The organism is Paenibacillus elgii NBRC 100335 (assembly GCF_004000865.1).
Lineage (GTDB): Bacteria > Bacillota > Bacilli > Paenibacillales > NBRC-103111 > Paenibacillus_G > Paenibacillus_G elgii.
Genome location: NZ_BIMB01000025.1, coordinates 1 through 57,114 on the forward strand (window position 1 = coordinate 1; position 57,114 = coordinate 57,114).

Below are 57,114 nucleotides of genomic sequence, written 5' to 3' on the forward strand. Positions count from 1 at the left end.
CCACGCTTTCGGAGAAAGTTTTGCCTGCGGCAAAACTCAGCCCACGCTTTCGGAGAAAGTTTTGCCTGCGGCAAAACTCTTAGGAGGTTCAACATGAGCTTGACAACTTGCACGATTCATGTCACCCAGCGTCAGGAGCGGGTCGTCTACCTCTCCGGCGAATTGGCGCGGGCGCTTAAAGTATCCAAAACACGAAACATACATCTGCACCTCGGCGGCAAAAGCGTATATGCAGGATTGAAGCTGCTGAAAAAGAGCGGCAACCATCTGTATTTGCCGTCATTTCTTTACGCGCAGCTTCGCATTCCCCGGACCGGCACCAGCATGATCACGTGCAGCAACGGCAAAGACATCCGCATCGGCCCGCTGATCGGGGTCTTGACCAGCGTTACGGGAGGGAACAGCGCTCCGTTCGGCAATCGGACGGAATTTATCCGGCAATTTATGCGCGCCGGTTCCGACAAAGCATTCTACTACGGCTTTTCCCCCCAAAGCGTCAATTGGTCGCAAGCGACCGTCACCGCCATTCTCCCGCGCGGCGAAGGCGGCTGGGTGCGCAAGACGATGCCGCTGCCCGATGTCGTCTACAACCGGCTGCCCAGCAGGAAGGCGGAGCGGCTCGAATCGATGAACGCTTTCAAGCAGCGGTTTATTCGTAGAGGAATTCCGCTGTTCAACTGGACTTTTTTCGACAAATGGGATGTGTACAATTTGCTGGAAGGCACCGAAGCTTCCCGTTACGTTCCCGAGTCCCGGATCAACCCCACCCCTCCACAAATTAAGGAAATGCTGGAAAAGCATAAATTCATCTATTTGAAACCGACCGCCGGCAGCCTCGGCATCGGCATTTTCCGCCTGACGTACAATCCGAAACGCGGCTACTATGTCCGTTTCCGGCAAGGAGGGCGCAATGTGCTGCTCCGGTTCAGCCGGTTCGAGGCTCTCATGGCGCTGCTGAACCGGCAGAGCGGAAAACTGAACAACTACGTTGCCCAGCAGGGGATTCGTCTGATCGAACTCGACAGCTGTCCGATCGATTTCCGCTTTCACATGACCAAGAACAGCAGCAACCAATGGGTCGTTGCCGCCATCGGGGCCAAGAAAGCGGGCAAAGGCAGCGTCACGACCCATGTGCGCAACGGCGGGCAGCTCATGACGCCCGAACAAGTGCTCCGGCAAATTTTCGGCAACCGGGCGGATGCGGTGCTGTCGAATGCCAAAGAAACCGCCATCAAGCTGGCGGAGGACATCGAGCGGAATTACCGGCATACCTTAGGCGAGCTCGGCTTCGATATCGGGATCGACCAGAACGAACGCCTCTGGATGTTTGAGGCGAACTCCAAGCCGGGGCGGTCCATTTTCAAGCATCCGGCGCTGAAGGAACAAGGAAGAGCCTCGCTGCAAAACATCTACGACTACTGCCTCTACTTGAGCCGATTTCGGTCAAGGAGGGATTCCTGAGTGGTCACCAACGCCAAAGTACCATCCAAGCGTGAAAAACCGACGCTGGCCATTCTTACTCACTCGGATGAAACGCGAATTTTTCGCGGGAATCAAGAAAATTTTATCGACCTGATTCGAGCCGGTGCAGAGCGCGGCGTTCTCGTCTACGTCATGACGACGGCCGATTTCAAGCTGTCCGGAAACAAAGCTGTCGGATACACCTACAACGAGGCCGATAAAACGTGGAAAAGAGGGGTGTTGCCCGCCCCCCACGTCATATATAACCGCATTCCTTACCGTAAATTCGAGCTGCTCCCCGAGGTGCAGCAGGTGATTCAAACCTGCATGCGGCAGAGAAGAATCCGCTTCTTCAACCCGTCCTTCTTTAATAAATGGACCTTGTTCGAATGGCTCAATCATACCAAGAAGACAAAGAGCTACATTCCCGCTACGAGACGGCTCTCCTCCGGTGAGGAGCTCGATAAGCTGCTTGCCCAATATCCATTTCTGTATCTCAAGCCGATTCGCGGCAAAGCCGGCAAAGGCATCATGAAAGTAAGCCGCAGCCTTCTCGATACGAAGTCCAAAATATTCGAGCTCAGCATTCAGGAAAAGACAAAAAGCCATATTTCCCGTTACCCGAGCGTCTCCCGTCTGTGGTCGGAAGTACAGGAGCTGGTCGAAGGCAAGGACTATATCATCCAACAGGGAATTCCCCTCTCCAGCTATAAGCAGCGTCCGTTCGATCTGCGAGTGCTCGTGCAAAAGAACGGCAAAGGCCAATGGAGCGTCGCGGGGGTCGGCGCCAGATTGGCCGGAAAGCTCAGCATCACGACCCACGTTCCACGGGGCGGCTCGATTGACGATCCCGCCAAGCTGCTTGCCTATTCCTTCGGCGGGCTCGGCAGCAAGCGCATCATCGCCCGCGCCAAAAAAGCGGCGCTCACCATCGCGAAGCAGATCGAGAAGTCCAGCGGCCATATGTTAGGCGAAATGTCCATGGACCTCGGCGTCGATCAAGAAGGGCACATTTGGTTTTTCGAGGCAAACTCCAAGCCGATGAAATTCGACGAGCCGCCGATCCGCAAAAAATCGCTCGAGAATCTGATCCTGTACTCCATCTATTTGGCCAAGCGCAAACCGAAGCGCCCTCTCAAAAAACCGGAGACCTTCCCCCTTCTGGCTCAAACGAACGCCGAACACGATAATTAAGAAAGATAGGCAGGTGAGCGGCACTTGAGTACCCAACTTGGCGTGCTGGCTATGTATATGCCTGGACGGAAGCTGGAAGAGCTTTCGTTTTACCGCAAACTGAGCATTTACGGACAAAAACTCGGGGTGGACGTATTTATATTTACCCCGGATGATGTAGATGACAACCGATCGCGGATTTATGCGCTTTCCTATAACCAAGCAAAACGCTCATGGACCCGCAAGTGGGTCGGTTTCCCGCCGATCGTCTATGACCGGTGCCGGTATCACGGGGCGGACAATTTCCGCAAAATCACGCGCTTCCGGCAAAAATATACCAAGCTCCGCTACCTGAGCCGGCCGCTTGCCAACAAATGGACCATTCACCGCCTGCTCTCGGAAAATGAAAGCATTGCTCCGCATCTGCCTTCCACAGTTCATTACAGGAACCGGAAGCAGCTGGAACAGTTTCTGAAGAAGCACCCGATCGTGTATATGAAACCGAAAAGCGGCACCGGCGGGCGCGGTATTGTCCGCTTGCAGCGGCTGCGGGGGGGCCGTGGCTATCTCATGCAGGGGAGGGATGCGGAGCGCCGCATTTTGCCGGCGGTCAAGGTAACTGCCGCACACATTCCGGTGCGGCTTGCCGGCTGGGGGCTACAAAGCAAATACATCGTGCAGCAGGGTATTCCCCTCGAGCTGAAGGACGGCCGGGTGCACGACTTCCGTATGCTGGTGCAAAAAGACGGCCAAGGAAAATGGCAGGTAACCGGATGCGCCGGCCGTATCGGACCGCCGTTTTCCGTCACCTCCAATCTGCACGGCGGCGGAACCGCGATCTCGATGGAAACGCTGCTCAAAAACCGTTTCGGGACAGAAGAGAAAGTAACCAGCATCAAGGAAGCGGCTTATACCCTTGGGCTCCATGTCGCGCAGCATCTCGAAGCCAAGTTCGGCACGTTTTGCGAAGCCGGCATCGATCTGGCGGTCGATCCGTCGGGGCATGTTTGGCTGCTGGAAGTCAATCCGAAGCCTTCGCGCGACGTATTCCGGCTAACCGGAGATCTGCAAACCTACCGCAATGCAATTCGCCGGCCCATCGAATTTGCTCTCCATCTGCTCCAAAAGAAAGCGGCGCCCAATACCGATACCCATCTTTTGGACCGTGTACCGCCATCCCAACAAAGTGAATCTCACCGAGACCGGTCTGTTTGAAGCAGCGGTCTTTTCTTTTTTGTCCATAAAAAAACACCGATGCGTCATCGATGTTTTTGTGCCTGTCATAGCCATCAGATCAAAAGCTTTCTGTTCTTTTATGCGTCGAGCAATGCCGGAAGGTCACGAAAATCCGCGATGCGGACGTCGGCTTGATCCAGCTCTCCCTCTTTGCGGAAGCCTGCATAATCGCAGCCGACCACGAACAGTCCGTTCGCATGTCCCGCCTCGACGTCCGAGGAACGGTCGCCGACCATCCAAGCGTTTTCGATGCCGTGCTTGTCCAGCAGCTGCCGCACGAGATCCACCTTGGAGCGTGTCGCATATTCCCCTGCGCTGTACAAGCCTCCGGCTTCAAAAAACGGCTCCAGCCCTTGGTGACGGATAACTCCTTTGACATAAGCCTCCAGACCGTTGCTGGCAATGAACAGCCGCACGCCTCTCCGGCGCAGCTCCCGCAGCGTCTCGGCAACGCCGTCATACAGCTTGCCTTCGCCGCGCGCCATCCCCTCCACTTGCAGTTGAAGCAACAGCTCGTCCGCACGTCGGTGAACTTTCACATCGGCATCCGGTATCACCAGCTGCCATATATGCTCCAGCAGCATGCCAAGCCCGCTCAACATATATTTCTCATCCGGCGTTTCCCCTTGAAACAGCCCTTCCGCACGCAGCTGTTCGAATGTAGCATGGTAAGCCGGCAGCAGCAGCGTTTCCGTCTGAAACAGCGTCCCGTCCAAATCGAAGATCATCGCTTCCGGTGTTGTCTTGTTGATCGGCATTCCCTTTCTCCTCCTGACATCCGCATAAACATATCACGTCTTATAGAACCATGATTGTCACAGATTGTCAAACGATGTCCTCACAGTACAAAGTGAATGTTAGTTCTGTAGCCTTTTGGAAATGCCGCGCACCGCCAAAAATAAACAATGGCGTACGGAATGATTTTGCCTGCTCGCTCCGTACGCCTTCTCCTTTAAAACACCTTTTTTGCCCCCTGCTCCGACTTCAAAATCTCCACCGCCTCGCGGAAACGGAGCGAATGAATGACTTCGCGCTCGCGCAAAAATTTCAGGCTGTCCTGCAAATCCGTATCGTCCGTCATGTTGATCAGCCACTGGTAGGTGGCGCGCGCTTTTTCCTCCGCAGCGATATCTTCGTACAGATCGGCGATCGGATCGCCTTTGGCCTGAATATAGGTCGCCGTCCACGGCACGCCCGCCGCGTTGTTGTAATGCAGCGCTTTGTCGTGATTCACGTAATGCTGATCTAGTCCCGCGGCCTTCAACTGTTCCGTCGTGGCGTCTTTGGTCAGCTTGTAAACCATCGTGGCGATCATTTCCAGATGAGCGAGTTCCTCCGTCCCGATGTCTGTCAGGAGCCCGATCACTTTATCCGGTATCGTGTACCGCTGATTCAAATACCGCAGCGCCGCCGCCAGCTCGCCGTCCGCACCGCCGTACTGCTCGATCAGCAGCTTTGCCATGTGCGGGTCGCACTTGCTGACCCTGACCGGATACTGCAGCTTTTTCTCATAGATCCACATCGCTCAAGTCTCCTCTCCTGGTTCGGCTTTGAATCAGACCTGCCACGGCCATGGCGGCTCCACCCATTGCCATGGATATCCCGAATAGCTGCGACCAAACTGCAGAAGCGGACCGAATTCGGACTCGTACCGTTGAGCCAGATGCTGGCGCTGCTGCACACATTGGTTAAACTGCTCCAACGCCTGGGCGTCCTCGGGGTGCGTATCCAAATAAAGTGTGAGCTCTACCAGCACGAAATCGATCGCTTGCAGCTCCTCCAGCAGCGTGTAGAAATGAGGGGGCAGCGGTTGTGTCATGCCGTTCACCTCCTGTTCTTTCAGCAATGTTTGGATTCGTATGGGCTATACAGCACAGGCCAGAGCGTACCGCACCGGAGCGCCTGAAGCGGGGGATATTGAGGAAGCCCTGGGGGTTGAAACTGAATATACAGATTTGGCGGAATAACATAGGTCTTGACCGTAATCGGCGGACAAGGGTCGAAGGGGCTGACATACGGATACCATTCTTTCTCAAGATCCATGGTCGGAAATGCCTCCTTTAGCAATCTACCAATATTTATACATTCCCGCTCGTCCATTATGCGTATGAAATGACAACAACTTCATCTGCCCCCTGCAGAAGGAAAAAAGGAGTTGAAGTGCATTGTCAAAGAAAGCGCTCCCAAAATAACCGTCTCCAAAAAAAACCGTCCGCAGTCCTTGCTCCAGACAGGCGCGCATAATGCGCTCCCTGCCTTGGAACGAATGACCGTGACGGTTTTTTCGTTAGTGAATATCTTTTTTCTTAAAGCGTCCGCCCTTCACGTCGTGGATATTGCCAACTGCAAGAAATGCGGATTGATCGAGCTCCTCGACGATCGACTTCAGCTTCGCTTCCTCCAGCCGGTTGATGACACAGAAGATGACCAGCTTGTTACCGCCGGTAAATCCGCCTTCCCCTTGCAAATACGTAACGCCGCGGCCCAAACGGTTCATAATGGCGTCCCCGAGCTCGCGGCTGTTTTCGCTGATAATCCAGACGGATTTGGATTCGTCGAAGCCTTCGATCGTAATATCGATGAGCTTGAAGGCTATGTAATAGGCGATAAGCGAATACATCGCATGATCCCATCCGAACACAAAGCCAGCGCTGCTCAGGATGAACAGGTTAAAAAACATGACCACTTCGCCGACCGAGAACGGCGTTTTCTTGCTGAAAAGAATCGCCATAATTTCCGTGCCGTCGAGCGAGCCGCCCGAACGGATAACCATACCGACGCCGATGCCGAGAATAATCCCCCCGAACACGGCCGCAAGCAGCGGATCGGTCGTCAGCGGAGGCACCGGATGAAGCAGCCATGTGCCGACGGACATCAGGGAAACTGCAAATAAGGTAGATAACGCGAACGTTTTACCGATTTGCTTATACCCGATAAACAGGAACGGAAGATTGAATAATAAGAGAAATACGCCGATTGGAATACCCGACAAATGCGAGGTAATAATCGAGATGCCCACGATTCCCCCGTCAATGATGTTGTTGGGCACCAAAAAGTTTTCCAGTCCGACCGAGACGAGCGCCGCCCCCAACAAAATAATGACGGCGCGTTTCACCAGTTTGGGCAACGATAATTTGGAATGCTGCTTGGCTTTTTCTAGACCTGCCTGCATTGCTTCTCCCCCTTAGATTGCCGTAAGACCGTATGAACGACAAGATTTTTTGTTATAGTTACTGTTCCAATTTGATGTTGATTTTAAGCAAACCGACCCGGCGAAGCGCCTGATAAACGATAATTAGCACCGGCCCCAGAATAAGGCCGATCACTCCGGCAAGCTGAAAGCCCACATACATGCTGACCAACGCCGCTAAAGCATTGATCCCGACAGCGTCGCCGATAATTTTCGGTTCGATCAGACGGCGGAACACCATGATGACGAGCAGCAGGACGATCAGTCCGATTCCGAGCCGCATGTCCCCAGCGAGCATGCTGTACCCTGCCCACGGAATAAGTACGGCGCTTGTGCCAAACACCGGCAAAATATCTACCAGCACGATCAGCAGGGCGACGGCAAGCGGATAATCGACTTTCAGAATGAGCAAACCGACCAGCGTCACCACATACGTTAGCAGACTGATCAGTACCTGCGCGAACAGGAAGCCCAGAATAGCACGGCGCAGATCGCTCAGCACCGCGGCCACCTTGGGCCTTGACTGCTTCTCGAACAGGTTCAAAAACGATTGATGCAGCTGCGGCAAGCTGAACGAAATCAGGTAAAGGCCGATCACGAATACGAAAAAAAACACGAACCCATTCGGAATTGTTTTGGCTACGTCGAGAAAATAGCCGGAAATGGCAGCCACGATGCTTTTTAAATTGTCCGTAAGCATTCCGGCTCCCGTTTCCACGTAGCGCTGCACCTGCTCCGCAACGTCGTACGGCAGCAGCTTATAGAACAATTTATTTCTTGCCGACGAATCCTCAATTAACAGCTTGGCGTCGCTCAAATAGACGGAAGCGTTCTTCCAGAATTGAATGAGCTCCGTGACGATTTTGAAGCCGATCAGATAGACGAAGCCGAGCAGCGAGCCGGTAAAAAGAGTACAGACAACGGCGGAAACCGTCACGCGTCCGCCGCGGAACATGCGTGTCAGCAGCAGAACGATCGGTTCGAGCAAGAGGGCAATCAACATGGCGAGCAAAAACGGGAAGCCGATGGTGAACATTCCGTACAAAAGCACGGTGCCGAGCACGCAAAATACGATCGTTCTAAGCGACATCGAACGGGTACCCCCTTATTCGTCGGGATGGTTTTGACCGGCTAGCGGACCCGAAACGGGCTGTTTCTGAACGGGTTGAATTTTTACACGCAAAATACGCAATCGCTCAACCTCCGTAATTTCGAACAAGAAGCCGTTCTGCTCCAGCCGTCTGCCTTTGGAGACCGAGCCTTCCAGTTGCTTGAACAGCCAGCCTCCGATCGAATCCACCTCGTCGTCCTCGATCCCGAGGCCAAGCATATCATCGAGATCCTCCAGCAGCACGCGCCCGTCAACGGAGTAAGCGTCCCCGCTCTTCTCCACCTCGGCCCGCTCCGTTTCGTCGAACTCATCATGAATCTCGCCGACGATTTCCTCCAGAATGTCTTCGGTGGTAATCAGCCCGGCCGTTCCGCCGTATTCGTCGATCACGACGGCGAGCTGGGAGCGCTTCTTCTGCATAAGCCGCAGCACGTGGCTGATTTCCATCGATTCGGGCACCATGAGCACCGGACGCAAGAAATCTTTGATATCGTGCTTCTTGTCCGGATCGCACGTGAGCAGGTCCGACATATGGACAAATCCGATGATTTCGTCTTTATCGTCCGTAGCCACCGGGTAGCGCGTATGCTTCGTTTCGTAAACGATTTTTAAGTTTTCCTCATAGCTGAGCTCGGTAAACAAACAGTCCATATCGGTCCGCGGCAGCATAATTTCCCTCGCGACCCGATCGGAGAACTCAAATATATTATCGAACAGCGCCAGCTCGTCTTTGTCGATGTGACCGCTGCGGGCGCTCTGGTCCATCAAAATCCGAATTTCTTCTTCCGTATGCGCTTCTTGCTCGGTAGCGGGCTGTATCCCCACCATCTTCAAGAGCTTGTTCGCGGCGCCGTTCAGCAGCCAGATCGCCGGATAAAAGATTTTGTAAAACAGCATTAAAGGAGCCGACAGCCATAGAGAGGTTGCTTCCGATTTCTGAATAGCCATGGATTTGGGCGCAAGCTCGCCGAGTACGATATGCATGAAGGTGATCACGGCGAATCCGATCGCGAACGACAGGGCATCGGCATACCAGGCTCCCCCGAGTCCGAGAGCCGCCAGAGCCGGTTCAACGATCAGATGCGAGACGGCCGGTTCTCCTACCCAGCCCAAGCCCAGCGAAGCCAGCGTAATGCCGAGCTGCGTGGAGGACAGGTAAGCGTCCAGCTTTTTGGTTACGGCGAGCGCATACTTGGCTTTCGGGTTACCCTCGCTCTCCAGCTGCTGAAGGCGCGTAGCCCGGACTTTCACCAATGCAAACTCCGCTGCGACAAAAAAACCGTTCAGCAGCACCAAAAACACGACCAGTAATAGATTAAACGCAATTAATCCGAAATCGAACCCTGTACTGTGACTTTCCAAGAAGGATCAGTCTCCTTTGCAAAAGTAAAATAAAATAATGGCTCAATTACACAAGCGCTTTCCGCTGGCCGAAATCGATGTCTTTATAATATGTATCGACGACCAGAAGATTCGGTCCGCAGCAGTTAGCCGCCGGACAATGGCAGTTTACGGTCTTGCTTAGGCGATGATCTTTCCAGCGCGCGAATACTTGATCGAGCCGGTCCGCATGAATGTTGCCGAGCGCCGGCACATCCGCAAAGTCGGTGACGAAAACGTCGCCCGTGAACAGGTTTACGTTGAGGCGGTTACGCCCGTCCGGGTCGTTGCGCACGGTCACGTTCGGCTCACGGCGTAGACGGGTTACCATCTCCCGGTCCTCCTCCAGCGGGCTGCAAGCATAAAAGGGCAGCGTGCCGAACAGCATCCACAGATCACGGTCGCGGTCGTCGAGCAGCCGATGAATCGCGGCCCGCGTCTGATCCAGCGTCAACACCGGCAAATTGGAGGCAAAAGCGCTTGGATACATCGGGTGCACCTCGTGGCGGCGGCAGCCCATTTCTCGAATCAGCTTATGGATTCCGCTCAGCTTCCCGTGCGTCCGGTAATTGATCATCGATTCCGCCGAAACGAACATCCCGCCGCTAGCGAGCGCTTTCGCATTCTCGACCATCCGTTCATATAACTTAGCCGCCGTTGTGGCGGATACTCTTCGGTCTGTCCGGACGAACCCGACTTCGTAGAAATCGTCGGCGTTCAAATAGTTGAACGAAATATGCATGACGTCGAGATAAGGAGCCATCGCTTCGTACCGTGAAAGGTCCAGCGTCACGTTGGAATTGATCTGCGAACGAACTCCCCGCTCTCTGGCGTAACGCAGCAGGGGAACGATATATTCGCGCACCGTTTGCTCGTGATAGCTCGGCTCCCCGCCGGTGATGCTGATCGTCTCCAATCCCTCGACTTCGTCCAGCCGCTTCAAGATGACATTCAGCGGGATGCGCGGCCCTTCCGATACCAAGAGCGACTCGCCGACGGCGCAATGCTCGCAGCGCATGTTGCATAAATTCGTCACGGTCAGCTCAACGCTCGTCAACCGGTGTTCGCCATGCGTTTGCAAAGAGCGAAGCGGGTCCCACGGATCGTATTCGGGCGTTATCTGGGGCAATACGGGCAAATCGTTGACGATTAAGCGATCGGACATGTTGTTTTTCACACCTGACTTCTTTAAAAAGTAAAATCTAACAATAATATATTACCCATTGTATCGTAATACGATTGAAAAGAAAACCGACGTCCTGTCGCGCCGCACCCTTACTCCCGCTGTTCGGAAAGGTCGATGCCGCGCGGCTTTCCCCATTTTCTTGCCCAATTTCCCATTTCCACAAGTATGGTTTGAAAGTCTTTGCCTTTATCCGTTAAGGAATATTCGACGGTTACCGGTACCGTAGGAAACACTTGACGTCGGATAATCTCATGCTCCTCCAGATGACGCAAAATATCGGTTAATGATTTGGTGCTGATATGGTCCAGATTGCGACGCAATTGATTGAACCGCTGCGGACCTTTGAACAGTTGACGGAGAACCAGGAACGACCATTTTCCTCCGAAAATTTGGAGCGCCTCCTCCACGGAAGCCATGCATTCCTCTTCGTTTGAAATTGGGTCCACTCGATCACCTCCTTACGAAAGAGAAGTTAGTTTATAATTTAACATTATACTAAAAAATAAGCTATGCTTCAAATTAAAATCCAATAGCTTACAATGGTCCCAACTCTCCAAATCGCCGCCAATGCCAAAAAAGACAGCTTCCGGGAAGCTGCCTCTGCACGACTTGACACTATATAGGTTTATGGTTGACGCCGGTAATCATGACCGACAGCATTTTGGACAAATCGATTTCGGGCGTATCCTTCAGCTCCTGTCCCTCCGCATCCAGCAGCAGACGTACGACCGGGCGCTGGGGCACGTTCGCATTCAAATCGACGACCACTCCCGTTTCGCCCGTATTTAAAGTGACCGTGACTCCAATCGGATAGATGGCGATTTTATCGCGGAACAGCGCGATCTGTAGGGGCTCGTACAAGGTGCCCGATCCGGCAAACAAAATTTCCATCGCTTGATGCGGCAGCATGGCGCTGCGGTACACGCGGTGGGTCGTCATGGCGTCGTAAGAATCGACCAAGCCGATCCAGCGGGCGTATTCGTGAATTTCCGAGCCCTTGAGTCCGCGCGGGTACCCGCTGCCGTCCAGCCTTTCGTGATGCTGAAAGGCGCAGTGCGCGGCGAGCAGCGGAATGTTGGGCTCGTCCTTCAGAAACTGAAAGCCGAATACCGTATGATGCTTAATCCGCTCATATTCGCTTTCCGACAGCTTTTCTTTTTTGCGCAGCAACTCCAGCGGAATTTGGGTTTTGCCCACGTCATGGAGCAGCGCCCCGAGGCCGAGCGTCATCAGCTCTTCCCGGTCGTAGCCGTGCGCCATGCCGAGCATCGTCGCATAGATGCACACATTGAGCGAGTGCTGGAACAAATATTCATCCATAAGGCTGATATTGGTCAGCATGATCATGGCATCCTTGTGCTGGCTCAAGTCGTCCAAAATCATGCTCATCATCCCGCGAAACGCTTTGCCTACCTGCAGCTGACCTACCAATTTGCGCTTGACCTGATCCTCCATCATTTTGCGGAAGGAGGTCCGGATCTCGGTAATCGCTTGGAGCCGCGTCTCTTCGGTAAGGACATCGTGAACAATCAGATCTCGGGTTCGGGGATCGTCGATATATACATAGTCCACGCCGTGCTCGCCCAGGCGGGTAATAAGCGCCTGCGTCAATTCCACCCGCTCGCCAAGCAGCGTCAACCCGTCCGAGTTGTATATTTTTTTCCCAAGGCGCATGCCGGGTTTGACCATGCTTAGCGGAAGCAAACGCATCAACGAACCACGTCTTCTTTCTAAAGAAAAATTTAGAAAAATATCGATATGGATTAAGCGTATCGAATTCGACTAAAAAGAGCAATATGTTTTTTTACGTTTTGACAAAATTTATATGAACATTGGACGAAAAAAGCCGGAAACAAGAGAATATCCCCTATTTCCGGCAAAATATCGTCGAATTCCGAAGCTAGCTACCGCAGCACGAAGAACCAGAACAGCGCGGCAGCGGCAAAGCGATAATACGCAAAATACGACATGCTGAACTTTTGGACGAACTTGATGAACGTAACAACTGCGAGCAGCGCTACGACGAACGACACGATAAAGCCGATGGTAAAAAATCCGACATCTCCGGAAGAGAACGTATCAAGGTTTTTTAGCAGCTCGTATCCGGTAGCCGCCACCATGACGGGGATGGCGATAATAAACGTAAAGTCGGCGGCAGCCTTGCGGCTCGCCCCGGCCAGCATCCCTCCGGCAATCGTCGATCCCGAACGGGAGAAGCCCGGCCAAATCGAAATGATCTGCCATAGACCGATGAAGAACGCCTGCTTGTACGTCAGCTCGTCGACATCGTGGGCCGTTACCTTCGGCTGGAATTTCTCCCCGACGATGAGCAGCACGCCGCCAAGGATCAAGCCTATAAGGACGGTGGACGGCAAGAAGAGGTGGGCCTTAATAAAGCCTTTCGTCAAATAAGCGATCGCCAGCGTCGGCACGATTGCCAGCATAATGTGCAGCAAGTTCATCCCTTTGCCCGCTCTGGGCTTTTCCTTGCTGAGGCCGAACAGCCGCAAAATCCGCTTCCAGTATACGACAACCCCCGCCAGTATGGCGCCGAGCTGGATGACGATCTCGAACGTTTTGATCAATTCATCCGTATCTGGAATGCCCAGCAGCGTGCTCGTCAAAATCATGTGGCCCGTGGACGAAACGGGCAAAAATTCCGTCAAGCCTTCCACGATGCCAATAATCACCGCTACCCACCAATCGTGCATGCGCTCCTCCTACTCTCTCCCTTGGTTTGATCCATTTCGTATCATGTATCGCTTTTTATATTTTAGCTTGTTTGCTACGGTTTGTACACAAGGAAGCGCATATCTTAAAGAGTGTGCCGCGATTCGCCCAGCGTACACCACCGTCGGGAAAAGCTGTTCTGAAGCGACGTTTCGTCGCGAAGCTCCCGAAGCAGCACATCGCGCAAAAATTCCGGCAGGAAAAATTCAGGCTCCGTTCCTTCTCCAAGCGACGTAAAGCCGACCCGGAACGTAAACATGTCGATGGAGCCGACCAAATATTGCCGCTCCGCCTCCAGCGGCTGTCCGCCGACGCGCACGGCTCGAATCTTCGCATAGTCGGCCCCTTCCGGGTCGTACTCAACGATGAGTCCGTCTACGCACAGCGTGCCGAGCACCTTGCCGCGAAAGCCATAGCCGTACAGCGGTTTGTCCATGAACTCGGGAAGCAGCGATTCCTCCAGCGCGCGCAGCAGCTGCGCTCCGGTCAGCTTCATCCGGCACGGATTGATCGGCGACGGGCATAATTGAAGCAGCATGCCGGCCGACACCGGGCCTTGCGGCAGCCCGCCGAGCAGCTGCCCGGCGTTGACCAGGCCGATCTCGGTTCCCATCCACCGGCGCAATCCACCGGCCAGCAAATTCCCGAGCGGCGATTCGCCATACCAATCGTACCGCAGCTCGACAGGCAAGCGGGCGACCTCGCGGTCCAATTCGGCGGCGGCACGAAGGCCGTATTCCCCAATCAGGCTGCGGATCTCCTCATCCTCCGGCTCGATAGCCACCGCTTGTACGGACGCCTCCGCCCGCACCAGCTTCCGTTCGGCGGGGTCCCATTCCAGATCGATGACTCCGACGTATTGTCCGAATTTGCCCGTGGCGCAGACGAGCGTCCCGCCGATGCGCAGCGGTTCTTCGAGCAAGTGATGCGTGTGTCCGCCCAAAATCAGATCGATACCCGGCACTTCGGCCGCCATGCGCTCGTCATTGCGCAGCCCGAGATGGGACATGACGATGAGCACGTCCACTTGGGGACGAAGCTGCCGGACAAGGGGCGGCACGACGTCGAACGGCTCCCGCACGTCCCATCCGAGCAGGTTGTAAAACTCGGGAAAGCAGGCGGTGACTCCGATCAGGCCGATGCGCACTCCCGCTTTGCAGACGATGTGATACGGCACCGCCCAAGGCGGCAGCGCTCCCGTTGCGGTCGCAGGCAGGTTGCAGATGACGGTGGCGAAGCTCGCTTGCCGGCCATACAGCTCCGAAAGGACGTCCTCCGTGTAGGACAGTCCCTCGTTGTTGCCGAGCGTGACCGCTTCATAGCCGGATGCATTCAGCACCGCAATGTTCGTCCGGCCGTCCGTCCCTTCGGTTTCCGGGCGCATTCGGTCGACATGATCCCCGATATCGAGCGTAAGCGTCCGCTCTTCTCCGGCTTCCGCGCGCAGCCTCCGCAGGACGGAGGCGATGCGGGGCATTTGTTCAAAGTGGCTGTGAATATCGTTCGTATGAAGGACGCGCAGCCTCATTCGTTCGATCACAAAGGCACCTTCCTTCAAGTAGCAAGTGGATGAACGGAGCGGCGTGCCGTCAAGAACGCGGCTTGAGCAACTGCTCCGGTGTTATCGTATTTTTGAACCCGTACGTCGCCGCTTTTTCCGCGGCTTCTTCAGCGTAGAGAATCCGGATTCGCACGACGCTTTTCACATTGAGGCATTCGCTGCTTCCGCCTGGAACGTACAAGCGGATCGGGTACCCTTTGGCCAACGGGCTGCCGTCCTCCTGCTCGTAGAGCACCAAGGCTTGCTCCAATTCGCTCCAAGGGATGCCCGCTTGAAATTCGTCCGCCCCTTCGATCTCCAAACGGGTCGGGGTCCGTCCCGGCTCCGCCTGCTGCGTTCGAATCCAAGCTTCGTACCATGCCGGCCAGTCAAACGCGTTTCCCGTGACGCCGCTCACCCGCTCCTGCACCGGAAACTTCCGCGGAGCGATGGCCGCCAGCTCGTTTACGGTATACCGGACGCGGCCGACGTACTCATCTATGATTTCTATAGTCATGCTACGCCTCCATCTCCCTTGAAACATCACCAACCATTATATCATTTTTCGCTAAAAATATGGTATGCTGAAACGTAAAAGAACAGCCCGCAAAGCCGGCGAATCGTGAGCTTCGCGGCGGCCGGAACAACAATCTGCCGCACGGAGGCCCATTCGCCGGACTTCAAAAGACCGCTGGAACGAAGGAGTAGAACAACCATGAAGCTGAGACTGCTACTTTTCGCCGGATTGGCCGAGCATTTCGGTTCCCCGGTACTGGAGCTGGACATAGAACAAGACGGGCTGACGCCGCAGGAGCTTAAAGCGCTGCTTGCCGCCCGCTACCCCGCCGCAACGGACGTGCTTAAGCAAGCGTTCGTCGCAGTGAATCAGCAGTATGCGGACGATGCAGCCCGCATCACCGGGCAGGACGAAGTCGCACTCATCCCGCCGGTTTCCGGCGGCGAGCCGGAGCCTTACGTCATCACCCGCGATCCGATTCTTGCCGATGAGGTGACGGCCAAAGTGCTGCATCCGGACCATGGCGCGACGCTGGCGTTTGTCGGCACCACCCGGGAGTTTACCCATGGCAAAAGGACCACGATGCTGGAATACGAAGCCTACGAGCCGATGGCGCTGAAAACGATGCGTCAAATCGGTGACGAGCTGTCCTCGCGCTGGCCGGGTACGCGGCTCGCCATTACGCACCGGCTCGGCACGGTGCCGGTAGGTGAGACGAGCGTCGTCATTGCCGTATCTTCCCCGCACCGGGACTTCGTCTATGAAGCGAGCCGCTATGCCATCGAGCGGCTGAAGCAAATCGTGCCGATCTGGAAGAAGGAAATATGGGAGGACGGCTCGGAGTGGAAGGGACATCAGCAAGGCCCCTGGAATCCGGCAGCTGGTCTTCCGCAGGAAGGAGAGGCGCGAGCATGAACGTATCCGACAGAATGACGGAGCAGGAGAACGTACAAGTCGCGGACCGGGAACGGTATTCGCGGCAGATGCTGTTCGCCCCCATCGGCGAAGCCGGGCAAGCGAAGCTGCTGCAAGCCCGCGTCGCCATCGTGGGCATGGGCGCGCTCGGCACGGTGCTCGCCAATCATATGGTGCGTGCCGGTATTGGCTTCGTGCGCCTGATCGACCGCGACTTCGTCGAGCGAAGCAATCTGCAGCGGCAGATGCTTTACGATGAAGCCGATGCGGCCGGCTCCGCGCCCAAAGCGGAAGCGGCTGCAGCCCGGCTCGGCGCGGCGAATTCCGGCGTGGTCGTTGAACCGGTCGTAGCCGACTTGAACTTCGCCAATGCCGAGCAATTGCTGGCCGACGTCCAGCTTATCCTGGATGGCACGGATAATTTTGCGGTGCGCTTTTTAATAAACGACATCAGCGTCAAACACGGAATTCCGTGGATTTACGGCGGCGCCGTAAGCTCCCGCGGCGTCTCGCACACCGTCATTCCCGGCGAAACGCCTTGTCTGCGGTGCTTGTTCGACCAACCGCCGGCCCGGGGTACGACGGAGACATGCGATACGGCCGGCGTGATCGGATCGATCATTCATACGGTCGCCTCTCACCAAGCGGCCGAAGCGTTCAAACTGCTTGTAGGGGCCCATCAGCAGCTAAACCGCAAGATGGTCCATTGGGACCTCTGGTACAACCAATACGCCGCGATCGACGTGTCGAAAGCGCGCAAAGCGGATTGCCCTTGCTGTGCGAAACGCCAATTCGAATACTTGGATGCTTCACTGGAGGAAGATACGATCCAGACGCTATGCGGCCGGAATTCCGTTCAGATCCAACCTGTTACGCCCGCCGCGCTCTCTTTGGAAGAATGGGCGGAACGGCTTCAGACGCTTGGGCGGGTCGAGAAAAACCCGTTTCTCCTGAAGCTTCATTTGGACGAATCGCTGACACTGGTGCTTTTCCCGGACGGACGAATGATCGTACAGGGCACCGAAGACCCTACCGTGGCCAAAAGCTTGTACAGCCGCTATATCGGAATGTAATTGTTACAAATAGATTAAATATTAATTAATTTTTACCTTTTATTCGACAAAAATCGAGTGCTTCGGGTTCATTTTCCTGTTATCATGAGAACAAAGGGACAACTTTTTATTACGGTGAACGTCCCGTGACCCCAGGACAGAGGTGAACCCGTTGTGCTCATATCGATCCATCAAGTCAAAGTTGGCGATCGGCTCGGCTCGGATACATTTAACGGGTACGGATTGTTGGTCCTCTCCGCACACACCGAGCTTTCCGTCGATGACATTGAGAAGCTAAAGCTGCACCATATCGACGAAGTGGACATCGCTTTTCGTACGGATGACCCCGAGCCCGGCGCAGCAAGTGACGAATCTCCACCCGTGCTAACGGAGCACGCTGCCTCAGCTGCCGCAGTAGCAGCTTACCATGAAGCAGTGGACGGCATGAAAAGCATATTTGAGCAGGCGACCCAAAAAGGCATCGTGTATCAGGATCAAATTGACAACGGTTTCAACCCGCTTGTCCAGCAAGTTCACGAAGAGAGGGACGTCGTTTCGCTCCTGCTCGTGTTAAACAGTGCGGACGATTATACGTATCAGCACAGCGTTCAAGTAGGCATGATCTCCTACTATATCTCCAAATGGCTCGGGCAATCGGAGGCGGATGCCATGCTCGCCGGCAAAGCGGGCTATTTACATGACATCGGCAAAGGCTTCATCGATCCGGCTATTCTTCAGAAGCCTGGAAAATTGACGGAGGAAGAATACGAACGCGTGAAAAAGCATTCGATCTACGGATACGAGCTGCTGCAGCGTTCGGGACTGCCTGCGGAAATATGCTTGACTGCTTTGCAGCACCATGAACGGCTCGACGGGTCCGGCTACCCGTACGGCCTGCGCGGAGATGACATTCATCCGCTCGCCAAGATCGTCGCTGTCGCGGACATTTACAGCGCGATGATCTCAAGCCGGGTATACCAGAAAAAACGCGATTTGCTGTTCGTTCTGCGCGAGCTTCACCGGTGCAGCTTCGGACAAATTGATCCTCATATTACGCAATTGTTTATCCAGCACATGGTCCCGAATTTTATCGGCAAAAAAATTCAACTGGCCTCCGGCGAAACGGGTACGATCGTACTCACCCACCCGACCGATGTTTTCCGGCCGCTCGTCAATTTTGACGGCACGTTCATCGATTTGTCGGAGCGGATGGATTTGGAAGTCGAGCACATTTTCGCGGATTAATATACATTTGTCTTACATACGAAGAACAGCCCCGCCAGCAACCGGCCGGGCTGTTCTTTTTTAAGAGGATACCCGCTTGGCAGCCAAAAACGTCTGCTTCCAATACGCATTGTTGATGTGGGTAATCTGCACGCCGTCTTTCGGCTCCGGAGCCGAGTGAATCATTCTCTGGTTCCCTAAATAAATGCCGACATGTCCGACTGTCTTCTGGCTGCGAAACTTACCGGGGACGTAAAAGAACAACAGATCGCCCTTCCGCAACTGTTTCCGGTCGACGGTCGTCCCTTGCTTGGCTTGGGCCCGTGCTGTCCGGTTAAGCGTTATGCCGGATTTGGCAAACACATATTGCGTATATGTGGAGCAGTCGAACTTGCCGGAGGTTGAATAAGGCGCGGCGCCGAACGAATAGTTCACACCGACGTAGCGTGTCGCCCGAGTCAGCAAAGCGTTCATATCGACCTGCCTCAGAACGGGAACCGCAATGTCATCCTTGCCGGAAAAACCGTCCAGCCCCTTCATGGCCTCGACAGCATCGGAAGCCTCCAGCAGCGGGTCGCGTTCCAGTCTCATCGCCGAAGCCCCTCCCGTTGTTTGAAACGGGTCCTTCGGATCGTCGCCGAAGTCAAGCTCCGCTCCCGTACTTGCCTCCAGCGGACCGTCGATCGCCCCGCTAACCGCCCAGTCGGTGGCTTGGGCAACCGCCGCCTGTTCCTTGATTTCGAATGATAAATCTTTTGCAAACACCGGGTTTAACGCCGACACGGGAATATGTATCTGGGAATTAAAAAGAACAGGCGCTTCCTTCAGCGTCACCGTCTCATCGTCTCTCAGCGCTGACGTTTGGCCCGGCTTCAGCTCGTAAGACGCATCATGCTCCCCCAACTGAAATACTCCCCTGGCTTGATCCCAATTGGACCGGAATCCGACAATTTTGGCAAAATCGGAACCAACCACATACGCGGTCCCGCCTATAGTCACGGTGGGAATCGTCATTTCCACCCGGCCTTGTGGCAGCATGCGAATAAATCCGCCGTTCAGGCCGATTGTTGTCGTTTTTCCGTTGATTTCTTCGCTTTTTAACCGGTTTGCGGCTTGCCCCTGGTTGCTTGGAATGCCCTGCTGATTCGAAAGCCGCTGTTCCTTCGATAATTGCGGCCCGCAGCCTGCCGCCAGCAAGCATGCAACCAACGAGGCCGCCACCGGACGCCGCCATGATCCGATCATCGCACCATTCTCCTCTCATTCTTGAATGCGCCGGAATTCGGTCCCTATATAGGATGAAGCAGGATTCAGGCGGCTATGCGTCCGGTTGGCTGGAAACAAATAAGCGCAGTCCTCCTGCATAAATTACGGGGAGATTGCGATCTATAGAAAAACTTCATACAAAATTAAGGCAAACTTTATAGACACCGGTATAAACGGTAATGTATGTTTATAGCAACAGCCCAGAATATCCCAATGACTCTACTATTGGGAGGTGTTCGGCTAACCGACAACATTCAAATTGAAAGCGGATTCAAAACGCAGAAGACCATCCGCATGGTACAAAGAAAGCGCTTGTCGAGTTCATTCTATGAAAAAAGGAGCTTGAGATGGTATGAAAAGAAAAATCGCGTCTATCGCTTTCGTGCTTGTCCTGCTGTTCAGTTTTGCTTCCTCTGGTTTGGCGGCCTCGAGCGGGCCGGGTACAGGCAACGATACTTGGGCGCCGGTCCAAGCCCATGGCAATATTTATATCGAAGGCAACTTCATAAACGTCGGTCGGATTAGCCTCGGGGTCAACTTCAAGCTGTACCGGGTAACACCGAACGGAGATGTGCTGGTAGGCAGTAACTCGACAGGAACCATTGTGGCCGGTCAATATGCGCGGCTCAAGATTCCTTTGGCTTCGAATCAGCCCGACGGACAGTATAGACTTGTCTTAGACTCGCCGGGTGATTTCACCGTCGTTGCCTATCTCGGATACAATTAAACGTGAAAACCTCCATAGCCGCTTTGCTCCTTAAGGTGGCGATGGAGGTTTTTCGTTCTAATAAAAAATACGTATCCGGGCGATTTTACACCTAAGCGTAAACGTCGCCGCAGACACGTATTTGCATGTTTCCCCGAAAATGAAAACTTAACCGATCGAGCCTTCCATCTCGAATTTGATGAGACGGTTCATCTCGACCGCGTATTCCATCGGCAGTTCTTTCGTGAACGGCTCGATGAAGCCCATAACGATCATTTGCGTCGCTTCCGCTTCCGTCAATCCGCGGCTCATCAGGTAGAACAGTTGATCCTCGGATACTTTCGAGACGGTTGCTTCGTGCTCCAGCGTAATGTTGTCGTTCATGATTTCGTTGTAAGGAATCGTATCGGACGTCGATTCGTTATCCATAATGAGCGTATCGCACTTGATGTTCGCCTTGGAACCTTCCGAGTTGCGTCCGAACGAAGCCAAGCCGCGGTACGTTACTTTGCCGCCGTGCTTGCTGATCGATTTGGATACGATCGTGGAAGTCGTGTCCGGCGCCAAGTGCGTCATTTTCGCACCGGCATCCTGATGCTGGCCTTTGCCCGCAACGGCGATCGAAAGGACCATACCTTTCGCGCCGCGGCCTTTCAGCACAACCGCAGGATATTTCATCGTCAGCTTAGAGCCGATGTTGCCGTCGACCCATTCCATTGTCGCGTTTTCTTCCGCAACCGCACGCTTCGTCACCAGGTTGTAAATGTTCGGCGCCCAGTTCTGAATCGTAGTGTAGCGGACTCGGGAATCTTTGAGGCAGATGATCTCAACCACGGCGCTGTGCAGCGAGTTCGTGCTGTAGACCGGAGCCGTACAACCTTCGACGTAATGCACAAAGCTGCCTTCGTCGGCGATGATGAGCGTACGCTCGAACTGCCCCATGTTTTCCGAGTTGATCCGGAAGTAAGCTTGCAGCGGAATTTCCACCTTCACGCCTTTCGGCACGTAGATGAAGCTGCCGCCGGACCATACCGCACTGTTCAATGCGGCGAATTTATTGTCGCTCGGAGGAATGATCGTCCCGAAGTATTTTTTGAAAATTTCCGGGTGCTCCTTAAGCGCCGTGTCCGTGTCCATAAACAGGACGCCCTGCTCTTCCAAATCCTTCTGCATGCTGTGGTAAACAACCTCGGACTCGTACTGGGCGGATACGCCCGCCAAGAACTTCTGCTCCGCCTCCGGGATACCGAGCTTGTCGAACGTTTCCTTGATTTCGGTCGGCACTTCTTCCCACGTTTTCCCTTGCTTCTCGGAAGGCTTTACGTAGTATTGAATGTCGTCGAAATCCAGATCGTCCATATTGCCGCCCCAACGCGGCATTGGCATTTTCAAAAACTGCTCCAGCGACTTCAGACGGAACTCCAGCATCCATTCGGGCTCGCCCTTCATTCTGGAAATCTCGGTCACGATTTCGCGGGTTAGGCCTTTCCCGCTCTGAAACACGGCTTTATGCTCGTCGCGAAACCCATATTTATATTCTTCCATTTCCGGCATTTTCTTTGCCATGGGTGCCATACCTCCTTATTTGTTGGTGTTTACTTGGTCGATTCCTTTGCGCAGCGCGTTCCAAGCCAGTGTCGCGCACTTGATCCGGGCAGGGAACTTGTTTACGCCGGACAAAGCTTCCAAATCTTCATATTCGAATTCCACGGGCTCGCCTTTCATCAGCCCGGAAAATTTCTCAGCCATCTCCAGCGCTTCTTCCAACGTCTTGCCTTTGACCGCTTCCGTCATCATCGAAGCGGAAGAAAGGCTGATCGAACAGCCTTCGCCTACGAATTTGGCCGCCTTGACCATGCCGTCCTCGACCTGCATTTGAAGCTGGATTTTATCGCCGCAGGTCGGGTTGTTCAGATCGATACTGACGGACTGATTCTCGAAAGTGCCGCGGTTGCGGGGATTTTTGTAATGATCCATAATGACTCTGCGGTATAAATCATCCAATTGCATAGCCGAAGTACTCCTTTGTTTTAATAAGGGAAGCGACCAACCGGTCTACATCGGCTTCGGTATTGTACAGATAGAAGCTGGCACGGGCGGTTGCCGTGACATTCAGCCAGCGCATCAGCGGTTGGCAGCAGTGGTGGCCGGCACGGACAGCGATCCCGTCGGCGTCGAGGACGGTTGCTACGTCGTGCGGATGCACCTCGTCCAGATTGAACGTGATCAGTCCTGCCCGGTCGTGCTGCGGTCCGTACACCGTCAAGCCTTCGATTTGCAGCATGCGTTCCATCGCGTAGGCGGCCAATTGCTTCTCGTGCTTCTCGATCGCCTCCAAGCCGATGCCTTCCAGAAAATCGATCGCCGCTGCGAGGCCTACGGCTCCTGCGATGATCGGCGTACCGCCTTCGAACTTCCAAGGCAGGTCCTTCCAAGTGGAGTCATACAAGCCGACATGATCGATCATTTCGCCACCGAATTCGATCGGATCCATCTCCTGCAGCAGCTCTTTTTTGCCGTACAGGGCGCCGATCCCGGTCGGCGCACACATCTTATGGCCGGAGAACGCGTAAAAATCGCAGCCCAGCGCCTGCACGTCCACTTTGAGATGCGGTGTGCTTTGAGCGCCGTCAACAACCATTTTGGCGCCCTTGCGATGCGCGATTTCCGCGATTTCCTTTACCGGGTTTACAACGCCGAGCACATTGGATACGTAAACGACAGATACGATTTTCGTGCGTTCGGTAACGGTGCTTTCCACGTCGGCCAGACGGATCGTACCGTCCGGCTGCAGCGGAATATATTTCAAGACAGCGCCGGTCGCTTTCGCGACCTGCTGCCATGGAATGAGATTGGCGTGGTGCTCCATCGGCGTAATGACGATTTCGTCCCCTTCGCCGCACACGGCCCGCGCATAACTCGAAGCCACCAAATTGAGCGCCGTCGTCGCCCCGCGGGTAAAGATGATTTCCTCCGTAGACGAAGCGTTGATGAAGCGGCGCACTTTCTCGCGCGCGCCTTCGTATGCGTCTGTCGCACGGGAACCGAGCGTATGCACGCCGCGGTGTACGTTTGCGTTGTCGAACTCGTAGTAACGTTTAACGGCTTCGATTACCGAGACCGGCTTTTGCGAGGTGGCTGCCGAATCCAGATAAACGAGCGGATGTCCGTTCACATCCTGATGAAGAATGGGAAATTGACTGCGTATGTCCGCCGTATTCATTGTCCCAGCTTCCTTTCCACGAGAAGCTGCAGCTGTGACGCGATCTGCTCCAGTGGAATTTGAGACACCACCGGTGCCAGGAAGCCGTAAATGACCAGCCGTTCGGCTTCTTCACGCGAAACGCCGCGCGACATCATATAGTATACCTGTTCTTGGTTCACTTGACCCACGCTGGCCGCATGGCCTGCCGTAACGTCGTCCTCGTCGATCAACAGAATCGGGTTGGCGTCGCCGCGCGCTTTCGGGCTGAGCATCAGCACTTTTTCCGTTTGCTCGCCGTTCGCTTTGGTCGCGCCCTTCTCGATTTTGGTAATGCCGTTAATGATGGCCGTTGCCCCGTCACGCATAACGGCGCGGGTAATCATCTGGCTGTCGGAGCTTTTGCCGAAGTGAATCGCCCGGGTGGATACGTTCAGCTTCTGCTCTCCGGTACCGACGCAGATTACCTTCGCATCGGAGGTCGAGCCGTTGCCTTTCAAAATCGACGTCGTATCCGACATCGCGTTGCCGTAATGCATCTCGCCGACGATCCACTCGATGCTTCCGTCATTCTCCACGAGCGCGCGGCGGTACGTCAGATCGGTAACCGATTCGTCCAAGTTATGCACCGAAGCGAAGGTTACTTTGGCGCCCGGCTTGACGACGACTTCAACCACACCGTTCTGCACCAAGCCGTTCAAGCTGCCTTCGGAAACGAAGTTGTCGACATAAGTCACCGACGCATGCTGCTCGGCAACGATCAAGACGTGCGGCGAAAAGCTCGCTTCGGCGTCGTCCGTCACGAACAGCGCTTGTACGGGTACTTCCACCTGCACGTTTTTCGGAACGTACAGGAACACGCCACCGCTCCAAAGTGCGGTATGCAGCGCCGTCAGGCGGTTTTCATCCTTACCGACGACAGACATAAAATATTTCTGCACCAGCTCGCCGTGGGTTTGGAGCGCTTCTTCGAGGCTCATAAACACGACGCCCTGCTGCTTCAACGTCTCGGAGACGCTGCTGTACACGACGCCCGAGTTTTTCTGTACGATCAGATTGTCCGGGTGTCCTTGCCCGTCGTTCTGCAGCAGGCTCTTGGCCGAGGCCGGCAGCTCTTCGAGCGATGCGAGCTTGGCGCCCGCTTTATAAGTTCCGAAGGAAGCGAGGTTCCAACGGTCGATTCTTGTTTTCTCCAATGTCGGCAATTCGAGCGTTCCAGCAAGCTCCAGCGCTTGCCCGCGCAGAGTCGTCATCCACTCCGGCTCTTGTCTCGCTTTGGACAGCTCTACCAAGCTTGCGCGATCGATCGGAAGAACGGTTTGTGTACTCATGGTTAATCCTCCTGTTCCCTTTCGATAGCTTAGTATTTCGGAGCCGTCGTATTCATCGGAATCTTGAATTCCTCTTCGTCCTGGCCTACCCGCTCGTCCACGATCCCAAGCTCTTCTTTCACCCAGTCGTAGCCTTCGTTCTCCAGACGCTGAGCCAGCTCAGGTCCGCCGGATTTCACGATGCGTCCTTGCATCATCACGTGAACGTAGTCCGGGGTGATGTAGTTCAGCAGGCGTTGGTAGTGGGTGATGATCAGGAAGCCGCGGTCTTCGGAACGCATTGCGTTCACGCCCGTCGCCACGATGCGCAGCGCGTCGATATCGAGGCCCGAATCGATCTCGTCAAGAATAACGATGCTCGGGTCCAGCATCATCATTTGCAGAATTTCGTTGCGCTTCTTCTCGCCGCCGGAGAAGCCTTCGTTCAAATAGCGGTGCATGAACTCGGGGTTCATCTCCAGTTCCTTCATTTTCGCTTCCATCTGGCGGATGAATTTGATCAGCGAAATTTCGCTGCCTTCCTCACGGCGGGCGTTAATCGCGCTGCGCAGGAAATCCGCGTTCGTCACGCCAGCAATTTCGCTCGGATACTGCATGGCAAGAAACAGGCCGGCACGCGCTCTTTCGTCCGTCGCCATTTCAAGCACGTCCTCGCCGTTCAGCGTCACGCTGCCTTCCGTCACTTCATATTTCGGGTGGCCCATGAGGGTGGACGCCAGCGTACTTTTGCCCGTTCCGTTCGGTCCCATGATCGCATGCACTTCGCCGCCCTTAATCGTCAAGCTAAGGCCTTTCAAAATCTCTTTGCCCTCGACAGTCGCTTTCAAACCGTCTATAGTAAAATGCGGTACGTTTGCCATAGTTTCGTGCCTCCGAGTTTTAATTATTATTTAATGATAATCATTACAAACTGATTATCAATGATTCTCAATAATAATATTATATCTCAATATGTAAAATCAAGAAAGTCCCGTCCGCTGATTTCCCGGAACTATTTTTGTGCAAGCGCCTCCCGAATCCGATTGGCTTCCATCCCAAAAGCTTCGTCCGTCAACACCGGCCGGCGCGGAGCCCCATGCAGCGATTCGGGGAGCGCGATCCACGATTTGCACCCGTTATATTCGGCCAGCACCGGGATTCGCACAGGCTCGTACAGCACATACACCCTGAGCAGCATGACATGCAGCGGCTTCGTCCGTTTCCACTTCAGCCTCTCTTCGGCAAGCCTGTCCGTCCAAATGTGGAACGGCTTCAGCTTCGCGAGCTGTTCTTCGGTCTCGATCAGGATATCCTCGGCGAGCTCGGCGTAGCATCCGATCTCCGCTTGTTCGCCGCTCCCTTCGGGCGCCCGGTCGTCCACCCGTTCCGCAAACTCCGGCTTGATCAGCTCTTTGCACTGGTGCTCATAGGTCGGATATAAATAAAAGCTGTCGGATTCCACTTGAAAATCCCGGGTTTCCTCGCGGATGCCGCCTTTACGCATAATGAGGATTTGCTTCCCCTGCTTCAAAGCTTCAACGGCCACGGCCCATTCCTTCAACCCGACCGCCTGTCCTTGCGGTATCATCTCTTCGCTCTCCTCCCGTTAGTAGTTTAGCCCATTCGTTTTACGCTATTATAGATTTCCAGCCAAAACATTGCAATTCCGAAAGAGCATAAAAACGATCGCAAAAATCGATGCTAAAAACGCTACATCATTCAATCCGCTGCGAGGAGAGTGAAGAGCTATGCGCGAAGGTCTGATTCCAACCGTTCTCGGTACGGCTGTCGCAGCATCCGGCGCGGCAATGCGAAACAAATACCCGATGGCGGCCGCCGCGGTCGTCGGCTTTGGGCTTGCACACGTCGTGCTGGGAGCCATTGACTTGGTGGAGCATCGCAGAAGAACGGAGTAGCCCCCGAGGGCTATTGCTCCGGCAAACAAAAAGGGAAGGCGCCCAGGCCTCCCCTTTTTCCTATGCAATCGTTAGCTCGATTAGTTTCCGTTCTGTACATAATAATTGGAAGCCGAGATTCGTTGGTACTGCTCTTGACTTGCTTTTAAAGGATTGGCATGCAGGGCTACGGACGGATTTTCCGGCGAGTTCCACCCGAGCACGCACAGGATGGCAAAGCACGCCGCGACCAACAGCAATTTACCGAGCAGTTTCTCCATATCAAAACCTCCAGCTCCGGGTATTTACCTTAATTGTATCTCCCAGCGTTAAGCGCATATTATCGGAGTATAAACATTTTGTAAAAGACACGGCCAAAACCGGGGAATTCACAGTTCAGGAAAACGCATTTCCTCTATTCCAACGCAAACCAAATTGATTTATACTAGAGAGAATGGCAGTTTTCATATGGAAAAAGGAGGAATTCAATCCATGTCCGCATATCATCCGCTGACGGAATCGGAAGCTATCGATTATGCAAGAAGTTTACCCGACCTGTTTCAACCCGATTCCGAGCTCACGAGCCGCGAAATCGGGGACGGCAACTTGAACCTGGTGTTCCATATTTCGGAGCCTTCTACCGGGAAAAGCATCATTTTGAAGCAAGCGCTCCCCTATGCCAAAGTCGTAGGCGAATCGTGGCCTTTGACCTTGGACCGCGCCCGCATCGAGAGCGAAGCGTTGATGATTCAGGAATCGCTGTGCCCCGACCTTGTCCCGCACGTATACGCTTATGAGCCGGACTTGGCGCTTACGGTCATGCAGGATTTGAGCGACCATATCATTATGCGGAGAGGCTTGATCGAGCGCAACAAATACCCGCTGTTCGCCGGGCATATCGGAACGTTTTTGGCCCGTACCCTTTTTTACACGTCCGACCTCGGCATGAACCAGCAAGAGAAAAAAGAACGGGTTAAACGGTTCATCAACCCGGAGCTGTGCAAAATTACTGAGGACTTGATTTTCGATGATCCGTATACGGATTCGCCGAACAATAACGTGCCGCCGGCCATTCGCGACGCCGTTACCGCCGTTTGGCAAGATACCGGGCTGCATATGGAAGTGGCAATTCTTCGCGAGAAGTTTTTGACGCACGCCCAGGCGCTGCTGCATGGCGATCTGCATACCGGCAGCATCTTTATCAAGCCGGATTCGACCAAGGTCATCGATCCGGAGTTCGCCTACTACGGACCGATGGGCTTCGATATCGGCGCCGTATTCGCCAATCTGCTGCTGAACTTCGCCGCGCAGGAAGGCTGGGGTGAGGACGAGGCTTCGCGCCAAGATTTCCGCAGCTACTTGACCGGCACGATCCGCGACGTGTGGGAGACGTTCGAACGCGAGTTCCGGGAGCTATGGGACCGGCACGGTACCGACCGGATCGCCAAAACGCCGGGCTACCAGGACTGGTACATGAGAGAAGTGCTGCGGGACACGTTCGGCTTCACCGGCAGCAAGATGGTGCGCCGCGTGCACGGTCTGGCGCAGGTGGCCGACATCAATCAAATTCAAGACGAAGCGGCCAAAGAGCGCGCCCAGCGGCTGGCGCTCGCCATCGGCACGTCGCTTATTAAACTTAACCGGCAGGCGTCTTCGATCGGAGAAATGATCGAAATCGCCGAGAAGGCCGTGAAATAAATAAAGGAGAGTGCTGATACCTTGACTACGGAACAAACCAAACAAGCGGACTGGCTGCAATCCGTCCGCTGGAATTCGCTGGAGGACCGCTTGGATCTGCTCGACCAGCGGCTGCTGCCGGACGAAATCGTTTATTTGGAGCTGACGACCTCCGAGCAAGTATGGGATGCGATTAAGCAGCTCGCCGTCCGCGGCGCGCCTGCCATCGGCATCGCGGCGGCGTTCGGGGTCTATCTCGGCGTGCGAAGCTTCTCCGGGAGCCGGGGTGCGCTGCTGGCGGAAGTCAACCGCCAGTGCGATTACCTCGCAACATCGCGCCCGACGGCGGTGAATTTGTTCTGGGCGCTGGACCGGATGCGGGCGCGGGCGGAAGCGCTGCTTGGCTCTGCCACACCGGAGGAGACGACGGTGGAGAGCGCGCAGCAGGCACTGCTGGACGAGGCGCGGGCCATCCAAGCCGAGGACGAGGAAACGTGCCGCTTGATCGGCGAGCACGCGCTGTCTTTGTTCGAAGACGGCATGGGCGTCCTCACACACTGCAACGCGGGCGGCCTTGCAACCGCAAGGTATGGGACGGCGCTGGCGCCGATGTACCTGGCGCTGGAGAAAGGCATCACGCTTAAAGTGTTCGCGGACGAAACCCGGCCGGTGCTGCAGGGAGCGCGCTTGACGGCGTTCGAGCTGCAGCAAGCGGGTGTCGACGTGACGCTGATCTGCGACAACATGGCCGGCGCCGTCATGGCGAAGGGATGGGTACAGGCGGTCATCGTCGGCACCGACCGCGTAGCCGCCAACGGCGACGTTGCCAACAAGATCGGCACCTATAGCGTCGCCGTACTGGCTAAGGCCCACGGCATTCCGTTCTACGTCGCGTGCCCGATGTCGACGATCGACTTGAACACGCCGACCGGGTCCGATATTCCGATCGAGGAGCGGCACGAAGACGAAATTACGCAAGGGTTCGGCAAGCGCACCGCGCCGCAGGGCGTGAAGGTGTTCAACCCGGCGTTCGACGTAACGCCGAACGAGTACGTGACCGCCATTATTACGGAAAAAGGCATCGTCCGGGCTCCGTATGGGGACAATTTGCGGAAGCTGTTTACGGAATAATCGCGGAATTATTAATAACGATGGAAAAACGGCCGTATCCTGTGCGTCTTTGCACGGGAAACGGCCGTTTTCGGTTTAAGGAGCGAACGAATTCGGCTCTTTCATGTAAACAGGATGAATCATCTTCAAAATAAAGAGCACATCGTCCCGGTCGAACTGTCCATCTCCGGTAACGTCCGTTTGAGCGCGGATCGCTTTCATCGCCGAATCCAAATCGCTGACGACCGGCAAAGGAGGTCTTACCCGGTCAATAAAGATGGTGTATAGTGCCGTATTTCCGTTCACAGCCGTCACTTGCAGCTCGACAGGTAGCCTTTGTCCCAAAATGAGCGATTTTGCATGCAGCATGCCGCCGCTCCATTCGACGTTGGCTTGCTGATTTTTGAGCGCAAGCTGCGCATTCGGATCGTCCGGAACGATCTGCAAGCTTACAGCGTCCGTCTCGGGACCTACGGTTAACAAATATTGATCAGCCGCGACCATGACAAGCGGAGCCGAATTGTAGGTCACAGAACGAAGAGCCGTGTTGCCGGATGGGCCGGATTGCCGGGTGACCTCCACTTCGAAGCTGCTTGTAAAGCCGCTCCCGATTTTCGCGACAACGGAAAACAATCTCGTCCGGTTCTCCATCAGATCCGATACCGTAATCGTCCGCCCGTAGACATCATAGGTTACCCCGGTCACTGTGGACGGGACATAGAAAGTCGCATTCGGATCGTACAGCGTAACGCCAAGCTGCACCTGAGTTACATTCCCGGGCACGCTTAGCGAGTACGTCCGGGTTTCCGGTTTGTAGGACAAGGGGGCGTTGGCGTACGAAATACTCATCTCATTCAAGGTGATTTCATACGGCTGTCTGTCCGTACCCGATCCGCCAGCCAGCACGACTCCTTCCTTCAGCGCGATCACCGGCAGAACCGCACGCGTGCCGTTGTCCTCCTGATCCCGGTTATCGAACCACGCCTTGCCCTCGGCGCCTACAAGCAGCGGATACGCTTTGTTCGCTTGCATATCGTTCAGCGGATTGATCAGCCAGTGACCGGAAAGCAGCTTAGGATCTATGAGTCCTGATAATTTGGCAAACTGATCTTTAGTCAGAAGTCCGACATTCGCGTTGACGGTAAACGAACCCTTTTCCACCAGTTGACCGTTCACAAAGTCATAAGTCTTGATATCGAACGGCGAAGTAGCGATCCATCGCTTCGTTTCGCCCAGGCTGCTGTAAAAATCCTGGTTCAAATACTTTCCGACGGAGCCTTCCACGGCCGGATCGAAGCGATAAGCCGGATTGTCGGCATTAAATATATTGCTTTTATAGGCATTATTCCAATATAGGCTGGCGACCTGTGTCCCCGGCTTCGAGACCAGGGTCCGGCTCGCAGGGTCCACCATCAACCATTGCTTTCCGGCGTAGGAAACAACATCGCCAACGGATAACAACGTTAAGGAGTCGCCTGCGGCAGGCTGCCTCACAATCATAATTTCAAAAGGAGCCTTGGTCCCGGTAACCGAATCGGCCACCTCGAATGTAATCCTGCTTTGTCCCACAGGCAATTGCCCAATCGAAAGCCGGTTTCCGGCAAAAGACGCGGTTGCGCCGGAGGAGCCCGCTGAAACTTTTTCGACATTCATCCCAGAATGGCTCAGCACCATATCGAGGGCCACAGCATTCGTTTCGCGCGGAAGACGAAGGCTATAAGCTCCCGTACCTTCATGGTTCGCTACTTTTTGAACGGGAATTCCGTTCGTTGCCGTCAACGACTTGACAGGAGATAAATCGATTTCGATTGGAGCGGCGCTGTATTCCGGAGCAATCGTTCTCCCCGTTCCGAGCTGACCATGGCGGTTATCCCCCAAACCATACAGCTTGTTCCCGCTTGAGAGGATATAGGTGGTTTTCGCTCCGCCGACAATGCCGTCGACTTGCTCTCCGAAGTATAAGTCCGAACCCGGACCCGCTCCCGTTCCGGAACTTTCGGTCCCCGGCAGCGGAACCGCAATCGGAAAGGCAGCGTTGGAACGGTCGGGACGGCCGACCTGCCCGAAATCGTTAAGCCCGGTAACGTACAACGTGCGAGGAGTGATCTCTCCGTCCCCGCGAATGAGCAGCGTATGATCGCCGCCTGCCGCCGCGCCCCGCGCGTCTCCGATCGGATTGCCGGTTTCCATCGTCATGCGGCTGGCATAGCTTCGATGGCCTAAAGTCGGGCCGAGTCCCAGCTGCCCATATTCGTTGCTGCCCCAAACATAGACGCTCTGCCCGTCTCCCTTGGCGACTGAGTGCTCGTTCCCCGCCGAAATGCCGTAAATGTTCGTCAGCCTGTCGCCTAACGTTTCCGACCGGACGACCTCTACCGGCAAGCGCTTGTCGGTCGTCGTGTTGTCACCGAGCTGTCCTTTGTTGTTGCGACCCCAGGCCAGCACGGTTTTGTCTGTCGACCGGGCCAAGCTGTGGTAAGCGCCTAAAGCGATCTCTTTCATCTCCGCGAGATCTCCTGTGCCCTCCTTGTTTTTCACAAAAACCGGAAAGCCGCTTGGCGCCTGATCTCCGCTGCCTAATTGTCCGTAGGTATTGTCGCCCCACGCCACTACTTTTCCGTCGCCGAATAGCAGGGCAGCGTGATCATAACCGGCGGCCACGGCCGCTGCAGGTTCCGCGTCCAGGTCATAGCCCGCGCCAAGCTTGACGTTCCCGGGAGCGGTTCTTCCATTCGTCGTCCCGTCGCCAAGCTGATACTTGTTGTTGCTTCCCCAGGCCTTCACTCTTTTGACCCCGTCTTCACTTGTCAGCACCAGCGTAAATGCGCTTCTGGCGCCCTCCGTCGGGTTGCCGCCGGCAGCGGCCGCCGAGGCATTCGCGATCCCCGGAACCTGCCGCGGGTACGGCTGGTCGGCCCCGCCGGTATCGTATCCGAGCTGCCCGAAATCGTTCGCCCCCCATGTCCATACGGTTCCGTCCTCCCGTACGGCAACGGTATGCGAATAAGAGGAAGATACGGAAACGAACATCGTATTCGCCCCATCCTGACCATACGCCTGACTGCGTCCCGGAAGCGGCAGCAGCAGACTGAGGCTGACGATGATTGTGAGAATCCAAAGCATTCCTTTTCTTTTGAAGCTTGCACGAGAATAAAAACCTGAAACGTCGACCCGGTCGACCAAATCCACTTATACTTCACTCCTTCTGCACACAATCACAGGGATTGCTCTATGAGGCTATTACTTTATTTTACCTTATTTTACTGCCCCTGTGAGTGAATATTGTCATAATTTTAGAAATCGGCGCCCCGATCCGCAAGAGTTCGAAAGTCTCAAAATCATGCCGCTTTAGGCCGAAAACAGTTGCGAAAACTAGTCATATTGGCTATGATGAATAAGAAAATATTTTTCATCATTTTTATCAGTATGAAGAAAATGATTTACAAAATCTTTGCAAAACAGGTGATCTGATGTCCGGTATTCTGCAAGCCTTACGGGAACAGCAGCACCAGATGAATCCGAAGGAACAAATTCTCGCGCAATTTATTTTGGAGCATGCCCATGAGGCCGTTCATTTGAGCATTACGGAGCTAGCCGGACGTTCGGGAACGAGCACCGCGACGGTGTCCCGTTTTTGCCGCAGCCTGCTATTCAAGGGCTATGGGGATTTTCGCATGAAGCTGTCCGCCGAGCTCGTCCAGCCTGTTCCGGCGAAGCCTTCCTACCAGGACATTGTCGCAGGCAACACGCTTCACAGCATCGCCCAGGCGATTGAAACGAACCATCTGCGCTCAATCTCGGATACGACGCGGCAGCTCGACCTCACGGAGGTCCAGCGGGCCGTGGATGCGCTGCACGATGCCCGGCGTATTGATCTTTACGGGATGGCGACATCAGGGATGGTCGCGTACGATTGCCAGCAAAAGCTGGTGCGCATCGGCAAAATGGCGCAGCATTGGTCGGATTCCCACATGCAGATTACGTCGGCAACGAGTCTCGGCGAAGGGGATGTGGCGTTCGCTTTCTCCTATTCCGGCGAAACTCCCGAAACGCTTGACGCGCTCTTATGCGCCAAGGAGCGGGGAGCCACGACGATTTCGCTGACCAAGTTCGGGGCCAACCGGATTTCGCAGCTTGCGGATATCCGGCTGTACGCTTCCTCGCTGGAGGAAGGGATGCGCCGCGGCGATATGGCTTCGCGGATCGCACAGCTGCACGTGGTGGACATTTTGTTTACCGCGCTGCTCAGCCTGCACTTTGACGATTATGTTCCGCTTCTGGAGCAATCGTTTCAAGAAGTGAAAAAATACCGCAAAGAAAAAGGGAGATGAGCCATGAACATTTTAACTTTCCGTACACAAGAAGAATTGAACAAAGCCGGTGCCGGCATCATTACCGGACTGCTGCAAACGAATCCGAGAGCCGTGCTCGGTCTTGCGACAGGCAGCACGCCGATCGGCATTTACCGGGAGCTTGTCGAGTCGCATCGGCAAGGGCTGGTCAGCTTCTCCAAAGCGACGGCGTTCAATCTTGACGAATACGTCGGTCTCGAGCCGGGGCATCCGGCCAGTTACTATACATTCATGCAGGAGCACCTGCTCGGTCTCGTCGACATTCCCCCGCAGCAATGCCATATTCCAAGCGGAATCGCACCGGATCTGCAGGCGGAATGTACCCGCTACGACAGCCTGCTGGAGGAGCACGGGCAGATCGACCTGCAACTGCTCGGTCTGGGCCATAACGGCCACATCGGCTTCAACGAGCCGGACGCCACGCTCGAGGGCGGCACGCATCTCGTGGAGCTGAAAGAATCGACCCGCTCGGCGAACGCGCGGTTTTTCGATAAGCCGGAGCAGGTGCCGACGCACGCCCTGACGATGGGAGTCGGCACGATTCTGAAAGCGAAAATGATTTTGCTCGTCGTCCGCGGCGCGGATAAGGCGGAAATCGTACAGCGGGCGCTACAAGGCCCGATCACGACGGATTGCCCGGCCTCGCTGCTGCAGACGCATCCGCACGTCGTCGTATTGTTGGATTCCGAAGCAGGAGGTTTGCTAAAATGAGTCGCGAAGCATGGGACACCCTGATCGTTAACGCCAAAGTCGTCACGCCGGATTCGGTGATTCCTGCCGGGTATGCAGCGGTCAAGGACGGTAAAATTGAAGCGCTTGGCTCGATGGCCGAGCTGAATGAAGCGCTGGCCGAAGCGGCCGGCACGAAAATCGACGCCCGCGGAAGCTGGCTGCTGCCCGGCTTCATCGACGTACATGTGCATGGCGGCTACGGCAGCGACTTCATGGACGGAACGATCGAATCGCTTGAAAATATTACCCGCTTTCACTCCAGCCACGGTACCACCACGATGCTGGCGACCACGGTAACCGGCTCCCCCGAAGCGATCGGCCAAGTGCTGGAGAGCGTCAAGGCGTACCGGGAAAAAGGGATGCCGTACGCGCAATTGGCCGGCGTACATCTGGAAGGACCGTTCATCAGTCCGAAATGGCCTGGCGCGCAAAATCCGAACTTTATCGTCACGCCGAAGCTCGATTGGGTAAAGGAATGGACCAGCCGCTATCCGGGCTTGATTCGCCTCGTTACGCTGGCTCCGGAAACCGAAGGAGCCCTGCCGGTCATTGCGTTCCTTGCCGGACAAGGCGTCGTTGTCGCCTGCGGCCATACGGACTCGACCTATGCGCAGATCGGCGAAGCGGTCAAGCATGGGCTGAGCCATGCCGTGCATACGTTCAACGCCATGAAAGGGCTGCACCACCGCGAGCCCGGCGTCGTCGGCGCCGTGCTGACCGAGGATAAGATCTGCGCCGAGGTCATCGCCGACGGACACCACGTTCATCTGGCCTGCATCCGGCTGCTGACCCAAACGAAACGCAGCGACAATCTGCTGCTGATCACGGACGCCATGTCCGCCGCGGGTCTCGGGGACGGCGATTTTGAACTCGGCGGACTTGCCGTCGTGGTCAAGGACGGCGTCGCAAGGCTTCGCGACGGCGACAGCCTCGCAGGCAGCACGCTGACGATGATGGGCGCCTTCCGCTTTGTAGTCAGCACGGTCGGAGTCAGCGTCGAGGAAGCCAGCCGGATGGCCAGTTGGAACCCGGCGAAGCAGCTCGGACTGCTGGAGGAAACCGGCAGCATCGAAACCGGCAAGCAGGCGGATCTGCTGCTCGTCACGCCGGAGCTTGACCTCGAACGCGTCTGGGTCCAAGGAAGAGAATTGCCCCAATAATCGCGCGACAAAAAACCGGCTTGTTTCCGTTTTTCTCGAACGGAAGCAGCCGGATTGTTTTTTTAGGAAGATCGCTTATTGCGCCATAAACTGCTGCGTCACGATGTAGAAGCGGAGCTTGCTCAAGTCTTTGGCCGAAATGCTGTAAATTTCGGCGCCGTAGCGAATCGTTTTTTCTTGAATATGGGCATACCGGACCACGACTTTCGGATGAATCGTTTCTTCGTCGCACATGATCATCGTGTCATAGACATGGTTCATTTTGACGGAGAAGTCGTTAATTTCAAATCCGAACCCGAGACGGCTGATCCGGCAAAAACGAACCGCCATCGTACGGAAATCGTCGATCAGCGTGCCGTACGTGTTCAGCTTGAAGCTGGGAAACGCCAGGTTTTCGTCGCGGTACATGTCGTCCAGTACGGCATCCGGTCTCGCTTGTATATTGAAAATTTCCGAATCCGCCGGCACGAGAATCAGCTTGGATTTGGAAACCTGCAGCACGCGCATTTGTACTCTCTTCTGAAAATCAAAGCAGATGACGGATTCCCCGCCTGTAAAGGAGGACGGCTCCGTGCAGGAAACCTCCATTAAATCCGAACCTTCATAGGACACTCGCCCCTGGTAAACTTTCCCCTGATGAAGCAGCTGCATGTCTTTCATACCAATCACCTCCGCTTGATACCTCTACTATAGCTCCGAATAATTATGAAAGTTTCAGTTAAATATTAGGAGATTATTAGATTCGATGTCGATTGGTGTCGTTTTGTGTAATATTTAAACATTTATTAGGATATGCGGAGACTCGTTAGCTGTGCTGCTCATGGGGATATTCAAAGGGTATGGTGTGCCAAAAAGCCCCCCGGCTTGCGGAGGGCTCGATGCTTGCTGCTATTAATGCTCCATATGATCTTCCGGCTGGGCCGCTTTGACGGTCAGCCCCCCGTCGACCATCAGCAGATGACCGTTGACCTGCATCGCTTCCTCGGAGGCCAGGAACACCACCGCATCCCCGATCTGGCGGGCGGTGCCGAGACGTTTCATCGGATTCGCTTCGATTTCTTTGGCCCGGATCGCATCGTCAGCCAAATAGTCCGTGCACATGTCGGTATCGACCGTGCTCGGGCCGACCGCATTGACGTTGATGTTGTACTTGCCAAGCTCGATCGCCATCCCCTTCGTCAGCATGTTCGCCGCCGCTTTAGACGATTGGTAATGCGGAATGACCGGGCTCGTGACGACAAGGCTGGCGGTCGACAAGACGTTGACGATTTTGCCGTAGCGCTTTTCGATCATCGACTTCGCCGCCAACTGCGAACAGAGGAAAATCGATTTGACGTTTGTATTATATGTCCGGTCCCACGTCTCCTCCGTACATTTCAAGAACGGTTCGAACGGCGCGATCCCGGCGTTGTTAACGAGAATTTCCACATCGCCCAATTGCTCCTGCACCTGCCGGAACATGTCTTCCACCTGCTGCTTGCTGCCTACGTCGGCTTGAACCACCATCGCTTTGACGCCGTGCGCTTCCGCCTGCTTCTTCACGTTCTCTGCCAACGGGCGCGAACGCTCGGAAGTGAAGTTAATGGCAACATGAGCGCCTTCCTCCGCCAAACGAATGGCAATCGCTTCACCAATGCCCCGGCTGGCCCCTGTAACGAGCGCAACCCGTCCTGCCAATCTTCCCATGAATCCATGCCCCCTTCATTGTATGGTAAGCTTATAAGCTCGGTCCGATCCGGTTGATGCTGAATTCGGTATGGCCCAAAATTTCAGCCTTCGTCAGTTTGCCGCTGGCGACCGCTTGAATTTCTTCCCAGACGACCTGACCTGCCGCCTCCAGGCTGAGTGTACCCTCCAGCATATCGCTGACGTCGACGTCCATGTTGTCCGACATTTTCTCGAACATCCGTTTATTGCCGGTAATTTTGATGACCGGAATGACGGCGGCTCCTGTAGGCGTCCCGCGCCCCGTCGTAAAGCAGACCAGATGCGCGCCGCCCGCCGCCATCCCGGAGACGCATTCGATGTCGTTGCCCGGCGAATCCATAAAATAAAGCCCGTGCTTCGGAATGTCCTCGGCATACTCGATAACGCCTTTGATCGGCGCGGTGCCGCATTTGCTGATGCAGCCGAGCGATTTTTCTTCGATCGTCGTCAGTCCTCCGGCAATATTGCCTGGGCTCGGGTTACCGCCTCGCATGTCGGCACCCATCCGCTCGACTTCCTTCTCGAAGCGGTCGACGATATGATAAAGCTTCTCCGAAATGTCCGGTGCGGCGCAGCGCGAAGCAAGCACATGCTCGGCGCCGATAATTTCCGTCGTTTCCCCGATCACGACACCGCCGCCCTGCTGAATGAGCGAATCGGCTGCCGCGCCGAGCGCCGGATTGGAAGCGAGCCCCGAGGTCGCGTCTGAGCCGCCGCACTTCACCCCGATGATCAGCTCGCTGAAAGGTACCGGCTCGGGCTTCATTTCGTCGAGCTGGGCGCGCATTTTCCGGGCGATCTCTACCCCGTGCTGGATCGCTTTCACGGAACCGCCGACCGATTGAATGTCGAACACTTCAACCAGCTTGCCTGTCGGACGGATCGCGTCGGCCAGCGCATGCGGATCGACGACTTCGCAGCCGAGGCTGATGATGATGACGCCGCCGACGTTCGGATTGCGGCCGGTTCCCGCCAGCACGTCGAAGGTGCGGTCTTTGTCCGCGCCGATCTGGCTGCAGCCGTGCTGGTGGGGAATCGCTACCGTGTCCGGAACCATCTGGTTGATCCGGGTGCACACTTGGTTGGCGCAAATGACGGTTGGGATAATCAGCAAATGATTGCGGATGCCCACATCGCCGTTCGGTCTTCTATAGCCCATCATGTGATTCATGAGTATTCGTTCTCCCTTCGCTTCACGCTTTCGCCTGATCTCCGCGACCGCGGATGCCTTCGACGTTATGCACGTGAACATGCTGCCCTGCAAGGATCTGGGTGGTCGTCCGTCCGATCACTTCGCCGTACTTACGTATATCCGTCCCGGCCGGGATATCCTGAATCGCCAGTTTATGTCCGAACGGAACGTCGTTCAGCAGCGTTAATTCCTGAACTTCCTCCTGCACCCGGAAGGTGATCCGCTGTCCCTGCTTCAAATCGTTGATCGCCGTCGCCACATGGTCGCGAGGGTCCATCACGAGCGCGTCCGCGCCTGCAATAATCGGTCCTGCCATCCGTCGTTCCTCCTTTTGTCCGCTGCCGTTACGCCTGCTCGTTAACCATGCGGTTTGTCAGCGAGCCCAGCTTCTCGATCTCGATCGTGACGACATCGCCGTCTTTCAGGTAAACCTGCTTCTCCTCCGGATATCCGAGCACGACACCCTCCGGGGTACCCGTCAAAATGATATCGCCCGGCACCAGCGTCATATGCTGCGAAATGTAGCTGACGATTTCGTCGCAATGGAATATCATGTCCGACGTGTTGGAGTTCTGGCGTACCTCGCCGTTTACGATGCAGCGGATGGCAAGGTTGTTCGGATCGCCGACTTCATCGGCTGTCACCAGATAAGGCCCGAGCGGGCTGAAGCCGTCGCACGACTTGCCAAGCAGCCATTGCTGGGTGCGCATCTGCAGGTCGCGAGCGGACAAATCGTTCACGTTGCAGTAGCCGAACACGTGATCCAGCGCCGCTTCTTTGGAGACGTACTTGGCTTTTTTGCCGATCACGATGACCAGCTCCGCCTCGTAATCCACCTTGCTCGTTACGCTGACCGGCAGCGGTACATCCTGTCCGTGACCCGTCAGCGTATTGTTGAATTTGTTAAACAGGATCGGATACTGCGGAATCGGCGCGTTCGTTTCTTCCGCATGCTTGCGGTAGTTCAGCCCGACGCAGATGATTTTGTTCGGATGTGGAACGCACGGGCCGTAAGTGAGCCCGGCTTCGTCCAGCACATACGCCTCGCTGCCGCCGGACGCCAGCGCCTGGTCCACGTAAGCTTGCAGCGCCGTAACCGCGAAAGGTCCGCCTTCGATGACTTCGTGTACCGTCTGCGGCACGTCTGCGTTTCCGGAAGAGACCGCTGCGAGCGCTTTGGAGATATGTACAACGCCGCGGTCTGTCTTGACGCCGAGCCGTTCCTGTCCGTCCTCGATAAAAGTAAGCAGTTTCATATTCGAATATGCCTCCTTGGCTTATTGTAGGGCCTAGTCTTAAAGCGATGCGTTACGCGTTCTTTCCGAAAACGACGCCCCCATCGATATACAGCGGGGAGCCCATCATAAATTTCGATTCGTCCGAAGCGAGGAACAGCGCCGCTTTGGCCACGTCGTCCGGGCGTCCCAGATCGCCGCTCAGCTGACGTTTTTTCAGTGATTCGTAAGCTTCCTCCGGATTGTCGTAGGAGTTCCGCAAATAGTTTTCCACGAACGGCGTCAGGATCGTGCCCGGCAGCAGCGCGTTTACGCGGATGTTGTATGGAGCGTAATCGACCTGCATCGATTTGGTCAGCGCCAGCACGGCTCCTTTGGTTGCGGAATACGATGCCCTGCGCGCCAGCCCGATTTCAGCAATGCAGGAGGACATATTAATGATCGAGCCTTCTTTGCGCTGCATCATATGCGGCAGAACGTACTTGCACGGCAGGAATGTGCCGCGAATATTGACCGTGATGACGCGGTCCCACGCCTCAGGCTCCACTTCGTGGATCGCTCCCACGCCGCTGATGCCGGCATTGTTAAACAGCACATCGATCCGGCCGTACTTGGCGATGACGGTATCCACCAGCGCTTGGACGGACTCGGGATTCGTCACATCGGCTTGCACGAACAGTGCGTTTCCGCCGGCCTGGCGTATTTCCTCTACCGTCTCCTGCCCCTTATCCTCCGCCAAATCGTTGACGATGACCGTCGCGCCTTCGCGGGCGAACAGCTGCGCTGTGCTTTTCCCGATGCCCGAGCCAGACCCGGTAATGAGCGTTACCTTATTGTGCAATCTCACAGGGTTCACATCCTTCGGTTAAGTGGTTTGATATTGCGACAGCCTCTCGGCAAGCGCGCAAATTTCCTGGCGGGCCAGCTCGCGCTTCGCCTCCCATTCATGCTGGAACATGGAGCAACTGATCGCCGCGACGACTTTCCCGTCGCCGGAACGAACCGGGGCCGCTACACAGCAGAAGCCCATGACCGCTTCCTGCAAGTCGCACGCATAGCCGTTCGACCGCACGTCCTCAAGCTGGCGACTCAGATCGGAGCGCTTCTGCAGCGTGTGCGGCGTCAAGCACGGATCGAGCGTTTCCGAAGCGTACAGCGCTCCGAACTCGGTCTCGGCGACCCATGCCAGCATCGCCTTGCCCAGCGCCGTCGCGTGAGCGGGAAATTTGATGCCGGGCTCCGATGACAAGCGCACCGGGGAAGGCATCTCCTCCTTCGCCAAATAAAGCACCTCGTTCCGTTCCAGCTTCGCCAGTTGAATCGTCTCTTTGATGACGTGCTTGGTGACAGAGGCTTCCTTGCGGAACCGGTCGATCAAGCTGAATTGCTTGAAAAAAGCGTTTCCAATGTAGCCCAGCTTGGACCCGAGCGAATACGTTGCGTCATCCTCCCGTACGACCCAGTCCAGCGCTTCCATCGTGGCCAGCAGGGAAAACATCGAGCTTTTGTTGATCCCGAGCCGCTTCGACAGATCGATCAATTTCAGGCTGGAGGGCTGCTCCGAGATCGCTTGGAGCACAAGGTTGGATTTTTCGAGAGCAGGTACCCAATATTTCTTGTCCATGCTTCCTCCAAAATGAAGTTGGTTTTGTATAATAAACCAAGGTTTTATATAATTAACACTTTTATAGTACCACCGCGCTTTCGAAGGTGTCAATCGGAATTTGGCCCTTCGGACGGGGGGATGAAAGCGTTTATAATGTTTTTTTCTCTTGTGCCGGTGCCGGTCCGACTATATAATGTCACGTAAATATATCGAAGTCACAGAAAGATTATTCTTGGAGCGTGAAGAGATGATCCGCCGTTTTTTCAGCTATTATGTACCTTATAAAAAGCTGTTCTTGCTCGACTTCTCCTGCGCCGTGCTGGCTGCGCTGCTGGAGCTCTGCTTTCCGCTGGCGGTCAAGCTGATCGTTGACAAGCTGCTGCCCGGCAAGGATTGGGGCTTGATCGTCGCAGCGTGCGTCGGCCTCCTTGTGCTGTATTTTGCCAGCACGGGGCTGCAATATATCGTTACGTATTGGGGCCACAGGCTCGGCATCAACATCGAATTCGACATGCGCCGGCAGCTGTTCGGCCATATCCAGAAGCTGTCGTTCCGCTTCTTCGACAACAACAAAACGGGCCATCTCATGTCGCGTATGACGAACGATTTGTTCGAAATCGGCGAAATGGCCCACCACGGCCCGGAGGACGTGTTTATTGCGATCATGACGCTCTGCGGGGCGTTCACGATGATGCTGTTCATCAACTGGAAGCTGGCCTGTCTCACCTTCCTGATCGTTCCTCTGCTCATTTGGCTCGTGGTCGTTTGCAATATGAAGCTGGTCAAGGCCGCCAAGCGGATGTTCTCGGACATCGCCGATGTGAACGCGCAGGTGGAGGACAGCGTAACCGGCATCCGCGTTGTGCAGACGTTCACGAACGAGGAGCACGAGATGGGCAAGTTCATGACGAGCAATAGCAATTTCCGGGAGGCGAAGCTCCGCTCCTATAAAATCATCGCGGTCAGCTCCTCCGGCATGTACCTGCTGATGCGGCTGATTTCGCTGTTCGTGCTGATCTGCGGCGCTTGGTTCGTCGTTCAAGGAGAGCTGTCTTACGGGGAGTTCGTCGGCTTTTTGCTGCTGATCAATATTTTCTTCAAGCCGATCGAGAAGATCAACGCGTTTCTGGAAAGCTATCCGAAAGGGATGGCCGGATTCAAACGTTTCATCGAAATTATGGATACGGAGCCGGACGTCGCCGATGCTCCGGATGCCGTCAAGGTCGACCGGGTGCGCGGGGATATCCGCTTCGAGAAGGTGACGTTCGGATACGAAGATCATGCCAAGGTGCTGAAAAATATCGATCTCTCGATTCGGGCCGGGGAAACCGTCGCCTTCGTCGGACCGTCCGGCGCGGGCAAAACGACGCTGTGCAGCCTGCTGCCCCGCTTCTACGAAATCGAATCCGGCAGCATTGCCATCGACGGCCTCGACATCCGGAAAATGAAGCTTTCGTCGCTCCGGCAGCATATCGGCATCGTACAGCAGGACGTGTTTCTGTTCTCCGGCACGCTGCGCGACAATATCGCTTACGGCAAGCTGCACGCGACGGACGCCGAAATCTGGGACGCCGCCCGCCGGGCGAAGCTGGAAGAGTTCATCCGCTCGCTGCCGCTTGGCCTGCAGACGCCCGTCGGCGAACGCGGCGTGAAGCTGTCCGGCGGTCAAAAGCAGCGGCTCGCCATTGCGCGGATGTTCCTCAAAAATCCGCCAATCCTTATTCTCGACGAAGCGACCTCGGCGCTCGACACCGAGACGGAAGCGGCCATCCAGCAGTCGCTCGCCGAGCTGTCCGCCGGTCGCACGACGCTCGTCATCGCCCACCGGCTCGCCACGATCCGCAGCGCCGATCGGATTGTCGTCGTTACCGAGGACGGGGTTTCCGAGCAGGGGCACCATGACGAGCTGGTGGCTTCGGGAGGCGTGTACAGTCGGCTGCATCAGGCGCAGTTCGGATCGTAGGAAGCGAAACGAAAAGAACCGTCCACGTAAACGCTCAGACGGAGCTTGAGAAAGAGGTCAATTGTGAGAATAGAGGTGTACGAGGGGGTGGGGTATCTACTTCCGGTCGCTGCTCCACCCCACAAAGTGAAGTTGAATCAGGGAAGCTTAGTCCGAGTACTTTGTGGGGACCCCGGGTCTGCAGGAAATCTTTATTGGAAGCCGCTTAGCAGCGGATATTTCCCGCAGACAAAGGCGAACGCTGTCGCTCCTCCAGTAGATACCCCACCTTCGTATGTATCTCTATTTTATAATGACCACTTTCTCAACAGACCGAGAACCGTCCACGCTAAAGCGCAGACGGTTCTTTTCGTGTTTTTAAAGTAATAATTAAATGCTTTTGGCTGACTTTAGCGAGTCAACGGCATGACGCTTAAGGCAAGCCCGACGGAGACGGATGTTCCGTCTACTTTCCGCCCGTGACGCTGCCGGTGTACATGTTTCCGGCCGGGTAGCGGGTATTACCGGAGGCGCTGGCGGTCGTTCCGCTGGCAGCGTTAACGATATAAGCGGTCGTGTTGTCCAAATAGACCGTATTGTTCGTGAAAGAGGCGTTTTGCCCCCAGCCAGCCGCCCGCTGATGAATCTGAAACCCATCCTTGATGTTACTGTTGCCGTTGCGGTAGCCGATGTTGCCTCGGATCACGTCGTTGTTCCCTTTCACATCGATGAAGCTGTCCGCAGCGTTGGCGCCGCTCATGCCGGTACCGTTGAACGTGTTGTTCTCGACAAGCGTCCCCGTAGAGCCTTCCTTAATGTCGATATGCTCGGCGGCGACATTCGGTCCTATGGTGTTGTTCGCAATCGTGTTGTGGTTGGTCGCCGCGTTGAAGGTGCCCCACTTTCCTTTGTCGGACCCGACGTAAATCGCTTCTCCGAACGATGGGTTTACGGTGCCGATATCGTGAAGATACGAATTCCGAATCGTATTGTAGGAGCTGCCGTCCCGGTAATGAACGCCCTCTTCCCCGATCTGGTACACCTCGGCCCCATCAATCAGCGTGTAATTCGCATGGTCAAGCATGATCCCTTTTTTGGCGTTCGTAATTTTCAGATCCTTGATCACCCAATGATCGCCTGTCACGTGCAGCGTATAGCCGCTCCCCGTACCGCCTCCGTTCAGCTCGGCTTTGTTCGAGGAGCTGGCGCTTTGCAGCGTAATCTTGCCGGTTAGGGTTCCGTTGGCCGCCGCTACGAAATTGCCGTTGAACGTTACGCCCGCCGCTAAAGTAATTACGTCTCCCGGTGCAGCTTGGGCCAGTGCGTTAGTTAAGCACGAGACCGTGCTACAGGTGACGGAGGCCGCCTTCGACGAAGCGGGAACCGAGAGGAACGCCGAGCCAAGCAGTATTACGGACGATAGAAAGGACAAACGGAAACGCCAACTTTTTTTCATCACATCATGCCTCCTGATCTGTTATTTTGACAACGGTTACAACGTTGACATTATCAAACATCCTTGGTTTATGCTTGTAGAATCCATAGATTGGCTTGGAATTTTTGCGGAATTCATCCAGCGGGTGCAAAAAAATATCTGGGTCTTGAGGAAATTTTATGAAATTTGATGTGTTATTGCAAAGAGTGATGAAGTTTTTTAGAAAAGTTGTCCTTTTTCTATGGCCCTTATCCGTTATACGGTTTGGAAACAAAAATATCAGAAAAGACGGTCGTCGATCCGTCTTTGGAAAAGGGTGGACAAGCATTGAAGAGAATTCGTAAAGGTTTAACGGCAGGGTTGTCTTTGGCTGTGCTGCTGACGGGCTGTACTTCCGGCGGGGCCGGAGACAAGCCTTCCAAAACGCTAAAGGAGCTTGGTAAAGACGAGAAAGCCAGCATTAAAGTCGTCTACTGGAACAAAAATTATTTCTTCCAAAAGTACGGCAACTTGTTCTCGGCGAAATTTCCGAACATTGACGTGCAGGTCGTTTCCATGCAGGGAATGATCCGCGACCCCAACAAGGATATGAACAAGGAATTCCAAAAGCTCATCGACGACGAAAAGCCGGATGTGCTTATGTTCCAATCGTCCGATCTGTTTGAGAGATGGGCGAATGACGGGAAGCTGTACCAGCTTGACGATGTCATTCGACAGGATAAGTTTGACGTGGAGAACATTTTGCCAAGCGTCATCGAGCAGATTAAAGCGAAAGGCAACGGCAATATCTACGGCTTGGCCCCGTTCTTTTACAGTCAGGCTCTATTCTATAACAAAGACTTGTTCGAAAAATACGGCGTGCCGCTGCCGAAAAATAAAATGAGCTGGGACGAGGTGCTGGACCTCGCCAAGCGGTTCCCTAAGGACGGACAAGGAGACAACCGGATTTACGGATTTGCCTCTTCCGGCGCATTCCTCGACAAAAAGCGCATCAGCTTAAACTTGATGAGCAGCATCGGGTGGACCAGTGGCTTATCGTACGTCGACGCCGGTAGAGGAACAGTTACGCTTCAATCGGAAGGCTGGAAAAATGCACTTGTAACTGCGATGGAAGCTTTGAAATCAGGCGCGGTCTATACCGGCACTGACAACAAACCCGATCCGAATAAAACGGTGCTTATGGACGATGGCCGGAGCCTGTTCGCCGCCGGAAAAGTCGCGATGACGCTGGACGGCTCCTACGCCATGCCAAACCTTCAAAACGCGAGGAACCTTCCGGAAGACCCGCCTGTGAATTGGGATATCGTCACCGTACCGGTCGATCCCAAAAATCCGGACGTGTCCAACGCCGTATCGCTTTCGGACCTTTTCGCCGTTAACGTCGATTCTTCCAATCCAAGAGCCGCCTGGGAGCTCGTCAAGTTTATTAACAGCGACGAGATGGCCAAATTGCAGGCCAAATCCGAAGACGGCTCGCTGTTCTCGCGAACGGCCTACGTGAAGGAACGGAACGGCCGCAGTTTGGAGCCTTTCTATATGCTGAAAACCAATGAAGACATGCTGATGAAAGGCGTGAACACCATACCGTTCGGGTTTAATCAACCCTTCAATGAAATGGCCGGTACGGAAATCCTAGCAGTTATCGAGGGCACAAAATTCATGGACGAAGCGCTCAAAACCATGCAGGAAAAAGGGCAAGAAATTTATATCAAGGCCAAGCGGGAACAGGATGCCAACAATGCGAAGGAAAACTGAGAAGCGAAGCCTGCCGAACCGGCTGTAACAGAAGGCATCCCAAGGCGGTGGGGTCACGGAAATTCCCGGACTCCGCCGCCCTTTTTTACAGAGGTTAAGGTTGAATAAGCTGCTTGCCGGAAATGAGATAAATCCACTTTCCGTCAGGACTGCTTCCCACCACCGAAGTATCGTTCCGAACACCCGAGGCAATCTTGCGCTCCGCACGTTTGTCCGCGTCGAACACGACGATGTCTCGATTATAAGCCGAATCGTTGGGTGCATTCGGGCTCTCCTGCGTTCTGAGGAGCAGATGAGTTCCGTTAATCCAGTCTCCGTCTCCCCGGATATCCCCTGGGATTTTGTCGGCGCCTTTATAAATTCCGGCGTTGTAATAAAACTGATACGCTCCGTCCGTCGTCCGGGTAAAGCCTCCCCAAGAATCTTCGGGCAGCGGCAGTTTTAAAGGCTCGAGCTTCCCGGTCTTCCAGGTGTACACGTACCGCTTTTCGTGGCCGGTCTCCGTATCCATCATAACGTATACGCGCTCCCCGTCGTCTGTAAAGGTAACCGGAAGCCGCGCATCGTTGGACTGACCAAAAGACACTCTGCCGACCAAAGCCTTGGACAATCGCTGTTCCTTGCCGGACTTCAGATCGAAAACAAGCAGGTCGAGATCCCGTTCCTGCTCTCTTGTTCCAACGGCCATAATCAGCCGGGTCCGGTCTTTGCTGAAGCTCGCTCCGTGCACGTAATCGTTCAATCGGACCGCAACGGCCGTATCGCTCGCCGGAATTTCCGTCCCCTGCTCCGGTTGCTCGTAAAAGAAGCCCCGGCGGTCGGCAACGAAGTTCCCGCCACCCATATAACGGGCCATCAATTTATTGGAGTACGGGATAAATTTTTTCTCTTTCACATCGTACACGGTGTAAATACCTTCAAAGGGAGCGTCACATTGGCAATAATGAGTCGTACGGCTAAGCAGCAAAAACTTTCCCGATTCATCCAGCATTTCGATTCCGTAAGGCGGATCGAACGAAGTGAGCGGCTCCGAGCTTTTGCCGTCTACGGACATTTTCCACAATTGATTCGGCTGCTCTATCACGCCTTTGAACGATGGAGTTTCGCCAAGCGTCCTCCCGCTCTTCGTTTTCGCTTCCGAAACGCTTAGCTGATAAGAATGAAACGTTGGCTCGGGCAGTGAAATTTCCCCAACCGTCAAGTCCAGCTCCCGATCGTTGACCCACCGGTAATCGAAGGAAGGCACGATCCCATCCCCGAAGGCTCCCTCCTTCTCCGTATACTGCTTGGCTTGATCCTGCAAGGCGGCTTCCACCGAGGCCCGATCCATCGCTTCGCCGAATTCCAGCGTAAACTGCTGCTTCGTCGGGGACACCACCGTCGCGACGGGAGCTTGCAGCCGAGGCTCATCCTTCAGCCGGATCCGTACGTCATTCTTCATCGTCTGGTCACCTAAAGAAGTCTGGCCGCTCAATGCAGTAGAAGGCGTTTCCGTCGAGGTTGTCGGACCTCCTTGTACGGCGGACGGCTGCTCAACGGGGCTTTTTTCCGAGCACCCGGCTATCGAGAGAGTGACGGCAAATACCACGGCGGACGACAAGGTTAAGAAATACGTTTTCAGTAAAATAACCCCCTTTGGAGTTCGCATCTAAATGGTATTGACGTGTCATTCTGCCAAATGTTGCATGCTGGCGGGCAATAGGTTTGGCTTTTTTAGCTAAATTTTTCGAGCTCCCAGCGCTGCGAATCGACCCCGAACACAAATTGTAAAGAAATTATAAAGAAAATTTTAGAAAGAAAAATGAATTCTTTTCCGCCTTTCATCCGTCTATTAGTGGGATGAAGAAATAATTGGGAAAAGACGGCGGGGCAAGGTAATTATGCCGTCTTTCGGAAAAGGTGGAGAAGAAACAATGAAACGAAGTCGTATTGGGCTCACGGCCGGACTGGCTGTAGCCGTGCTGATTGCGGGATGTAATTCCGGGGGAGGAGCCAAGCCGTCCAAGACACTTAAGGAGCTTGGCAAAGACGAGAAAGCGAGCATCAAGGTCGTATACTGGGATAAAAGCTACTTCTTCCAGCAGTACGGCAACTTGTTCTCGGCAAAATTTCCGAATATTGACGTGCAAGTCGTTTCCATGCAAGGGATTTATGGCAGTGGCAAGGATATGAACGAAGAATTCCAGAAGCTTGTCGACGAAGAGAAGCCGGACGTGCTGATGTTCCAATCGCCGGATATGTTCGAGAAGTGGGCCAATGACGGCAAGCTGTACCAGCTCGACGACGTCATTCGTCAGGACAAGTTCGACATCGAAAATATTTTGCCGAGCGTCGTGGAGCAGATCAAAGCGAAAGGCAACGGCAATATTTACGGGCTGACCCCTTCCTTCTACGGCCAGGCGTTATTTTATAATAAGGATTTATTCGAGAAGCACGGCGTCCCGCTGCCGAAAAACAAGATGACCTGGAACGAAGTGCTGGACCTCGCCAAGCGGTTTCCTAAGGACGGACAAGGCGACAATCGGATTTATGGCTATGCCCAGAACGCATCGTATGCTTTCGGGGAGAAGAAGCAGCTTGCTTTTCAATTTATGAGCAGCATCGGATCAACCGGCGGATTATCCGTCGTCGACCCGGACAAAGGAGCGGTCACGATCCAATCGGACGGCTGGAAAGAGGCACTTCTCACGACCGTGGAAGCATTGAAATCCGGCGCGGTGTATGGAGGCAGCGACGAAAAATTCGATCCGAACAAGCCGATGTCGATGGAGGACATTACCAGGAAGGATCTGTTCGCCACCGGAAAAGTCGCAATGACGGTCGAAGGCTCTTATATGATTAACAGCCTTCAACGCGCCAAGGAGACGCTGAAGGACGTCACGCCGGTCAATTGGGACATCGTCACCGTACCGGTCGACCCGAAAAATCCGGAAGTGTCGAACTCCGTTACCCTTTCCGGACTGTTCGCCGTTAATGCGAGCTCGTCCAATCCGCGGGCCGCTTGGGAGCTCGTCAAGTATATCAACAGCGAGGAAATGGCTAAATTGCAGTCTAAATCCGAAAACGGCGAGCTGCTTTCCCGAACGACTTACGTCAAAGAACGCGACGGCCGCAGTCTGGAGCCCTTCTATATGCTGAAAATGAGCGAGAACAGCCTTTCCAAAAACTTTGACAAAATCCCGTTCGGATTTTATCAACCGTTCAACGAGCTGGCCGGAACCGAAATCATGTCCGTGGTCGAAGGCAAGAAATCGGTGGACGACGCGATTAAGACGATGCAGGAAAAAGGCCAGGAAGCTTATATTAAAGCCAAACAAGAGCAGGATGCCAAAAATGCGAAGGAAGGCAAAGATCAGAAGCCTGCCGAACCGGCTAAAAACTAAAGTGTAAACAAAACAGCGGCGTCTGGGACTCAAAGCCCCGGACGCCGCTGTTTTTTCCTTATTTTGCAGAGCGGACAAATAATTTCTGCAGCCCCTCGTATCTCGCACGCAGCCACTGGATCAGCAGCGCTTTTTTCTTCCTCGCGAGCAACGCCAGCCCCGCAAGCAAAGCTAGAACGCCGACCGCCGCGAAGGAGTATTGAGTAATCAGATGCAGCAGTTGCTCGATTTTCGCTCCAAAAATATGGCCTACCGTAACATAAGTCATCACCCACAAAATCCCGCCGATCCCGTTGTAAAGCAGAAGCGTGCCGAAGCGGACCTTGAGAATCCCGGCGACATAGCCCGTAAAATGCCGCAGACCGGGGACGAAATAACTGACCAGAATGAGCTTGTCTCCGTATTTCCCGAACCATTCCGTCAATTGACGGAGACGCTCCGGCTTAAGGAAGAAGTACTTGCCGTACGTTTCAAAAAACGGGGTGCCGAGCCGTCGGCCCAGCATATAGGTGACGACCGTGCCGGTAATGGCCCCGAGATAGGACACGAGGATAATCGATGTCAGTTGAAACGTGCCCAAGGAAGCCATATGCCCTGCGATGGCCATAGCCAGTTCTCCCGGAAACGGCAGCGCCAGCGATTCGGCGAATAATCCGAAGAATAAAACGAAGTAACCGTACTGTCCAAACATTTGACTAATCCATTCCATGATCAGGCTCCTTATCGACAAAATTCCGTCTGTCTATCAGCTATTCCAAGTATAGCTGGATGACGGACTGTCAATAACGGCCTTAGGGTTAGTTTTGGAACTGGCCTTTGGTCTTGGTAAACCTGCGACTTAAAGACAGTTAGCAGATTTGCCCTGTCGAAACGACAATGTCCTCTTGATAGCGGATCGCCGCCCCGATTCCTGCCTCCAGCCCTCTGACGATAGCCTCCAGACTCATGCTCGGCTGTCCTTTATGCTGCACGGCTTGTTCCGGCAAAAACGGAATATGAATAAATCCTCCGCGAACCGCCGCGTTGCCCGTCGTTGCCAGATGATGCATCAAGCCGTAAAACAGATGGTTGCAAACGAACGTACCGGCCGTATGCGATACGGAAGCCGGAATGCCCTGATCGTTCATCTCCTTCACCATGGCTTTAATCGGAAGCGTGGACCAGTAGGCGGCGGGGCCCCCGGGAACGACCGGTGTATCGATCGGCTGCTGTCCGTCATTGTCGGCAATCCGGGCGTCGTTGATATTGATAGCGATCCGTTCGATCGTAATATCCGGCCGGCCGCCGGCTTGACCGACACAAATGACGAGCTTCGGCTTGATTTCCGACACGGCTGCCAGAAGCCGTTCAATCGATTTATCGAATACCGTCGGGATCTCGCGGGTTTCCACGCAATGGCCGTCCACCGTTATTCCCTGCAGTCTGCGGACGGCTTCCAAAGCCGGATTCAGCGCCTGCCCTCCGAAAGGATCAAAGCCGGTTACAAGAATGTTTTCCACTGTTATATCCTCCTCACTATATAAAATCTGGTTTCAAAGCTGGAATGTATTTTCATATTTTAATATAATTGAAGCAGCGTTCCGATATACGGAATGAGTTGGAGGTTGCCATGCAGAATAAAAACAAGACCGTCGTCAAAACCAAAGAGATTCTGGATCTCTTTCTAACCTACGAACAGCTGTCTTTGCAGGAAATGTCAACGTTGTCAGGACTAGCAAAAACGACCGTGCACCGCATGATCGGCTCGCTTGAGGAAATGGGCCTGCTCGCCAAAACCGCAGAAGGAAAATACGAGCTCGGCTTCATGTTCCTGCAATTCGGACAGTTGGTCAAGGAACGTCTCGATATCCGTAAAATCGCCCTGCCGGTCATGAAGCAGCTGCGGGACGATGTGGAGGAGGCGGCCAATCTGATCATCCGCGAAGGAAACGAAGCGATCTACATCGAGAAGGTGGATACGACCCAGCCGGTAAGGGTGTTCACCCAAATCGGCCGCCGAGCCGCTCTTTACGCTGGAGCCTGTCCGCGGATTTTGCTCTCGTTCATGTCGTCGCAGGAGCTGCAAAAGTATCTTGAAGAAACGCCACTCGTCGCCTACGCAGACGGCACGATCACCGATAAGCCGAAGCTTATCGAATCGATTCATGAAGCCAAAACACGCGGCTACACGATCAGTCATTCGGAGCTGCGCAACTTTACTTCGGCCGTAGCCGTTCCTATTTATAATTATAGCGGACAAGTGATTGCGGGGCTAAGCATCTCCGGATTGGAAAACCGCTTTACCGAACAGCGTCTGCCGGAATTAATCGAGAAGACCGTGGCCGCAGGTAAAGCGATCTCCAAAAATATGGGATATTTAGAACAGTGACACGATGTACGGCGGGCAGCCGCTAAAAAGCGAGAACATACATCAGTACGATATTGGCCGCCAACAAAATCAACGCTGTCGGCACTTGGGCCTTGATAACACTATACTTGGGCAGATCGAGCAAAGCGGCCGGCACGATGTTAAAGTTGGCGCCCATCGGCGTCATCAGCGTCCCGCAGTAGCCGGACAGCATACCGATGGCGGACATGACCGCCGGATTGGCCCCATGCATGCCTACGAGCAGCGGAAGGCCGATGCCTGCGGTCATGACTGGAAACGCGGCGAAAGCGTTGCCCATAATCATCGTGAATACGGCCATCCCGATGGAATAGGCGGCTACGACAAGCAGACGGTTGTCCACCGGAATGGAAGAACCGACCAGCTCCGCGATCACTTTGCCGACGCCCGCGGCGGAGAATAACGCCCCCAAGCTGGCGAGCGTTTGCGGAAGCACAGCAGCCCAGCCGATCGAATCGAGCAAGCGCCGGGATTCCTTCACCGGGACGATGCTTTTTTGTTTGGTCAGCGTTATGCCCGCGATGAATGCCAGCACACACGCTACGCCAAGGGCTGCCAGCGTGACGTTGGACTTATCCAGCAGCCGCAAGCCGCCGATGGTCACATCCTTGAGCAAGGTCGCTCCGATCAGCGTAAGAAGAGGAATCATCAGAATCGGCAGGAACAGCTTGTTTTTATATTTTGCAGCCGAAGCCGCCCGCTCTTCATCCGACACTTGCGTATGCTTGCCCGGTCGCACGCCGCCGAAGCCCGCAATGACCGCCATGACAATGACAATGATCCCCATATACATAGGTGGAATAAGCTTGCCGAAAGCAAAGGATATGGCGAAAAGCGCCCAAAACACCGCCGTCAGCATCCGCTTAGGATTGCTTGCATCCTTCAAGCTGAGACCTGCGATAATGATCAAAAAGACCGCGGCGACATAGTAAACGTATTCCAGATTAACGAGCATGGTTCTGCACCTCTTCCAAGGTTACTTCGGACGAGCCGGACCGCTCCGAATCCAGCATCTGCTTGATTTTACGATCCAGCAGGTACAGCCTTATGCCATGAATCACAAAAGCCGCAATCGCCGTCGGAATCCCCCAGACGGAAACGTGCAGAGGCTCCACCTGAATGCCGTTCTGCGCCAGGAAGCCTTGGATTAGCAGCACGGCGCCAAAAGCGATAAAAATGTCCTCTCCAAAAAACAGACCCACGTTGTCCGTCGATGCGGATAAAGCTTTAATCCGGTCGGACACGTTTTTGGGCAAAGGTCCGTGTCTGTGCGCGGCCGCGCCTTCGGCCATTGGAGAAACAAGCGGACGAACCATCTGGGCGTGCCCGCCGAGGCTGGTCAGTCCTATGGCTGCGGTCGCTTGACGGATAAGCAGGTAGACCAGCAGAAGCCGGCCTGTCGTAGCCGCTTTAATTTTACCGATCAGCTGCTGCGACTGCTCCTTCAGACCGTAGCGTTCCAGCAGTCCGACAACCGGCAGCGTGAGGATAAACAAGGATAAGTAGCGGTTGGAAACGAAAGCGTTGCCGAAGGTTGTTAAAATTTCGCCGAAGGACAGATGGCCGGCAATTCCCGTTACAATCCCGGCAACACAAACGACAAGCAGCGGATTAAAGCGCAGGGCAAAGCCGACGATGACGATCAGGACTCCAAGCAGCGTCAACATAAATGTATTCCTCCCCTTAGATGTTGCGGTTATCGTGAGCTGACATCAGCGTAATTCCTTCGGCTTGGAGCATGTCCCGTATCCCGCGGGCAAATTCCACGGCATGCTTCCCGTCGCCATGGATACAGATCGTCTCGGCCAGAATGGGAACATCCGTCTCCTGCTGCGATCTGACCGTACCTTCCTTCACCATGTTCATAATTTGCTTGACGGCGGCCGACGGATCGTTGATCATAGCGTCCGGTTGGCTGCGCGGAGTCAAGCTTCCATCCGACTGATACGTGCGATCGGCAAACACCTCACTTGCCGTCAGCAAGCCGAGCTTGGCTCCCGCGCGAATCAATTCGCTTCCGGACAAGCCGTACAAAATCAGCTGCGGATTCACTTTATAAACGGCCTCCGCAATCGCTTCGGCCAGCTTGGCGCTGCGGGCCGCCATATTGTATAATGCCCCGTGCGGCTTGACGTGACGCATCACGCCCCCTTCCGCTTGGACGAAGCCGTTCAGGGCCCCGATTTGATAGACGACCATATCGAACGCTTCCTGCGGCGAGATCTCCATATTCCGCCGACCGAAGCCGATCAAGTCCGGAAGCCCCGGATGGGCTCCGATGGCGACCTTTTTATCGATCGCGGACTTGACGGTTTGACGCATCGTGCCGGGATCTCCGGCGTGGAAGCCGCAGGCGATGTTCACCGAAGTGACAAGCGACAGCATCTCCTCGTCGTTCCCCTGCTTATAGGCCCCGAAGCTTTCCCCAAGATCGCAATTTAAATCCACTACATACATAGGCTGCCGCCTCCTCTCATGTTTCAGCGCATAACGCACCGCCGGGCGTCATTTACCGGGCTTTCAAATAAAGCTTTATCGCCCTGGTCAATCTCTCGAATTCCAGCTCTTTCCGGATATAAAGCTCCTCGGCCTCCTGCAAAGAAACCTCAGCGAAACGGATGCTGTCTCCGGGCTTGGCTTGGGCCAAGACGGGAAGGTCCGCCGTGATGACCTGCGCGATTCTTGGATAGCCTCCGATCGTTTGCCGGTCCGCCATCAGCACGATCGGATTCCCTTCAGGCGGCACCTGCACGGTACCGAATGAAACCGCTTCAGATAGTGTCTCCAGCGATTCCTTAAAAGCCAGCGTCTCCCCCTGCAGCCGGTAACCCATCCGGTCCGACTGCGGCGTAATCCGAAAGGTCCGGGTGACAAACGCAGTCTGGCTTTCTTCCGTAAAAGCATCGTATTCCCGGCCCCGGATCACCCGGATCACAGGTTCTTTGGCATAGGCGGGCAGCGCCTCGTTCCCCATAAACCATTCCGCTGCCAGCCACTTTCTCGCACGGAGAGCAGCCTGCCGGGCTTTCAGGTAACCGGCCGCCGTTTCGGATAGTTGACCGAAACCAAGCCAGTCGTCGGCCTTTAAGGCTCTCCCTTCGTGCCCCCCAATTTCCGCCCGAAGGTACGTGCTGCGGCTGTGCATCACCGGCGGAACATCGATTCCGCCTGCTACCGCCAAATACGCACGGGCACCCCACCGGCACGGCCCGAATTCGAGGGTCGATCCCTCCCTGATCAAGAGGGGCCTCCATAAAGGAACCGGCTCTCCTTCAATTGCGGGAGAAAGATTTCCGCCGCAGACGGAAATGAGCGAATCGGCCTCAAACCGGATGACCGCTCCCATTAACGTGACTTCTAAGGCAGCCGCATTCTCTTCGTTGCCAACCAACACATTCGCCGCACGAAGCGCGAATGTATCCATAGCCCCGCTAACGATAACCCCCTGCCGTTGAAATCCGAACCTTCCTTTATCCTGTACCGTGGTCAAGAGTCCCGGATTGACGATCTGCATGCTCATGTGCTGTCCTCTTTCCACTCTTCGAATTGTTTGAGCCCGATCGGCTGGAATCGCACGATATCTCCCGCCTTCAACAAGCTGGGCGAAGAATCGTCAGGGCGAAATAACGGCAGCGGCGTCCTTCCAATCAACTGCCATCCTCCCGGTGTGGAGATCGGATAAATTCCGGTCTGGTTTCCCCCGATGCCTACCGTTCCTGCCTCAATCTGCAGCCTCGGCGTGCCTCGCCGCGGGGTAGCGATACGTTCGGACAGCCCGCCCAAGTAAGGAAAGCCCGGAGCGAATCCGATCATATAGACTAAATAATCTTGAGACGAATGGATTTCGATGACTTCCTCGGGAGTCAATCCGTGATATTCGGCTACGCTGTTCAAATCCGGCCCCAGCTCGCCTCCATAGCATACAGGGATGCGAACAATATTCGAAGCGCTTTCAAAGGTGTGATCCAAGTTAGCGGCCGCCCGCTTGATGATGCCCCGGATCATCTCATATGGGGAGCGGAACCCGCTGCCGTCTCGTACTCTGCAGCTTTCCCCCGTCACCGGATCGCGCAGCTTCAAGGGATCGTAGAACACGGTAACCGTCACAAAGGCCGGAACGATTTCGATCAGCCCCGGAAACGGATGCCACTCAAGATAGGCGGCCAGAGCTTGAACTTGGCGGTGCGTCTTCGGATCGATGCCGCTGCCCAATTGGACGGAAACCGCAGCATCGCCCAGTGGATATATTTCCGGCTCCATCCGCTCTTCGCGCTGGTTGTCAGGCATGCTGCCCACCTCTTTTCATTGATGTTCGTTCAAGGATCGGTCCGTCAGGATTTCATGCGTT

Annotated in this window: 56 protein-coding genes (1 of these 56 only partly in view); 17 read left to right on the plus strand and 39 right to left on the minus strand. The window is 54.8% G+C overall.

Features of this window, described 5'->3' with window-relative positions; translation table 11 throughout:
• Nucleotides 1-93 precede the first annotated feature (93 nt).
• Genes PEL01S_RS18690 through PEL01S_RS18700 form a run of 3 tightly spaced genes read left to right on the plus strand, consistent with a single transcriptional unit; the run spans nt 94 to nt 3,849 of the window.
• Nucleotides 94-1,461, plus strand: coding sequence for a YheC/YheD family endospore coat-associated protein (locus tag PEL01S_RS18690; protein WP_063181873.1), 1,368 nt, complete (start codon nt 94-96; stop codon nt 1,459-1,461).
• The gene (locus tag PEL01S_RS18695; RefSeq protein WP_063181871.1) at nt 1,462-2,655 is read left to right on the plus strand and encodes a YheC/YheD family endospore coat-associated protein; all 1,194 of its coding nucleotides are present in this window, start codon (nt 1,462-1,464) and stop codon (nt 2,653-2,655) included.
• A 24-nt stretch (nt 2,656-2,679) separates the two neighbouring features.
• On the plus strand, nt 2,680-3,849 hold the full coding sequence (locus PEL01S_RS18700) for a YheC/YheD family endospore coat-associated protein (protein ID WP_231884742.1): 1,170 nt from the start codon (nt 2,680-2,682) through the stop codon (nt 3,847-3,849).
• Between the two features lie 98 nt (nt 3,850-3,947).
• On the opposite strand, the gene PEL01S_RS18705 is transcribed toward PEL01S_RS18700, so the two are convergent.
• The 13 genes from PEL01S_RS18705 to PEL01S_RS18765 all read right to left on the minus strand — a co-directional run bounded on the left by PEL01S_RS18705 (nt 3,948) and on the right by PEL01S_RS18765 (nt 15,524).
• Nucleotides 3,948-4,628 (minus strand): HAD family hydrolase, encoded by a 681-nt coding sequence (locus PEL01S_RS18705; RefSeq protein WP_063181868.1) that lies wholly within the window; start codon nt 4,626-4,628, stop codon nt 3,948-3,950.
• 194 nt (nt 4,629-4,822) lie between these two features.
• Nucleotides 4,823-5,392, minus strand: coding sequence for a manganese catalase family protein (locus PEL01S_RS18710; protein WP_063181866.1), 570 nt, complete (start codon nt 5,390-5,392; stop codon nt 4,823-4,825).
• A 33-nt stretch (nt 5,393-5,425) separates the two neighbouring features.
• Nucleotides 5,426-5,689, minus strand: coding sequence for a spore coat protein CotJB (locus PEL01S_RS18715; protein WP_127461382.1), 264 nt, complete (start codon nt 5,687-5,689; stop codon nt 5,426-5,428).
• A 20-nt stretch (nt 5,690-5,709) separates the two neighbouring features.
• Nucleotides 5,710-5,913 carry a spore coat associated protein CotJA gene (locus PEL01S_RS18720; protein WP_036681760.1) on the minus strand — a complete coding sequence of 68 codons (204 nt, stop codon included), beginning with the start codon at nt 5,911-5,913 and terminating at the stop codon, nt 5,710-5,712.
• A gap of 244 nt (nt 5,914-6,157) precedes the next feature.
• On the minus strand, nt 6,158-7,042 hold the full coding sequence (locus tag PEL01S_RS18725; protein WP_063181862.1) for a YitT family protein: 885 nt from the start codon (nt 7,040-7,042) through the stop codon (nt 6,158-6,160).
• 58 nt (nt 7,043-7,100) lie between these two features.
• Nucleotides 7,101-8,150 carry a sporulation integral membrane protein YtvI gene (gene ytvI, locus PEL01S_RS18730; protein ID WP_108534671.1) on the minus strand — a complete coding sequence of 350 codons (1,050 nt, stop codon included), beginning with the start codon at nt 8,148-8,150 and terminating at the stop codon, nt 7,101-7,103.
• A gap of 15 nt (nt 8,151-8,165) precedes the next feature.
• Nucleotides 8,166-9,533, minus strand: a complete 1,368-nt coding sequence (locus tag PEL01S_RS18735) for a hemolysin family protein (RefSeq protein ID WP_063181858.1) — start codon at nt 9,531-9,533, stop codon at nt 8,166-8,168.
• Nucleotides 9,534-9,579: 46 nt separating this feature from the next.
• Nucleotides 9,580-10,716, minus strand: coding sequence for a radical SAM/CxCxxxxC motif protein YfkAB (gene yfkAB / locus PEL01S_RS18740; RefSeq protein WP_127461383.1), 1,137 nt, complete (start codon nt 10,714-10,716; stop codon nt 9,580-9,582).
• Nucleotides 10,717-10,826: 110 nt separating this feature from the next.
• Nucleotides 10,827-11,183 (minus strand): winged helix-turn-helix transcriptional regulator, encoded by a 357-nt coding sequence (locus PEL01S_RS18745; protein WP_036681751.1) that lies wholly within the window; start codon nt 11,181-11,183, stop codon nt 10,827-10,829.
• A 169-nt stretch (nt 11,184-11,352) separates the two neighbouring features.
• Nucleotides 11,353-12,447 (minus strand): HD-GYP domain-containing protein, encoded by a 1,095-nt coding sequence (locus PEL01S_RS18750; RefSeq protein ID WP_063181855.1) that lies wholly within the window; start codon nt 12,445-12,447, stop codon nt 11,353-11,355.
• A 194-nt stretch (nt 12,448-12,641) separates the two neighbouring features.
• Nucleotides 12,642-13,448 carry an undecaprenyl-diphosphate phosphatase gene (locus tag PEL01S_RS18755; RefSeq protein WP_063181853.1) on the minus strand — a complete coding sequence of 269 codons (807 nt, stop codon included), beginning with the start codon at nt 13,446-13,448 and terminating at the stop codon, nt 12,642-12,644.
• Nucleotides 13,449-13,552: 104 nt separating this feature from the next.
• Entirely contained in the window at nt 13,553-14,995 is a 1,443-nt protein-coding gene (locus PEL01S_RS18760) for a bifunctional metallophosphatase/5'-nucleotidase (RefSeq protein ID WP_063182289.1), read from the minus strand.
• Between the two features lie 61 nt (nt 14,996-15,056).
• Nucleotides 15,057-15,524, minus strand: a complete 468-nt coding sequence (locus PEL01S_RS18765; RefSeq protein ID WP_063181851.1) for a molybdopterin-binding protein — start codon at nt 15,522-15,524, stop codon at nt 15,057-15,059.
• Between the two features lie 198 nt (nt 15,525-15,722).
• Between PEL01S_RS18765 and moaD the strand changes: the two genes are divergently transcribed.
• The 3 genes from moaD (at nt 15,723) to PEL01S_RS18780 (ending at nt 18,736) form a co-directional block, all read left to right on the plus strand.
• Complete coding sequence (moaD, locus tag PEL01S_RS18770) at nt 15,723-16,439, plus strand: molybdopterin converting factor subunit 1 (protein ID WP_127461384.1); 717 nt, start codon at nt 15,723-15,725, stop codon at nt 16,437-16,439.
• Entirely contained in the window at nt 16,436-17,512 is a 1,077-nt protein-coding gene (locus PEL01S_RS18775) for a ThiF family adenylyltransferase (RefSeq protein WP_174806972.1), read from the plus strand. The genes moaD and PEL01S_RS18775 overlap by 4 nt, the downstream gene beginning before the upstream one ends.
• Before the next feature lie 153 nt (nt 17,513-17,665).
• On the plus strand, nt 17,666-18,736 hold the full coding sequence (locus tag PEL01S_RS18780; RefSeq protein ID WP_127461385.1) for an HD-GYP domain-containing protein: 1,071 nt from the start codon (nt 17,666-17,668) through the stop codon (nt 18,734-18,736).
• Nucleotides 18,737-18,796: 60 nt separating this feature from the next.
• On the opposite strand, the gene PEL01S_RS18785 is transcribed toward PEL01S_RS18780, so the two are convergent.
• Nucleotides 18,797-19,960, minus strand: a complete 1,164-nt coding sequence (locus PEL01S_RS18785; RefSeq protein WP_127461386.1) for a C40 family peptidase — start codon at nt 19,958-19,960, stop codon at nt 18,797-18,799.
• A 373-nt stretch (nt 19,961-20,333) separates the two neighbouring features.
• Between PEL01S_RS18785 and PEL01S_RS18790 the strand changes: the two genes are divergently transcribed.
• Entirely contained in the window at nt 20,334-20,708 is a 375-nt protein-coding gene (locus PEL01S_RS18790) for a hypothetical protein (RefSeq protein ID WP_127461387.1), read from the plus strand.
• A 147-nt stretch (nt 20,709-20,855) separates the two neighbouring features.
• Here PEL01S_RS18790 and sufB read toward each other — a convergent pair whose 3' ends face one another.
• From sufB to PEL01S_RS18820, 6 genes are all read right to left on the minus strand, one after another.
• A complete protein-coding gene (sufB, locus tag PEL01S_RS18795; protein ID WP_054975818.1) occupies nt 20,856-22,253 on the minus strand; it encodes a Fe-S cluster assembly protein SufB in 1,398 nt (465 codons plus the stop codon).
• Nucleotides 22,254-22,268: 15 nt separating this feature from the next.
• Nucleotides 22,269-22,697 (minus strand): Fe-S cluster assembly sulfur transfer protein SufU, encoded by a 429-nt coding sequence (gene sufU / locus PEL01S_RS18800; RefSeq protein ID WP_063181839.1) that lies wholly within the window; start codon nt 22,695-22,697, stop codon nt 22,269-22,271.
• A complete protein-coding gene (locus PEL01S_RS18805) occupies nt 22,684-23,910 on the minus strand; it encodes a cysteine desulfurase (protein WP_127461388.1) in 1,227 nt (408 codons plus the stop codon). The genes sufU and PEL01S_RS18805 overlap by 14 nt, the downstream gene beginning before the upstream one ends.
• The gene (sufD, locus tag PEL01S_RS18810; RefSeq protein WP_127461389.1) at nt 23,907-25,220 is read right to left on the minus strand and encodes a Fe-S cluster assembly protein SufD; all 1,314 of its coding nucleotides are present in this window, start codon (nt 25,218-25,220) and stop codon (nt 23,907-23,909) included. Before sufD ends, PEL01S_RS18805 begins: the two co-directional genes overlap by 4 nt.
• 29 nt (nt 25,221-25,249) lie before the next feature.
• Nucleotides 25,250-26,080, minus strand: a complete 831-nt coding sequence (sufC, locus tag PEL01S_RS18815) for a Fe-S cluster assembly ATPase SufC (protein ID WP_063181833.1) — start codon at nt 26,078-26,080, stop codon at nt 25,250-25,252.
• 131 nt (nt 26,081-26,211) lie between these two features.
• Nucleotides 26,212-26,787, minus strand: coding sequence for a DUF1802 family protein (locus PEL01S_RS18820; RefSeq protein ID WP_127461390.1), 576 nt, complete (start codon nt 26,785-26,787; stop codon nt 26,212-26,214).
• 160 nt (nt 26,788-26,947) lie between these two features.
• On the opposite strand from PEL01S_RS18820, the gene PEL01S_RS18825 reads away from it, so the two are divergent.
• The gene (locus tag PEL01S_RS18825) at nt 26,948-27,115 is read left to right on the plus strand and encodes a hypothetical protein (protein WP_010492186.1); all 168 of its coding nucleotides are present in this window, start codon (nt 26,948-26,950) and stop codon (nt 27,113-27,115) included.
• An 80-nt stretch (nt 27,116-27,195) separates the two neighbouring features.
• On the opposite strand, the gene PEL01S_RS18830 is transcribed toward PEL01S_RS18825, so the two are convergent.
• Entirely contained in the window at nt 27,196-27,375 is a 180-nt protein-coding gene (locus tag PEL01S_RS18830; protein ID WP_010492188.1) for a hypothetical protein, read from the minus strand.
• A 211-nt stretch (nt 27,376-27,586) separates the two neighbouring features.
• On the opposite strand from PEL01S_RS18830, the gene mtnK reads away from it, so the two are divergent.
• On the plus strand, nt 27,587-28,792 hold the full coding sequence (mtnK, locus tag PEL01S_RS18835) for an S-methyl-5-thioribose kinase (protein WP_127461391.1): 1,206 nt from the start codon (nt 27,587-27,589) through the stop codon (nt 28,790-28,792).
• 21 nt (nt 28,793-28,813) lie between these two features.
• A complete protein-coding gene (gene mtnA / locus PEL01S_RS18840) occupies nt 28,814-29,902 on the plus strand; it encodes an S-methyl-5-thioribose-1-phosphate isomerase (RefSeq protein WP_127461392.1) in 1,089 nt (362 codons plus the stop codon).
• Between the two features lie 75 nt (nt 29,903-29,977).
• Here the strand turns inward: mtnA and PEL01S_RS18845 are convergent, their stop codons facing one another.
• The gene (locus PEL01S_RS18845; RefSeq protein ID WP_127461393.1) at nt 29,978-33,070 is read right to left on the minus strand and encodes an RCC1 domain-containing protein; all 3,093 of its coding nucleotides are present in this window, start codon (nt 33,068-33,070) and stop codon (nt 29,978-29,980) included.
• 281 nt (nt 33,071-33,351) lie between these two features.
• On the opposite strand from PEL01S_RS18845, the gene PEL01S_RS18850 reads away from it, so the two are divergent.
• The 3 genes from PEL01S_RS18850 to nagA are packed head-to-tail and all read left to right on the plus strand — an operon-like array spanning nt 33,352 to nt 36,125.
• On the plus strand, nt 33,352-34,212 hold the full coding sequence (locus tag PEL01S_RS18850) for a MurR/RpiR family transcriptional regulator (protein WP_036681691.1): 861 nt from the start codon (nt 33,352-33,354) through the stop codon (nt 34,210-34,212).
• Between the two features lie 3 nt (nt 34,213-34,215).
• Nucleotides 34,216-34,944 (plus strand): glucosamine-6-phosphate deaminase, encoded by a 729-nt coding sequence (gene nagB, locus PEL01S_RS18855; RefSeq protein ID WP_063181823.1) that lies wholly within the window; start codon nt 34,216-34,218, stop codon nt 34,942-34,944.
• A complete protein-coding gene (gene nagA, locus PEL01S_RS18860; protein WP_127461394.1) occupies nt 34,941-36,125 on the plus strand; it encodes an N-acetylglucosamine-6-phosphate deacetylase in 1,185 nt (394 codons plus the stop codon). Before nagB ends, nagA begins: the two co-directional genes overlap by 4 nt.
• A 75-nt stretch (nt 36,126-36,200) precedes the next feature.
• On the opposite strand, the gene PEL01S_RS18865 is transcribed toward nagA, so the two are convergent.
• From PEL01S_RS18865 to PEL01S_RS18895, 7 genes are all read right to left on the minus strand, one after another.
• Nucleotides 36,201-36,785, minus strand: coding sequence for a hypothetical protein (locus tag PEL01S_RS18865; protein ID WP_127461395.1), 585 nt, complete (start codon nt 36,783-36,785; stop codon nt 36,201-36,203).
• 231 nt (nt 36,786-37,016) lie between these two features.
• Nucleotides 37,017-37,811 carry an SDR family NAD(P)-dependent oxidoreductase gene (locus tag PEL01S_RS18870; protein WP_010492204.1) on the minus strand — a complete coding sequence of 265 codons (795 nt, stop codon included), beginning with the start codon at nt 37,809-37,811 and terminating at the stop codon, nt 37,017-37,019.
• A gap of 31 nt (nt 37,812-37,842) precedes the next feature.
• A complete protein-coding gene (locus PEL01S_RS18875; protein ID WP_063181815.1) occupies nt 37,843-39,003 on the minus strand; it encodes a UxaA family hydrolase in 1,161 nt (386 codons plus the stop codon).
• A 22-nt stretch (nt 39,004-39,025) separates the two neighbouring features.
• Nucleotides 39,026-39,340, minus strand: a complete 315-nt coding sequence (locus PEL01S_RS18880; RefSeq protein ID WP_127461396.1) for a UxaA family hydrolase — start codon at nt 39,338-39,340, stop codon at nt 39,026-39,028.
• 28 nt (nt 39,341-39,368) lie between these two features.
• Nucleotides 39,369-40,280 (minus strand): fumarylacetoacetate hydrolase family protein, encoded by a 912-nt coding sequence (locus PEL01S_RS18885; protein ID WP_127461397.1) that lies wholly within the window; start codon nt 40,278-40,280, stop codon nt 39,369-39,371.
• Nucleotides 40,281-40,332: 52 nt separating this feature from the next.
• On the minus strand, nt 40,333-41,106 hold the full coding sequence (locus PEL01S_RS18890; protein WP_063181809.1) for an SDR family NAD(P)-dependent oxidoreductase: 774 nt from the start codon (nt 41,104-41,106) through the stop codon (nt 40,333-40,335).
• Nucleotides 41,107-41,124: 18 nt separating this feature from the next.
• Complete coding sequence (locus tag PEL01S_RS18895; protein WP_127461398.1) at nt 41,125-41,883, minus strand: IclR family transcriptional regulator; 759 nt, start codon at nt 41,881-41,883, stop codon at nt 41,125-41,127.
• Nucleotides 41,884-42,112: 229 nt separating this feature from the next.
• On the opposite strand from PEL01S_RS18895, the gene PEL01S_RS18900 reads away from it, so the two are divergent.
• Entirely contained in the window at nt 42,113-43,828 is a 1,716-nt protein-coding gene (locus PEL01S_RS18900) for an ABC transporter ATP-binding protein (RefSeq protein ID WP_127461399.1), read from the plus strand.
• 445 nt (nt 43,829-44,273) lie between these two features.
• Here the strand turns inward: PEL01S_RS18900 and PEL01S_RS18905 are convergent, their stop codons facing one another.
• Nucleotides 44,274-45,263: a right-handed parallel beta-helix repeat-containing protein gene (locus PEL01S_RS18905; RefSeq protein WP_127461400.1), complete on the minus strand. Its 990-nt coding sequence runs from the start codon at nt 45,261-45,263 to the stop codon at nt 44,274-44,276.
• Between the two features lie 306 nt (nt 45,264-45,569).
• Between PEL01S_RS18905 and PEL01S_RS18910 the strand changes: the two genes are divergently transcribed.
• Nucleotides 45,570-46,997, plus strand: coding sequence for an ABC transporter substrate-binding protein (locus PEL01S_RS18910; RefSeq protein WP_127461401.1), 1,428 nt, complete (start codon nt 45,570-45,572; stop codon nt 46,995-46,997).
• Between the two features lie 94 nt (nt 46,998-47,091).
• Here PEL01S_RS18910 and PEL01S_RS18915 read toward each other — a convergent pair whose 3' ends face one another.
• Nucleotides 47,092-48,438, minus strand: a complete 1,347-nt coding sequence (locus PEL01S_RS18915; RefSeq protein ID WP_127461402.1) for a hypothetical protein — start codon at nt 48,436-48,438, stop codon at nt 47,092-47,094.
• A 472-nt stretch (nt 48,439-48,910) separates the two neighbouring features.
• Here PEL01S_RS18915 and PEL01S_RS18920 point away from each other — a divergent pair, with 472 nt between their 5' ends.
• Nucleotides 48,911-50,380, plus strand: a complete 1,470-nt coding sequence (locus tag PEL01S_RS18920) for an ABC transporter substrate-binding protein (protein WP_063181799.1) — start codon at nt 48,911-48,913, stop codon at nt 50,378-50,380.
• Nucleotides 50,381-50,438: 58 nt separating this feature from the next.
• On the opposite strand, the gene PEL01S_RS18925 is transcribed toward PEL01S_RS18920, so the two are convergent.
• On the minus strand, nt 50,439-51,089 hold the full coding sequence (locus PEL01S_RS18925) for a DedA family protein (RefSeq protein ID WP_127461403.1): 651 nt from the start codon (nt 51,087-51,089) through the stop codon (nt 50,439-50,441).
• A gap of 139 nt (nt 51,090-51,228) precedes the next feature.
• Nucleotides 51,229-51,879 carry a pyroglutamyl-peptidase I gene (gene pcp / locus PEL01S_RS18930; RefSeq protein ID WP_127461404.1) on the minus strand — a complete coding sequence of 217 codons (651 nt, stop codon included), beginning with the start codon at nt 51,877-51,879 and terminating at the stop codon, nt 51,229-51,231.
• Nucleotides 51,880-51,989: 110 nt separating this feature from the next.
• Between pcp and PEL01S_RS18935 the strand changes: the two genes are divergently transcribed.
• Nucleotides 51,990-52,748 carry an IclR family transcriptional regulator gene (locus PEL01S_RS18935; RefSeq protein WP_127461405.1) on the plus strand — a complete coding sequence of 253 codons (759 nt, stop codon included), beginning with the start codon at nt 51,990-51,992 and terminating at the stop codon, nt 52,746-52,748.
• 22 nt (nt 52,749-52,770) lie between these two features.
• Here the strand turns inward: PEL01S_RS18935 and PEL01S_RS18940 are convergent, their stop codons facing one another.
• The 6 genes in view from PEL01S_RS18940 to accC are tightly spaced (at most 52 nt apart) and all read right to left on the minus strand, a layout consistent with a single transcriptional unit that may run on beyond the window.
• A complete protein-coding gene (locus tag PEL01S_RS18940) occupies nt 52,771-53,721 on the minus strand; it encodes a DUF979 domain-containing protein (RefSeq protein WP_127461406.1) in 951 nt (316 codons plus the stop codon).
• The gene (locus PEL01S_RS18945; protein WP_127461407.1) at nt 53,711-54,433 is read right to left on the minus strand and encodes a DUF969 domain-containing protein; all 723 of its coding nucleotides are present in this window, start codon (nt 54,431-54,433) and stop codon (nt 53,711-53,713) included. The genes PEL01S_RS18940 and PEL01S_RS18945 overlap by 11 nt, the downstream gene beginning before the upstream one ends.
• 16 nt (nt 54,434-54,449) lie before the next feature.
• Entirely contained in the window at nt 54,450-55,223 is a 774-nt protein-coding gene (locus PEL01S_RS18950) for a LamB/YcsF family protein (RefSeq protein ID WP_127461408.1), read from the minus strand.
• Nucleotides 55,224-55,275: 52 nt separating this feature from the next.
• Nucleotides 55,276-56,286 carry a 5-oxoprolinase subunit C family protein gene (locus PEL01S_RS18955; protein ID WP_127461409.1) on the minus strand — a complete coding sequence of 337 codons (1,011 nt, stop codon included), beginning with the start codon at nt 56,284-56,286 and terminating at the stop codon, nt 55,276-55,278.
• Entirely contained in the window at nt 56,283-57,053 is a 771-nt protein-coding gene (gene pxpB, locus PEL01S_RS18960) for a 5-oxoprolinase subunit PxpB (protein WP_127461410.1), read from the minus strand. The genes PEL01S_RS18955 and pxpB overlap by 4 nt, the downstream gene beginning before the upstream one ends.
• Nucleotides 57,054-57,068: 15 nt before the next feature.
• Nucleotides 57,069-57,114: the 3' end of an acetyl-CoA carboxylase biotin carboxylase subunit gene (gene accC / locus PEL01S_RS18965; protein WP_127461411.1), read on the minus strand. The gene runs 1,325 nt beyond the window's last position; 46 of the gene's 1,371 nt are visible here — the last part of the coding sequence; the start codon falls outside the window, past its right edge; the stop codon is at nt 57,069-57,071.

Excerpts from the sequence above, each read along its gene's own strand:
- PEL01S_RS18705 (WP_063181868.1), bottom strand. The coding sequence starts at position 4,628 with ATGCCGATCAACAAGACAACACCGGAAGCGATGATCTTCGATTTGGAC.
- PEL01S_RS18750 (WP_063181855.1), bottom strand. The coding sequence starts at position 12,447 with ATGCGTTTGCTTCCGCTAAGCATGGTCAAACCCGGCATGCGCCTTGGG.
- PEL01S_RS18870 (WP_010492204.1), bottom strand. The coding sequence starts at position 37,811 with ATGGGAAGATTGGCAGGACGGGTTGCGCTCGTTACAGGGGCCAGCCGG.
- PEL01S_RS18805 (WP_127461388.1), bottom strand. The coding sequence starts at position 23,910 with ATGAATACGGCGGACATACGCAGTCAATTTCCCATTCTTCATCAGGAT.
- PEL01S_RS18945 (WP_127461407.1), bottom strand. The coding sequence starts at position 54,433 with ATGTTGACGCTGCTTGGAGTCCTGATCGTCATCGTCGGCTTTGCCCTG.
- sufU (WP_063181839.1), bottom strand. The coding sequence starts at position 22,697 with ATGCAATTGGATGATTTATACCGCAGAGTCATTATGGATCATTACAAA.
- PEL01S_RS18755 (WP_063181853.1), bottom strand. The coding sequence starts at position 13,448 with ATGCACGATTGGTGGGTAGCGGTGATTATTGGCATCGTGGAAGGCTTG.
- PEL01S_RS18905 (WP_127461400.1), bottom strand. The coding sequence starts at position 45,263 with ATGAAAAAAAGTTGGCGTTTCCGTTTGTCCTTTCTATCGTCCGTAATA.
- PEL01S_RS18725 (WP_063181862.1), bottom strand. The coding sequence starts at position 7,042 with ATGCAGGCAGGTCTAGAAAAAGCCAAGCAGCATTCCAAATTATCGTTG.
- PEL01S_RS18885 (WP_127461397.1), bottom strand. The coding sequence starts at position 40,280 with ATGAAACTGCTTACTTTTATCGAGGACGGACAGGAACGGCTCGGCGTC.
- PEL01S_RS18785 (WP_127461386.1), bottom strand. The coding sequence starts at position 19,960 with ATGATCGGATCATGGCGGCGTCCGGTGGCGGCCTCGTTGGTTGCATGC.
- yfkAB (WP_127461383.1), bottom strand. The coding sequence starts at position 10,716 with ATGTCCGATCGCTTAATCGTCAACGATTTGCCCGTATTGCCCCAGATA.
- PEL01S_RS18720 (WP_036681760.1), bottom strand. The coding sequence starts at position 5,913 with ATGGATCTTGAGAAAGAATGGTATCCGTATGTCAGCCCCTTCGACCCT.
- ytvI (WP_108534671.1), bottom strand. The coding sequence starts at position 8,150 with ATGTCGCTTAGAACGATCGTATTTTGCGTGCTCGGCACCGTGCTTTTG.
- PEL01S_RS18825 (WP_010492186.1), top strand. The coding sequence starts at position 26,948 with ATGCGCGAAGGTCTGATTCCAACCGTTCTCGGTACGGCTGTCGCAGCA.
- PEL01S_RS18850 (WP_036681691.1), top strand. The coding sequence starts at position 33,352 with ATGTCCGGTATTCTGCAAGCCTTACGGGAACAGCAGCACCAGATGAAT.
- PEL01S_RS18765 (WP_063181851.1), bottom strand. The coding sequence starts at position 15,524 with ATGACTATAGAAATCATAGATGAGTACGTCGGCCGCGTCCGGTATACC.
- nagB (WP_063181823.1), top strand. The coding sequence starts at position 34,216 with ATGAACATTTTAACTTTCCGTACACAAGAAGAATTGAACAAAGCCGGT.
- sufB (WP_054975818.1), bottom strand. The coding sequence starts at position 22,253 with ATGGCAAAGAAAATGCCGGAAATGGAAGAATATAAATATGGGTTTCGC.
- PEL01S_RS18710 (WP_063181866.1), bottom strand. The coding sequence starts at position 5,392 with ATGTGGATCTATGAGAAAAAGCTGCAGTATCCGGTCAGGGTCAGCAAG.
- PEL01S_RS18690 (WP_063181873.1), top strand. The coding sequence starts at position 94 with ATGAGCTTGACAACTTGCACGATTCATGTCACCCAGCGTCAGGAGCGG.
- mtnK (WP_127461391.1), top strand. The coding sequence starts at position 27,587 with ATGTCCGCATATCATCCGCTGACGGAATCGGAAGCTATCGATTATGCA.
- nagA (WP_127461394.1), top strand. The coding sequence starts at position 34,941 with ATGAGTCGCGAAGCATGGGACACCCTGATCGTTAACGCCAAAGTCGTC.
- PEL01S_RS18865 (WP_127461395.1), bottom strand. The coding sequence starts at position 36,785 with ATGAAAGACATGCAGCTGCTTCATCAGGGGAAAGTTTACCAGGGGCGA.
- PEL01S_RS18920 (WP_063181799.1), top strand. The coding sequence starts at position 48,911 with ATGAAACGAAGTCGTATTGGGCTCACGGCCGGACTGGCTGTAGCCGTG.
- PEL01S_RS18900 (WP_127461399.1), top strand. The coding sequence starts at position 42,113 with ATGATCCGCCGTTTTTTCAGCTATTATGTACCTTATAAAAAGCTGTTC.
- PEL01S_RS18955 (WP_127461409.1), bottom strand. The coding sequence starts at position 56,286 with ATGAGCATGCAGATCGTCAATCCGGGACTCTTGACCACGGTACAGGAT.
- PEL01S_RS18895 (WP_127461398.1), bottom strand. The coding sequence starts at position 41,883 with ATGGACAAGAAATATTGGGTACCTGCTCTCGAAAAATCCAACCTTGTG.
- PEL01S_RS18940 (WP_127461406.1), bottom strand. The coding sequence starts at position 53,721 with ATGCTCGTTAATCTGGAATACGTTTACTATGTCGCCGCGGTCTTTTTG.
- PEL01S_RS18935 (WP_127461405.1), top strand. The coding sequence starts at position 51,990 with ATGCAGAATAAAAACAAGACCGTCGTCAAAACCAAAGAGATTCTGGAT.
- PEL01S_RS18790 (WP_127461387.1), top strand. The coding sequence starts at position 20,334 with ATGAAAAGAAAAATCGCGTCTATCGCTTTCGTGCTTGTCCTGCTGTTC.
- sufC (WP_063181833.1), bottom strand. The coding sequence starts at position 26,080 with ATGGCAAACGTACCGCATTTTACTATAGACGGTTTGAAAGCGACTGTC.
- PEL01S_RS18880 (WP_127461396.1), bottom strand. The coding sequence starts at position 39,340 with ATGGCAGGACCGATTATTGCAGGCGCGGACGCGCTCGTGATGGACCCT.
- PEL01S_RS18820 (WP_127461390.1), bottom strand. The coding sequence starts at position 26,787 with ATGATACCGCAAGGACAGGCGGTCGGGTTGAAGGAATGGGCCGTGGCC.
- pxpB (WP_127461410.1), bottom strand. The coding sequence starts at position 57,053 with ATGCCTGACAACCAGCGCGAAGAGCGGATGGAGCCGGAAATATATCCA.
- PEL01S_RS18915 (WP_127461402.1), bottom strand. The coding sequence starts at position 48,438 with ATGAAGAATGACGTACGGATCCGGCTGAAGGATGAGCCTCGGCTGCAA.
- PEL01S_RS18950 (WP_127461408.1), bottom strand. The coding sequence starts at position 55,223 with ATGTATGTAGTGGATTTAAATTGCGATCTTGGGGAAAGCTTCGGGGCC.
- PEL01S_RS18925 (WP_127461403.1), bottom strand. The coding sequence starts at position 51,089 with ATGGAATGGATTAGTCAAATGTTTGGACAGTACGGTTACTTCGTTTTA.
- sufD (WP_127461389.1), bottom strand. The coding sequence starts at position 25,220 with ATGAGTACACAAACCGTTCTTCCGATCGATCGCGCAAGCTTGGTAGAG.
- PEL01S_RS18775 (WP_174806972.1), top strand. The coding sequence starts at position 16,436 with ATGAACGTATCCGACAGAATGACGGAGCAGGAGAACGTACAAGTCGCG.
- moaD (WP_127461384.1), top strand. The coding sequence starts at position 15,723 with ATGAAGCTGAGACTGCTACTTTTCGCCGGATTGGCCGAGCATTTCGGT.
- PEL01S_RS18715 (WP_127461382.1), bottom strand. The coding sequence starts at position 5,689 with ATGACACAACCGCTGCCCCCTCATTTCTACACGCTGCTGGAGGAGCTG.
- PEL01S_RS18830 (WP_010492188.1), bottom strand. The coding sequence starts at position 27,375 with ATGGAGAAACTGCTCGGTAAATTGCTGTTGGTCGCGGCGTGCTTTGCC.
- PEL01S_RS18875 (WP_063181815.1), bottom strand. The coding sequence starts at position 39,003 with ATGAATCACATGATGGGCTATAGAAGACCGAACGGCGATGTGGGCATC.
- PEL01S_RS18760 (WP_063182289.1), bottom strand. The coding sequence starts at position 14,995 with ATGAGGCTGCGCGTCCTTCATACGAACGATATTCACAGCCACTTTGAA.